Origin of the sequence: Lentzea terrae (genome assembly GCF_003265345.1) — a bacterium.
In the GTDB taxonomy this organism is placed as follows: Bacteria; Actinomycetota; Actinomycetes; order Mycobacteriales; family Pseudonocardiaceae; genus Lentzea; species Lentzea terrae.
The window spans coordinates 512,925-570,595 of sequence record NZ_QFWW01000026.1 but is presented as its reverse complement, the minus strand read 5'-3'; the positions used below and the strand labels follow the sequence as shown (position 1 = coordinate 570,595).

52 protein-coding genes (2 of these 52 cut by a window edge) are annotated in these 57,671 nt (G+C 68.8%); 22 read left to right on the top strand and 30 right to left on the bottom strand.

Going from position 1 to position 57,671, the window contains the following annotated elements; all coding sequences use genetic code 11:
* Window positions 1-597: the final stretch of a neutral zinc metallopeptidase gene (locus tag DI276_RS34365; protein ID WP_269814322.1), read on the top strand. The gene continues 651 nt to the left of window position 1, outside the view; only the last 597 of its 1,248 coding nucleotides appear in the window; its start codon lies off the left edge, out of view; the stop codon is at window positions 595-597.
* A 17-nt stretch (window positions 598-614) separates the two neighbouring features.
* Window positions 615-1,508, top strand: a complete 894-nt coding sequence (locus DI276_RS34360; protein WP_112271157.1) for a neutral zinc metallopeptidase — start codon at window positions 615-617, stop codon at window positions 1,506-1,508.
* A 172-nt stretch (window positions 1,509-1,680) separates the two neighbouring features.
* Here DI276_RS34360 and DI276_RS34355 read toward each other — a convergent pair whose 3' ends face one another.
* The gene (locus tag DI276_RS34355; RefSeq protein ID WP_112271155.1) at window positions 1,681-2,955 is read right to left on the bottom strand and encodes a sensor histidine kinase; all 1,275 of its coding nucleotides are present in this window, start codon (window positions 2,953-2,955) and stop codon (window positions 1,681-1,683) included.
* On the bottom strand, window positions 2,952-3,620 hold the full coding sequence (locus DI276_RS34350) for a response regulator transcription factor (protein WP_198681074.1): 669 nt from the start codon (window positions 3,618-3,620) through the stop codon (window positions 2,952-2,954). The genes DI276_RS34355 and DI276_RS34350 overlap by 4 nt, the downstream gene beginning before the upstream one ends.
* Window positions 3,621-3,700: 80 nt before the next feature.
* Here DI276_RS34350 and DI276_RS34345 point away from each other — a divergent pair, with 80 nt between their 5' ends.
* The 3 genes from DI276_RS34345 (at window position 3,701) to DI276_RS34335 (ending at window position 5,351) form a co-directional block, all read left to right on the top strand.
* Entirely contained in the window at window positions 3,701-4,261 is a 561-nt protein-coding gene (locus tag DI276_RS34345) for a single stranded DNA-binding domain-containing protein (RefSeq protein WP_112271151.1), read from the top strand.
* A gap of 43 nt (window positions 4,262-4,304) precedes the next feature.
* Window positions 4,305-4,757, top strand: coding sequence for a hypothetical protein (locus DI276_RS34340; RefSeq protein ID WP_157985106.1), 453 nt, complete (start codon window positions 4,305-4,307; stop codon window positions 4,755-4,757).
* A 99-nt stretch (window positions 4,758-4,856) separates the two neighbouring features.
* Entirely contained in the window at window positions 4,857-5,351 is a 495-nt protein-coding gene (locus tag DI276_RS34335) for an RICIN domain-containing protein (protein ID WP_157985105.1), read from the top strand.
* A 46-nt stretch (window positions 5,352-5,397) separates the two neighbouring features.
* Here DI276_RS34335 and DI276_RS34330 read toward each other — a convergent pair whose 3' ends face one another.
* Entirely contained in the window at window positions 5,398-6,438 is a 1,041-nt protein-coding gene (locus DI276_RS34330; RefSeq protein WP_112271145.1) for a potassium channel family protein, read from the bottom strand.
* A complete protein-coding gene (locus DI276_RS34325) occupies window positions 6,435-7,844 on the bottom strand; it encodes a M20/M25/M40 family metallo-hydrolase (RefSeq protein ID WP_232837104.1) in 1,410 nt (469 codons plus the stop codon). Before DI276_RS34325 ends, DI276_RS34330 begins: the two co-directional genes overlap by 4 nt.
* A 62-nt stretch (window positions 7,845-7,906) precedes the next feature.
* Here DI276_RS34325 and DI276_RS34320 point away from each other — a divergent pair, with 62 nt between their 5' ends.
* Together DI276_RS34320 and DI276_RS34315 are read left to right on the top strand one after the other, a co-directional pair.
* On the top strand, window positions 7,907-8,287 hold the full coding sequence (locus tag DI276_RS34320; protein WP_112271141.1) for a DoxX family protein: 381 nt from the start codon (window positions 7,907-7,909) through the stop codon (window positions 8,285-8,287).
* A gap of 76 nt (window positions 8,288-8,363) precedes the next feature.
* Entirely contained in the window at window positions 8,364-8,891 is a 528-nt protein-coding gene (locus tag DI276_RS34315) for a hypothetical protein (protein ID WP_198681073.1), read from the top strand.
* Between the two features lie 11 nt (window positions 8,892-8,902).
* Here DI276_RS34315 and DI276_RS34310 read toward each other — a convergent pair whose 3' ends face one another.
* The gene (locus DI276_RS34310; RefSeq protein WP_112271137.1) at window positions 8,903-12,253 is read right to left on the bottom strand and encodes an ATP-dependent DNA helicase; all 3,351 of its coding nucleotides are present in this window, start codon (window positions 12,251-12,253) and stop codon (window positions 8,903-8,905) included.
* Window positions 12,254-12,416: 163 nt separating this feature from the next.
* A complete protein-coding gene (locus DI276_RS34305; protein ID WP_112271125.1) occupies window positions 12,417-15,554 on the bottom strand; it encodes an ATP-dependent helicase in 3,138 nt (1,045 codons plus the stop codon).
* Window positions 15,555-15,729: 175 nt separating this feature from the next.
* On the opposite strand from DI276_RS34305, the gene DI276_RS34300 reads away from it, so the two are divergent.
* Window positions 15,730-16,677, top strand: a complete 948-nt coding sequence (locus DI276_RS34300; protein WP_112271123.1) for a chitinase — start codon at window positions 15,730-15,732, stop codon at window positions 16,675-16,677.
* 42 nt (window positions 16,678-16,719) lie between these two features.
* Here the strand turns inward: DI276_RS34300 and DI276_RS34295 are convergent, their stop codons facing one another.
* A complete protein-coding gene (locus DI276_RS34295; RefSeq protein WP_112271121.1) occupies window positions 16,720-18,840 on the bottom strand; it encodes a putative bifunctional diguanylate cyclase/phosphodiesterase in 2,121 nt (706 codons plus the stop codon).
* 104 nt (window positions 18,841-18,944) lie between these two features.
* Window positions 18,945-19,760 (bottom strand): SAM-dependent methyltransferase, encoded by an 816-nt coding sequence (locus DI276_RS34290; protein ID WP_232837103.1) that lies wholly within the window; start codon window positions 19,758-19,760, stop codon window positions 18,945-18,947.
* A gap of 162 nt (window positions 19,761-19,922) precedes the next feature.
* Here DI276_RS34290 and DI276_RS34285 point away from each other — a divergent pair, with 162 nt between their 5' ends.
* Entirely contained in the window at window positions 19,923-21,236 is a 1,314-nt protein-coding gene (locus DI276_RS34285; RefSeq protein ID WP_112271504.1) for a cytochrome P450, read from the top strand.
* 17 nt (window positions 21,237-21,253) lie between these two features.
* Window positions 21,254-22,249, top strand: a complete 996-nt coding sequence (locus tag DI276_RS34280; RefSeq protein WP_112271117.1) for an alpha/beta hydrolase — start codon at window positions 21,254-21,256, stop codon at window positions 22,247-22,249.
* Here DI276_RS34280 and DI276_RS34275 read toward each other — a convergent pair.
* Entirely contained in the window at window positions 22,246-24,297 is a 2,052-nt protein-coding gene (locus DI276_RS34275) for a putative bifunctional diguanylate cyclase/phosphodiesterase (RefSeq protein WP_232837102.1), read from the bottom strand. The genes DI276_RS34280 and DI276_RS34275 overlap by 4 nt on opposite strands.
* A 158-nt stretch (window positions 24,298-24,455) precedes the next feature.
* On the bottom strand, window positions 24,456-25,271 hold the full coding sequence (locus tag DI276_RS34270) for an SAM-dependent methyltransferase (RefSeq protein ID WP_112271502.1): 816 nt from the start codon (window positions 25,269-25,271) through the stop codon (window positions 24,456-24,458).
* A 209-nt stretch (window positions 25,272-25,480) separates the two neighbouring features.
* Between DI276_RS34270 and DI276_RS34265 the strand changes: the two genes are divergently transcribed.
* Window positions 25,481-26,476: an alpha/beta hydrolase gene (locus tag DI276_RS34265; RefSeq protein WP_112271113.1), complete on the top strand. Its 996-nt coding sequence runs from the start codon at window positions 25,481-25,483 to the stop codon at window positions 26,474-26,476.
* On the opposite strand, the gene DI276_RS34260 is transcribed toward DI276_RS34265, so the two are convergent.
* Together DI276_RS34260 and DI276_RS34255 are read right to left on the bottom strand one after the other, a co-directional pair.
* Window positions 26,473-28,563 (bottom strand): putative bifunctional diguanylate cyclase/phosphodiesterase, encoded by a 2,091-nt coding sequence (locus DI276_RS34260; RefSeq protein WP_112271111.1) that lies wholly within the window; start codon window positions 28,561-28,563, stop codon window positions 26,473-26,475. The genes DI276_RS34265 and DI276_RS34260 overlap by 4 nt on opposite strands.
* 102 nt (window positions 28,564-28,665) lie before the next feature.
* Complete coding sequence (locus DI276_RS34255; RefSeq protein ID WP_112271499.1) at window positions 28,666-29,484, bottom strand: SAM-dependent methyltransferase; 819 nt, start codon at window positions 29,482-29,484, stop codon at window positions 28,666-28,668.
* A gap of 180 nt (window positions 29,485-29,664) precedes the next feature.
* Between DI276_RS34255 and DI276_RS34250 the strand changes: the two genes are divergently transcribed.
* Genes DI276_RS34250 through DI276_RS34240 form a run of 3 tightly spaced genes read left to right on the top strand, consistent with a single transcriptional unit; the run spans window position 29,665 to window position 32,315 of the window.
* The gene (locus DI276_RS34250; RefSeq protein ID WP_112271109.1) at window positions 29,665-30,960 is read left to right on the top strand and encodes a cytochrome P450; all 1,296 of its coding nucleotides are present in this window, start codon (window positions 29,665-29,667) and stop codon (window positions 30,958-30,960) included.
* 17 nt (window positions 30,961-30,977) lie between these two features.
* Entirely contained in the window at window positions 30,978-31,970 is a 993-nt protein-coding gene (locus DI276_RS34245) for an alpha/beta hydrolase (RefSeq protein ID WP_112271107.1), read from the top strand.
* A gap of 27 nt (window positions 31,971-31,997) precedes the next feature.
* Window positions 31,998-32,315, top strand: coding sequence for an MGMT family protein (locus DI276_RS34240; RefSeq protein ID WP_112271105.1), 318 nt, complete (start codon window positions 31,998-32,000; stop codon window positions 32,313-32,315).
* A gap of 129 nt (window positions 32,316-32,444) precedes the next feature.
* Here the strand turns inward: DI276_RS34240 and DI276_RS34235 are convergent, their stop codons facing one another.
* The 11 genes from DI276_RS34235 to DI276_RS34185 all read right to left on the bottom strand — a co-directional run bounded on the left by DI276_RS34235 (window position 32,445) and on the right by DI276_RS34185 (window position 46,076).
* Window positions 32,445-33,086 carry a sirohydrochlorin chelatase gene (locus DI276_RS34235; RefSeq protein WP_112271103.1) on the bottom strand — a complete coding sequence of 214 codons (642 nt, stop codon included), beginning with the start codon at window positions 33,084-33,086 and terminating at the stop codon, window positions 32,445-32,447.
* Window positions 33,083-34,177 carry a uroporphyrinogen-III synthase gene (locus DI276_RS34230; protein WP_112271101.1) on the bottom strand — a complete coding sequence of 365 codons (1,095 nt, stop codon included), beginning with the start codon at window positions 34,175-34,177 and terminating at the stop codon, window positions 33,083-33,085. The genes DI276_RS34235 and DI276_RS34230 overlap by 4 nt, the downstream gene beginning before the upstream one ends.
* A complete protein-coding gene (gene nirD / locus DI276_RS34225; RefSeq protein WP_112271099.1) occupies window positions 34,174-34,488 on the bottom strand; it encodes a nitrite reductase small subunit NirD in 315 nt (104 codons plus the stop codon). The genes DI276_RS34230 and nirD overlap by 4 nt, the downstream gene beginning before the upstream one ends.
* Window positions 34,485-36,941, bottom strand: coding sequence for a nitrite reductase large subunit NirB (gene nirB, locus DI276_RS34220; protein ID WP_112271097.1), 2,457 nt, complete (start codon window positions 36,939-36,941; stop codon window positions 34,485-34,487). The genes nirD and nirB overlap by 4 nt, the downstream gene beginning before the upstream one ends.
* Window positions 36,942-37,052: 111 nt before the next feature.
* Complete coding sequence (locus tag DI276_RS34215) at window positions 37,053-38,357, bottom strand: MFS transporter (RefSeq protein ID WP_112271094.1); 1,305 nt, start codon at window positions 38,355-38,357, stop codon at window positions 37,053-37,055.
* A gap of 99 nt (window positions 38,358-38,456) precedes the next feature.
* On the bottom strand, window positions 38,457-39,884 hold the full coding sequence (locus DI276_RS34210; RefSeq protein ID WP_112271092.1) for an FAD-dependent oxidoreductase: 1,428 nt from the start codon (window positions 39,882-39,884) through the stop codon (window positions 38,457-38,459).
* The gene (locus DI276_RS34205) at window positions 39,881-41,800 is read right to left on the bottom strand and encodes a molybdopterin oxidoreductase family protein (protein WP_112271090.1); all 1,920 of its coding nucleotides are present in this window, start codon (window positions 41,798-41,800) and stop codon (window positions 39,881-39,883) included. The genes DI276_RS34210 and DI276_RS34205 overlap by 4 nt, the downstream gene beginning before the upstream one ends.
* Before the next feature lie 105 nt (window positions 41,801-41,905).
* Window positions 41,906-42,703, bottom strand: a complete 798-nt coding sequence (locus DI276_RS34200; RefSeq protein ID WP_112271088.1) for a TIGR02569 family protein — start codon at window positions 42,701-42,703, stop codon at window positions 41,906-41,908.
* 133 nt (window positions 42,704-42,836) lie between these two features.
* Window positions 42,837-44,009, bottom strand: coding sequence for an adenylyltransferase/sulfurtransferase MoeZ (moeZ, locus tag DI276_RS34195; protein ID WP_112271497.1), 1,173 nt, complete (start codon window positions 44,007-44,009; stop codon window positions 42,837-42,839).
* Window positions 44,010-44,092: 83 nt separating this feature from the next.
* On the bottom strand, window positions 44,093-45,082 hold the full coding sequence (locus DI276_RS34190) for a DUF3152 domain-containing protein (protein ID WP_232837101.1): 990 nt from the start codon (window positions 45,080-45,082) through the stop codon (window positions 44,093-44,095).
* A 40-nt stretch (window positions 45,083-45,122) separates the two neighbouring features.
* Window positions 45,123-46,076, bottom strand: a complete 954-nt coding sequence (locus tag DI276_RS34185) for an alpha/beta fold hydrolase (protein ID WP_232837100.1) — start codon at window positions 46,074-46,076, stop codon at window positions 45,123-45,125.
* Between the two features lie 127 nt (window positions 46,077-46,203).
* Between DI276_RS34185 and DI276_RS34180 the strand changes: the two genes are divergently transcribed.
* Window positions 46,204-46,833 carry a TetR/AcrR family transcriptional regulator gene (locus DI276_RS34180; protein WP_112271084.1) on the top strand — a complete coding sequence of 210 codons (630 nt, stop codon included), beginning with the start codon at window positions 46,204-46,206 and terminating at the stop codon, window positions 46,831-46,833.
* 38 nt (window positions 46,834-46,871) lie between these two features.
* Here the strand turns inward: DI276_RS34180 and DI276_RS34175 are convergent, their stop codons facing one another.
* Both DI276_RS34175 and DI276_RS34170 read right to left on the bottom strand, forming a co-directional pair.
* Window positions 46,872-47,660 (bottom strand): alpha/beta fold hydrolase, encoded by a 789-nt coding sequence (locus tag DI276_RS34175; protein WP_112271082.1) that lies wholly within the window; start codon window positions 47,658-47,660, stop codon window positions 46,872-46,874.
* On the bottom strand, window positions 47,633-48,520 hold the full coding sequence (locus tag DI276_RS34170) for an AurF N-oxygenase family protein (protein ID WP_112271080.1): 888 nt from the start codon (window positions 48,518-48,520) through the stop codon (window positions 47,633-47,635). The genes DI276_RS34175 and DI276_RS34170 overlap by 28 nt, the downstream gene beginning before the upstream one ends.
* A gap of 61 nt (window positions 48,521-48,581) precedes the next feature.
* Here DI276_RS34170 and DI276_RS34165 point away from each other — a divergent pair, with 61 nt between their 5' ends.
* Both DI276_RS34165 and DI276_RS34160 read left to right on the top strand, forming a co-directional pair.
* Window positions 48,582-49,265, top strand: a complete 684-nt coding sequence (locus tag DI276_RS34165; protein WP_112271077.1) for a TetR/AcrR family transcriptional regulator — start codon at window positions 48,582-48,584, stop codon at window positions 49,263-49,265.
* On the top strand, window positions 49,265-49,573 hold the full coding sequence (locus DI276_RS34160) for a DUF4873 domain-containing protein (protein ID WP_112271075.1): 309 nt from the start codon (window positions 49,265-49,267) through the stop codon (window positions 49,571-49,573). Before DI276_RS34165 ends, DI276_RS34160 begins: the two co-directional genes overlap by 1 nt.
* Window positions 49,574-49,620: 47 nt before the next feature.
* Here the strand turns inward: DI276_RS34160 and DI276_RS34155 are convergent, their stop codons facing one another.
* A complete protein-coding gene (locus DI276_RS34155; protein ID WP_030474076.1) occupies window positions 49,621-49,845 on the bottom strand; it encodes a DUF3107 domain-containing protein in 225 nt (74 codons plus the stop codon).
* Between the two features lie 43 nt (window positions 49,846-49,888).
* Complete coding sequence (locus DI276_RS34150) at window positions 49,889-50,533, bottom strand: ferritin-like fold-containing protein (protein WP_112271073.1); 645 nt, start codon at window positions 50,531-50,533, stop codon at window positions 49,889-49,891.
* A 170-nt stretch (window positions 50,534-50,703) separates the two neighbouring features.
* Here DI276_RS34150 and DI276_RS34145 point away from each other — a divergent pair, with 170 nt between their 5' ends.
* Genes DI276_RS34145 through DI276_RS34135 form a run of 3 tightly spaced genes read left to right on the top strand, consistent with a single transcriptional unit; the run spans window position 50,704 to window position 54,572 of the window.
* Window positions 50,704-52,335 (top strand): DEAD/DEAH box helicase, encoded by a 1,632-nt coding sequence (locus DI276_RS34145; protein ID WP_232837099.1) that lies wholly within the window; start codon window positions 50,704-50,706, stop codon window positions 52,333-52,335.
* 4 nt (window positions 52,336-52,339) lie between these two features.
* The gene (locus tag DI276_RS34140; protein WP_198681072.1) at window positions 52,340-53,686 is read left to right on the top strand and encodes an Rv3212 family protein; all 1,347 of its coding nucleotides are present in this window, start codon (window positions 52,340-52,342) and stop codon (window positions 53,684-53,686) included.
* Window positions 53,687-53,693: 7 nt separating this feature from the next.
* Window positions 53,694-54,572 (top strand): alpha/beta fold hydrolase, encoded by an 879-nt coding sequence (locus tag DI276_RS34135; protein ID WP_112271069.1) that lies wholly within the window; start codon window positions 53,694-53,696, stop codon window positions 54,570-54,572.
* Here DI276_RS34135 and DI276_RS34130 read toward each other — a convergent pair whose 3' ends face one another.
* The 3 genes from DI276_RS34130 to DI276_RS34120 form a co-directional block, all read right to left on the bottom strand.
* Entirely contained in the window at window positions 54,573-55,001 is a 429-nt protein-coding gene (locus DI276_RS34130) for a hypothetical protein (RefSeq protein WP_157985104.1), read from the bottom strand.
* Entirely contained in the window at window positions 54,998-56,311 is a 1,314-nt protein-coding gene (locus DI276_RS34125; protein WP_157985103.1) for an O-antigen ligase family protein, read from the bottom strand. The genes DI276_RS34130 and DI276_RS34125 overlap by 4 nt, the downstream gene beginning before the upstream one ends.
* A gap of 90 nt (window positions 56,312-56,401) precedes the next feature.
* Window positions 56,402-57,010 carry a prepilin peptidase gene (locus tag DI276_RS34120; protein ID WP_157985102.1) on the bottom strand — a complete coding sequence of 203 codons (609 nt, stop codon included), beginning with the start codon at window positions 57,008-57,010 and terminating at the stop codon, window positions 56,402-56,404.
* 202 nt (window positions 57,011-57,212) lie between these two features.
* Here DI276_RS34120 and DI276_RS34115 point away from each other — a divergent pair, with 202 nt between their 5' ends.
* The gene (locus DI276_RS34115) at window positions 57,213-57,410 is read left to right on the top strand and encodes a Flp family type IVb pilin (protein WP_112271492.1); all 198 of its coding nucleotides are present in this window, start codon (window positions 57,213-57,215) and stop codon (window positions 57,408-57,410) included.
* 107 nt (window positions 57,411-57,517) lie between these two features.
* Window positions 57,518-57,671 carry the start of a TadE/TadG family type IV pilus assembly protein gene (locus tag DI276_RS34110; protein WP_112271061.1) on the top strand. It continues 245 nt past the right edge of the window, so the window shows 154 of its 399 coding nt (coding positions 1-154); its start codon is at window positions 57,518-57,520; the stop codon falls past the right edge of the window.

Below are 57,671 nucleotides of genomic sequence, written 5' to 3'. Positions count from 1 at the left end.
GCGGCCCTCCCGTGCATCGAAAGCATGTGGAAGCCGGCCCTGGCCGCAGCCAACCTGCCGTACCAGCCAGTAGAGCTGCACATCATCACCGAGACCGCGCAGTACCCGTGCGGCACCGTCCGCCCGGACTCCACCGCGCGCTACTGCCAGGGCGGCATCTACTGGACCGCCAACGCGTACGCCTCGGAACGCAACCCGAACAACCCGAACCACCCCGGCAAGTACCTGGGCCAGCTCGCCCACGAGTACGGCCACCACATCCAGTGGCTCACCGGAATGCTGAAAGCTTCGGACCGCGCGCAGTACGAGGCGGGTGGGTGGGATACTCCGAAGGGCCTCGACCTGAACCGCCGGATGGAGCTGCAAGCCACCTGCTTCGGCGGCATGACGCTGGCCCCTTTGTCGCACGGCGCAATACCGATAGACGTGATCCGAGTAGGCCTGTCCGACGCAGGCAACCGAGGCGACTACGACATCTACCCGACCAAGGACCACGGCACCCCGCAGAACAACGCCAGCTGGGTGGACCGCGGTTACCGCTCGAACAAGGCCTCCGAGTGCAACACCTGGGCAGCGGACCCGGGCTCGGTCTCGTAGGCCCGAAAGGGGAGAACGTGACCCAACCAGCCAAGAACAACCCGGTCCTGCTCGGAGCGGTGTTCGTGCTGGTGGTCGCCTTCGTCCTCGGAATCGGTCAACTGAGCCGCCCCAGACTGGTGACGGGCCACGCCCTGGCAGGCTCCCGCCCAGCGCCTTCCCCTTCCACCGAGCCGTCCACCCCGGTCCGCCCCCGCGCGATCTACCGCCTGGCAGACCACCCGTTCCTGGTCACCCCGGTCTCGGTGGCCCCGCTGACCTGCACGCTCCCCCCGTTCGGCGTCTCAGACCAACAACTGGCCGCCTACTACACCGCAGGCGTCGAATGCCTCGACAACGCCTGGGGCCCGCTGCTGACCGCAGCAAACCTGCCCTTCGAAAAGCCGACCCTGGACGCGTCCCCAGTCCTGAAAGACGGCCCGTGCGGCGCGGCCCCGGAATCCGACCACGCAGTCGCCTACTACTGCGGCCGCAACCGCACGATCTACATGCCCACCGCCCGCCTGCGCGACAACGGCGGCGGCGACGCCCCGGCCACCCACCTGGCGACGCTCGCCCACGAGTACGGCCACCACGTCCAAGCCCTCACCGGCCTGCTCCGCGCAGCCGACCTGAAAATCACCGACGCAGGCGAGAAGACCCCAGCGGGCCTGGAAATGTCGCGCCGCATCGAACTGCAGGCCAACTGCTTCGCGGGCATGTTCCTGACCGGCGCGGCAGGCAAGGGCTCGGTCTCGGCAAACCTGGCCAGGCAGGCGCAGGAAGACTTCCAGTACGCGGTGGAAGAAAAGCCCGAGCACAACGCCCACGGCTCAGCCAAGAACCAGGCCCACTGGGCAACGGCAGGCTTCAAGGCGAACTCAACGTCAGCCTGCAACACCTTCGCCGCACCAGCAGCGCAGGTCGCCTAACCCACATCCCGCGAAGGCGAAGCCAAGCGGCGAGGCCGAAGGCGAGCCGACCCGATGGCGCAGCCGAGGCGCTTGAACGCTTGAAGCGCGGTGCGGGCGGGTCCCCGTCACGAGTCGTGCCTGATCGTTTGCCACCTACGCAACAGGAACTCGCCAACCCAACTGGGGAACGCTACGCACCCGGCGCGCCCGCCAAAGGCGGCCCAGGCAACCAAACCCGAAAAACCGCCCCACCATCAGAAGGCAAACAAGTCAGCTCCCCACCATGAGCCCGAACAACCCCCCGAGCAATGGCGAGCCCCAACCCAGACCCCCCAGACCGCCGATCCCGAGCATCATCCAACCGAACCAACCGGTCAAAAATCCGCTCCCGCTCACCCTCCGGAACCCCTGGCCCATTATCAGAAACAGTGAACCCAGCAGAATCCACCACAATCCGCACAACCCCAGCAGGCCCAGCAGCCTGCCGAGCATTATCCACCAGGTTGACTAAAACCTGAGCCAACCGCTGCCCATCCCCCACCACAACAACCGACTCCCCCTCAGCCGAAATATCAAAGTCGGGAGCCACAAACCGAGTCCGAGCAACCTCAGCCTCAGCCAACGCCAACAAATCCACCGACTCCCGCTGCATCTCATACCCGGCATCCAACTGAGCAAGCGCCAGCAGGTCGTCAACCAACCGCCCAGCCCGCCGAGCCTCCCGCACCAGCAAGAACGACATCTGATCCCGATCAGGAGAATCCACCGGAGCAGCCACCAGAGCCTCAGCCACCGCCTGAACCCCGGTAATGGGCGTGCGCAACTCATGAGCAGCATCAGCAACAAACCGCCGAGTCCGCTGCTCAGACCCCTCCAACGAATCCAACATCTCGTCAAAGGCAGCAGCCGTGCGCCCCAACTCGGTATCCGTGCGAGCAGGATTCAACCGCCCACCCCGATGCCCACGAGCAATGGCCTCAGCCAAGGAAGTCATGGCGTCCAACGGCGCCAGAGCCCGCCGCACCACCCAGATCATCAACACCCCGGTGACCACGATGGCCCCGAGCCCCAGCATGATCAGCAGCTTCCGCAACCGCCCCTGCGCCTGCGAGATCGCCTCGGTGTCGGCGTAGAACGTGTACTTGGCCCCGCGAATCACCTGGTTCTTGCGCTGGAACGGCCCTTCCTCCGGCGCCTCACCGAACCGCGTCCCGTTGGGCAGCTCGACAGTCACATGAATGTTCCGCTTGGACAGCTGCCGGACCACGTCCCGCGGCGCAACGCCGCGCGAAACCAACATGCCCGCACGGTTCCCGGCATCCAGCAGAACGATGTCGACGTCCTTGTTGGACTGCCCCGCAAACGTCCGGTCGACCGAGATGACCAAAGCCACCAGCACGAGGAACAACACCAGCAGCACCGAAACAGCGACCCGGCGCCGCAACGAGACCGTGCGGAGGTTCATTCTTCGGCCCGCAACACGTACCCCAGCCCACGCACGGTGTGCACCAGCCGAGGCCCGTGCTCCTCCAACTTCCGCCGCACGGCAGAAATGTGGACCTCGACCAGGTTCGGGTCGTAGTCCTCATATCCCCACACCGCGGTCAGGATCTGCGTCTTCGACACCACCCGCCCGCGCTGAGCCGCCAAATAGACCAACAGCCGCAGCTCGGTGGCAGTCAGCTCGATTGCCTGGTCAGCCCGCATGACGACGCCGGCGTCAGCGTCCACGACCAGGTCCCCGACCTGCACCGTGGACGGCGTCCGCCCGAGCCGACGCAGCACCGCAGAGACCCGAGCCACCAGCTCAGCCAGCACGAACGGCTTGCCCACGTAGTCGTCGGCGCCACCGGACAGCCCGCGCAGCCGGTCAGGCACCCCGTCGCGAGCGGTCAGCATGACCACGCCCGCCCCGGACGCCCGCCGGATCACCTCGAGCAGCTGGAACCCGTCCCGGCCGGGCAGCATCACGTCGAGCACGACCAGATCGGGCCGGAACCGGCCCAGGTCGGTCTCCAGCTGGCGTCCGTCCAGCCGGTGCTGCACCTCGTACCCGGACTCGCGCAACGCGGACGACACCGCGGCGCCGATCGCCTCGGCGTCCTCGATCACCAACACCCTGGCGGACACCACACCATTCTGCTGATCATCCGGACTTCGGGCGACTCGCCTTCAGCTGACGCTCAGCATGCACGCGCACGCTGATGCCCATGTCGAAGAAATCTGCGTGGGCCGGCGCCATCGTCGCGGCCGTCGGGCTCACCGTCGGCGGCATCGCGGTCGCGACGGCGGCCGACAACTCCGACGGGCCGCCCGGGAGGTTCGCGGAGCGCCACCCCGGCAAGCCCGGCCACCCGGACAAGGTGAAGCTCAAGGACAGCACGCTCGTCGTCGGACGCGTGAAGTCGGTCGAGACCGGCAAGCTCACGATCACCAAGGACGACGGCAGCGAGGTGTCGTTGACCACTGACAGCTCCACCAAGCTGCGTGGCGGTGACCTCGCCGGGCTCAAGGCGGACCAGCGCGTGACCGTGCGCGTGAAGGACGGCAAGGCGCTGAACGTGGCGCTGGCCAAGGCCAAGGAGCAGGGCACGGTCAAGGACGTCAACGGCAACAACGCCACGTTGGTGCAGCTCGACGGCCTGCAGACGCCGCTCGACCTGTCCGCGGTCAGCGAGAAGCCGAAGAACGGCGACCTCGTCGCGGTGACCGGAACGGTGTCCGACGGCAAGACCATCAAGGTCGAGCAGCTGCGTCAGCTGCCGAAGTAAACCTGGGCTCCACGCGGACCGCCGCGTCTGCGAACATCGCAGTGTGGCGGTTCCGCGAAGCCCGAACAGATGGGTGTTCATCCTGCTGGTCGTTGGACTGGTCGGGATCGGGGTCGCGGTCGCGCTTTTAGTGCCTGCCAAGGTGCTCGGCGCCGAGGAACCCCCTAGACCCGTGGCCGCCACCGTCGTCGAGACGGGGTCGTGCGGCCAGGGCATGGACACCGTCGAGTGGGATGCCAACGGCGAGAAGAAGCAAGCCAAGCTCGACGGCTGTGGTCACCGCAAGGGCGAGACCGTCGAGATCATCAACACCGGCAACGACATGGTGTCGTCCGCCGCCTCGGTCCCGGCCGGACTGCCGGTCGGACGCCGCCTCACCGCACTGCTGCTGTGCATGGCCGCGCTGGCCGGTGGCTTCTACGCGTTCCTCTTCCGCTACGCACCTCTGCGAGCGCCCGCGGTCCTGCCCACGCCCCGCCAGGAGCCGGTTTCTTAGCTCCGTTCGGCCTATTCCACGCCACACGATCGCCCCCTATTGTGACGCTCGGACCGCAGATGGGGGCATCGAGGTCCTTCAATCAGCCTGGGGGGCTCTGTGAAGCGTGTACGTGTTCGCATCGCGACCATTTTTTTCGGAGTGCTGGTCGCGCTGACCGGCGCCGTCCAACCGGCCGGCGCGGCCGATCTCAACAACGCCTGGCTGCAGAACCTGCACACCGGCAAGTGCCTGCTGGCCCGAGGTGGGGCCGACCACGAGCTGGCCGTCCAGTACCAGTGCCTGCCCTACGCCGACCAGAAGTGGACTCTCGTCGAGAAGGGCAACGGGCAGTTCCAGATCCGCAACGTGAACAGCGGCAAGTGCCTGCTCGTCTTCGGCACCGGCAACGAAGCCGCGGCCATCCAGTTCACGTGCCTGGACTACGCGGACCAGTACTGGCGCTTCAACGACTACCCCGGTCGCCCGGACTGGTTCTGGGTGCAGAACGTCAACAGCGGCAAGTGCCTGCTCGCCCGCGGCGGCGACAACACGCAGCTCGTGCAGTACGACTGCCTGGAGTACGTCGACCAGGCGTGGGGCCTGTACATCTGACCTCGGACAGGTGCCCGCCTCCGCAACTCGAGGCGGGCACCCGGCCCTACTCCCCTGCGGGAGTCACCTTCTTGACGTAGAGCAGCCGGTCACCCGGCTCGATCGCGTCGGCTTCCGGTGCGTCGACCCGGTACAACGTCCCGCCGCGCACCACACCCAGCACTATGTCCGACAGGTGCCGCGGCGACCCACCGATCTCGCCCGGCTCGACGTCGCGTTCCGCGATCGCGAGGCCGGCGTCCGGCGTCAGCAGGTCCTCCACCATCGCGACCACGGTCGGCGTCGCCGTGGCCATGCCGAGCAGGCGACCTGCCGTTTCCGACGACACCACCACCGAGTCCGCACCGGACTGCTTCAGCAGGTGCTCGTTCTCCCGCTCTCGCACCGAAGCCACGATCTGTGCTTTGGGCGCGAGCTCGCGGGCGGTGAGCGTGATCAGCACCGCCGTGTCGTCCCGGTTCGGGGCAACGACGATCGCGCGCGCTCGGGCCGCACCGGCGACCCTCAGCACGTCGTTGCGCGTACCGGAACCATGCACGGTCACGAGCCCGATGGCGGACGCGGCGTCGAGCGACTCCTGCACGGTGTCGACGACGACGATCGAGCCGGGCTCGACACCGTCGCCCATGAGGGCCGCTACCGCTGAGCGTCCCTTGGTGCCATAACCCACGACCACAACGTGGTCCCGCACGACCCGCCTCCACTTCTGAATGCGCAACGCCTGACGGGAGCGCTCGGTGAGAACTTCGAGTGTCGTGCCGACCAGCACGATCAGGAACAGGACCCGCAACGGCGTGATGACCAGAACGTTGACCAGCCGCGCTGACGACGAGGCGGGCGTGATGTCGCCGTAGCCGGTCGTCGAGAGAGACACCGTCGCGTAGTAGAACGAGTCGAGCAACGAGACGCCATCCCCGTTGACGTCGCGGTAGCCGTCCCGATCGAGATAGACGATCAGCACCGCGAGCAACAGCGCGGCCGACGCCCCGATCACGCGTTTGACGATGGCACGGACCGGGCTCTGCACCTGGTCGGGCATCCTGATCACACCGACGAGCGAATGCGACGCTTCGTCAGACAGGCTCATCGAGTCAACCTCTCGGGCAGCATCCGCCACAGGTGAGCCGCCGCTTCCGCACCTTTGAGGAGCAGTGGCACTACAACGCGTTCGTTCGGCGCGTGCACGCGATCATCCGGCAAGGTCGCGCCGAGGTAGACGAGGGGCACCCCAAGCCACGCCTGGAGCACTGCCGCAGGACCCGATCCGCCGGCCCGCGCGAACTTGACGGGCTGGTCGAACGCGAGCTCCATCGCCTCTTTCACGGCGGCGTTGGCCGGGTCGGCCGGGCTGATCGCGTACGGCGGCACGCCCTCGCCGCGGAAGCCGACCTCGGCACGAATGCCCGGCGGTGTGTGCTTGGCGACGAACTCCTTGAGCTGGTCCGCCACCTTCTCGGGCAGCTGGTCGGGCACGAGCCGGAAGCTGATCTTCGCCGTGGCGGTCGCCGGAACGATCGTCTTCAGGCCGGGGCCGGTGTAGCCGCTGCTCAGGCCGTTCACCTCGGCGGTCGGCCGGACCCAGATGCGTTCCAGCGTGGTGTAGCCGGGTTCGCCCGTTGTCGTCTGCGCGCCGCCTCCGTTGTGCGCCAACCACTTCTGCTCGTCGAACGGCAGCTCGGCGTAGTCCTGCCGCTCCCGCGCGGACGGCTCGTTGACGTCCTCGTAGAAGCCCGGCAGCTGCACCCGGCCTTCGTCGTCGTGCAGCGCGGCGATCAGTTTCGCCAACGCCGTCGCGGGATTCGGGATCGCGCCACCGGCCCGCCCCGAATGCACGTCGTCGGTGCCGCCGAAGAACGTGATCTCACCGCCGAGAACACCGCGCTGCCCGGTGTTGACCGTGGGCGCGTCGCGTTCGTGCAATGCGGTGTCGGTGAACACCACCAGATCGCAGGAAAGATCATCTTTGTGCGCCTCGAGCAGCTTTCGCAGATGCGGCGAACCCGATTCCTCCTCACCCTCGATGAAGAGTTTCAGCGTGACGCTCGGCGCATTCTGTCCGGTGGCTGCCAGATGCGCTTTCACCGCGAGCAGGTGCATCGCGACCTGCCCCTTGTCGTCGCTCGCACCCCGGCCGTGCAGCTCGTCGCCGCTGGTCACGGGCTCGAACGGCGGATGGTGCCAGCGCTCGACCGGGTCGACCGGCTGCACGTCGTGGTGACCGTAAACGAGCACGGTCGGCGCATCGGGATCCTCGGCTCTCCAGCAGGCGTAGACAGCGGGCAACGCCGGCCCGTGGTCCCAGATTTCGATCTCCGGCCAGCCGTCCGCTGCCAGCTGCCCGGCCAGCCACTCGGCGGATCTCTGCACGTCGACGCGATGTGCGGGATCGACGCCGATCGACGGAATCGTGATCCACTCGCGAAGACCGGCGACGAAGGAGTCGCTCAGCGCGGCCACCGCGGCGCGTTCGGGATGATGAGAATCACCTGCCACGCCCGTGGAGAATAGGCCAGCCCCACCTCGCCTACGCCGCGTAGGCATGACAGGGTGACGGCATGGAACCGAACCGTTCCCGAGCGCGGTCGGCGTGGGCGCTCGCCGCACTGCTAGGCCTGGCGGGCACAACCCACTTCACCAGGCCGAAGTACTACGACGCGATCGTCCCGCGCACCCTGCCAGGCACCCCGCGGCAGTGGACCCACATCTCGGGCGTGGCCGAGTTGGCCCTGGCCACGGCGGTGGCGGTCCCGCGAACACGCAAGCTGGGCGGCGTCGCAGCCGCCGCGTTCTTCATCGCGGTGTTCCCAGCAAACGTGAAAATGGCTCTGGACTTCCGCTCCAAGTCGCCAAAGGCGCGCGCACTGGCGTATGGTCGCCTGCCGCTGCAGATCCCACTCGTCGCTTGGGCCTGGAAAGTGGCCAAAGCGGCCCCATGACCACCCTGGGTAATCCTTAACCAAGTATCCCGCAAACGCTGTCATTTTCCGCGCGAGGAACCCTAGGATGCGCCCTGTGCAAACGCTTCTTCAACGCGCCGCGCACGCGCTCGCCTGGGACGGAGTCGTCGTACCCGACGTCGCCGTGCTGGGCCAGCAGGTGTCCGCGGTGGTGCGTTTGCTGCCCGAGGTCCACGAGTGGCGAACCCAGAACGGCTGGCCACCACGCGCCGACCCGTCCTGGTTCCGCTCCTGGTTCGAGCCAGAGGCCCACGACCGCCTACCCGTCGCGGCCGTCGAACTCGTCGGCGTACTGGTCAGCGAGTCGACCACGGACCGCGCCCTGCAGTCGTGCGGCACCCTGCTGACCCTGGCGCCCTGCGCGGTGCTGCTTCCGCGCTCCGACGAGTCGCAGGCCTGGTCGTACATCGAACTCGACTACTACGGCATCGGCGTCGTGGTCGCGGACGACTCCTCGGCGGACCTGATGGTGCCGCCGGAGGACCGGTCGCCCGAGTTCGGGCCTTCGCTCTTCGGCCGGTGGCTGCTCGAGGTGTTGTACGAGCGAGTGCTGAAGGAATCGCACGCACCCGCGAGCACCTGAGCCGCACCGGGTCACTCCACAGTCCGGATCAGGTCCTTCAACCCCTGCTCGTCCAGCAGGTCCGCCGGCCGCAACGTGTGGTCGTGCCGCACGTAGTGGAACGCGGCCCGGACCCGTTCCAGCGGCTCCCCCACCAACGCCGCCCAAGCCAGCCGGTACGCCGCGAGCTGCACCGACAGCGCGGGCAAGGCGTCCGCTTCCGGCACCGCGCCGGTCTTCCAGTCGACGACGGTCCAGCCGTCCGGGTCCTTGTAGACGGCGTCCATTCGACCGCGCACCGAAATTCCGTCGAACTCCGCCTCGAACGGCACCTCGACGTCGTATGGCGTTCGGTCGGCCCAGGCGCTCTGCAGGAACGCCTCCTTCAGGCGTTCGAGGTCGGCGTCCGGTGCGGCGTCGGCGTCGCCGGCGCCCGGTAGCTCGTCGATGTCGAGCAGTCGCGTGGCGCCGAAGCGGTTTTCCAGCCACGTGTGGAAGGCCGTGCCTCGGCGGGCCAGCGGGTTCGGCGGGAACGGGAGTGGGCGGCGGAGGCGGCGGGCCAGCAGGTCCGGGTCCTTGGCCAGCTCGACGAGTTGGCTGACCGACAGGTGGTCGGGGAGCTCCACCTGTTCGCGGCGGTTCATCGAGGCCGCGCGTTCGGCCAGCAGGACGTCCACGTCCGCCGCCCAGCCTTCCGGGTCGTCCGATTCCGGCATCTCCGGGTCGTCCGGGACGACGTCGTCCGGTAGCGGTTCGGGCTCTGGCGGGAAGTCGTCGTCCGGTGGCTCGTCTGGTGGCGGGTAGTCCTCGGAGACCACCTCGGAAGGCTCGTCGAAGATCAGCGGCAGCGGCTCTGGCGGGGCGTTGCGCAGGGCGTCGAGTGCGGCCAGCACCATCTCGGCGCCTTCGACCACGGCGTCGCGGCGCTTGCCTAGCGGGTCGGCCGGCCACTGACGCGTTTTCACGTCTTCGGCGAGGGGGTTCGGGGTGTCGGCTTCCGGTTCGGGCGCCCACGCGCTGATGTCGCCTGGCGGGTTGTCGCGGCTGAGGACCTCGTGCATTTCCTGCAGGAAGACCGAGGGGCCCTTCGGCTTGTCGCCCGCCTCTGCCCACCAGTGGCCCGACATGAACAGCGTGTGCTCGGCTCGCGTCACGCCCACGTAGAAGAGGCGGCGTTCCTCGACGAGCCTGCGGTCCTCGAACTCCTCCGCGTGGATCGTGAGCGCCTCGTCGACCTCCTTGCGGTTGAATCCGGCCGACAATCGAAGCTCGGGCAGGTCTTGTGCGTCACCCCGCAGGTCCGCCGGCAGCTCGGTGACCGCTTTCAGCCAGCACGACGACTTCTTGCGGCCGGGGAAGACGTCCTTCACCAGGTGCGGCAGCGCCACGATCCGCCACTCCAGCCCCTTCGCGGAGTGCACGGTCAGGATCTGCACGCGGTCCTCGGACACCTCGACCTCGCCGGGCTCCAGTCCGTCCTCGGCGTGCTCGGCCGCGTAGAGGTAGTCCAGCAACGACGGCAGCGTCGCCGACGGACTGGCTGCCGCGAAGTCCGCGACGACGTCGGAGAACGCGTCGAGGTGCGCCCGGCCGACCATGCCGGGCCGCGACATGGCCTCGATGTCGAGCAGCAGCGTGCGTTCCACGTCCGCCACCAGTTCGGACAACGGCTGGGTCAGCCGGCGCCGCAACGCCGCCAGCTCGCCGCCGAGTCGCCTGATTCGCCGGTAGCCGTCCTGCGAGTACGCGTCGGGGTCGCCTGGATCGTCCAGCGCGTCGGCCAGGCCGGCCTGTTCCGCGTGCTCGCCGGGCAGCGCGTCCGCCAGCACGAGCAACGGATCGTCCACAACGGACTGTCGTGATTGGACTCCGGCGAGATCGCGAGCCCGGTTCCACAAAGCAGCCAGATCCCGTGCCGCGAGTCGCCAGCGCGATCCGGTGAGCAGCCGCGTCGCCGCCGTGCCCGCCAACGGATCGACCAGAACCCGCAGCGCCGACACCAGGTCACGCACCTCTGGCTCGTCCAGCAACCCGCCCAGGCCGACGACCTCGACCGGTAGCCCGCGTTCCCGCAGAGCGACCGCGATGGCCGCCATGTCCGACCGCCGCCGCACCAGAACGGCCGCGGTCGGCGGCACGCCTTCTGTGTCGAGGTGCGCTTCCCATTGCGCCGCAACGTTGTCCGCCATCCAGTCGAGCTCCTGGCGGATGTCCTCGTGCAGGGCGAGCCGCACGTCGCCCGGGCCGGCACCCGGCCGGGCCTTGAGCTCCTCGACATCCAGCCCGGCTTCCCGCAGCGGCAACGACACCGCGTTCGCCAGCTCCAGCACCTCTGGCGGGTTGCGGAAACTGGTCAGCAGCCCGAACTTCCTGGTGGGCGGGAAGTCGTCCGCGAACCGCGGCAGGTTCGCGGCCGAAGCACCGCGCCAGCCGTAGATGGCCTGCGCCGGGTCGCCGACCGACGTGACCGGCATCGGCTTGCCCTCACCGAACAACGACCGCAGCAGAACGCGCTGCGCGTGGCCGGTGTCCTGGTACTCGTCCAGCAACACCGCGCCGTACCGTTCGCGCTCGCCCTCCGCGACCTCCTTGAACGCGGCGAGCTGCGCGGCCAGCGACATCTGGTCGGCGAAGTCGAGCGCGGCTTCCTTCCGCTTGCGCTGCTGGTACCCCTCCAGCAACGGGAGCAGCGCGACGCGCAGCCGTTGGGCGCGGACGATCTCCTGCAACTTCTCCGGCAACCCGTCACGCTGCCTCGGTGCACGCGGGGCGTTCTCGATCAACGCGCAAAGCCTGTCCGCGTGGTTCTGCAGCGCTTCCGGCGTGACCAGATGCTCGCCGAGCTCGCCCGCCAGCGCCAGCAGATATCCGGTGATCGTCGCGGGGACCTTGTCGGTGTCGAGGTCCTTCGCCCACGTCGACACCACCCGGTGTGCCAGCTGCCAGGACGCCGTCTCGGTGAGGAGCCGCACGCCCGGCTCGACCGGGAGCCGCAGGCCGTGCTCGGTCACCAGCCGGCCCGCGTAGGCGTGGTAGGTGAGCACGACGGGCTCGCCGGTGAGGACGGCCATCTTGCGCTCGCCGCTGGGATCGAGCTCGTCGAGGAGTTGCGATCCACCCAGCCGCCGAAGCCTGGCGCGCACGCGGTCGGCGAGCTGGCGCGCGGCCTTGCGGGTGAACGTCAGGCCCAGCACCCGGTCCGGCAGCACGATGCCGTTGGCCACGAGCCAGACGACGCGGGCGGCCATGGTCTCGGTCTTGCCCGCGCCGGCACCGGCCACGACCAGCGCCGGTTGGGTGGGCGCGGCGATGACCTCAGCCTGCTCGGGGGTCGGTTTGTTGAGCCCGAGCGCTTCGGCGATCTCGAACGGACTGACGGTCATCCGGCACCCAGTCCACACGTGACGTCTCTCCGCACGTCGCGCGGGGCGACAGCACGGTCACAGGTCCTGAACAACGTCACCAACACATCTTCCTACCTGGGCCGCGAGCGTTCGCAGCACCCAGGCCGGTGTGTTCGGACGCGGGAAACACGCAGGTCAACGACTACTCGCTCACCTGACGCCCCGACGGGTGCACCGGGCACGTGGTGCGCGCCGGGCAGCGGTCGCAGTCGGCGTTCTCCCGCGCCGTGTAGTCCGGGCCCAGCACCGACTCCGCCGCGCCCTGCACCACCTCGAGCCACGCGCGGACGCCCTGCTCGTCCAGCGGGGCCTGGGTGCGTTCGACGGCACCGGTCTTCTTGTCCTCCTTGGCCACGTAGAGCAGGCGGGCGCCGCCAGGTTCGGTGCCCAGGCCGATGTGGGTGAAGCCGCCCAGGGAGGTGGCCAGCTGGTAGACGGCCAGCTGCGGGTGTTCCTGGGAGGCGTCGCGGGACACCGGGTTCTTGCCCGTCTTGATGTCGATGACGACCGGGCGGCCGTCCTCGTCGTGTTCCAGGCGGTCGACCCGGCCGCGGACCTGCAGCCACGGGCCGCCGTCGCGTTTCGGGACCTCGACGACCATCTCCTCTTCGACGGCGACCTGGGTCAGCTGGCTGCGGCTCATGGTCAGCCAGGCCAGGAACGTGTCGAGCATGCGTTCCACCCGCAGGCGTTCGCGGCGGGAGAACCACGGCGCGCCGGCGTCCACGGCCGCCCAGGCCTCGTCCAGCTTCACCCGCAGCTGAGCCGAGTCCGCACCCGAGGCTGCCGCTTGAGCGAGGGCGTGGACCAGGGTGCCGGTGACCGAGGCCAGCTCGGCCGGGTCCTGACCGCCGTGCCGTTCCACGACCCAGCGCAGCGGGCACTTCGTGATCACCTCGATGGTCGACGGTGTCACGCTGACCTTCTGCTCCTCCGTCCACAACGCGTCCAAAGTGGACACCGAGGCCACGCCGTACCAGGACTCCGGGTGCGCGCCGGGCACTCCAGCCTCGGCCAGCCGTGCCAGCTGAGCGGCCGCGCGCGAACGACGATCAGGATCTTCAGTGTCCGAGCAGACCACGCGACGCAGCTCGCCGACCAGCTCGGCGAGCACCAGGCCGCGTTGGGGGCGGTGCAGCTTGCGTTCGTCCTCAGCGGAAGACTCGATCTCGTCGAGGAAGCGCGACGGCTGCTCGTCCTCACCGCGCACAGCGCTGATCAGCAGCTTCGAGCGGGCGCGGGAGGCGGCCACCAGCAGCAGCCGGCGTTCCTCTGCCAGGATCGGGGCCACCGCCGACACCGACGGTTCGAGGCCCGCCAGCACGTCCACCATGCGCTCGACGCCGAGGACCGTGCCGCGCAGCCGCAGGTCGGGCCAGCTGCCCTCCTGAACTCCCGGCACGGCAACGACTTCCCACTCGCGGCCGGCCGCGGAGTGCGCGGTCAGGACGGACACCGCCTCACCGGTCGGCGCCGAGGCAGCGAGGGTGTCGCCGACGATCCGCTGGGACTCCAGGTAGTCCGCGAAGCCCGCCACGCCAGAGCCCGGCAGGCGGTCGACGTACTTCGCGGCCGCCTCGAACAGGGCCACGATCGCGTCGAGGTCGCGGTCCGCCTGCATGCCCGGCATGCCACGGCGGGCAGACTGCGCCACCCAGCGGTCCTGCAGGCCCGTCGCGGTCCAGAGGTCCCACAGGACGACCTCGACGGACTTGCCGTCAGAAACAGCCTTGCGCGCCAACGACAGCAGGTGCGAGATCCGCCGCGCGGGCAGCGACTCCGCGTCCTCCAGCGCCGCCAGGCGGTCGGCCGTCTCCACCACCTCGACCAGCAACTCGCCGGACGGACGATCACCTCCCGCAGCCATCTCCAGGCGCCGCAGACCACGTCGCAACCGCCGCAGCGCCAACGGATCCGCACCGCCATAAGCCGACGACAGCAGCATCGCCGCCGTGTCCTCGTCCAGCGAACCCGGCACGGCCGCGGCACGGATCAGCGCCAGCAACGGGCGCACGGAAGGCTGCTGCGCCAACGGCAGCTCGTCCGACGGCACGGCCACCGGCACGCCCGCGGCCAGCAGAGCACGTTGCAGCACGGGCAAGGACAACGTCGCCGAACGCACGATGACGGCCATCTGCGACCACGGCACCTCGTCGGCCAGGTGGGAGCGGCGCAGCTGGTCGGCCACCCACGTCGCCTCCTGCGCGGAGGACGCGAGCAGCCGCACCTGCACGGAGCCCTCGCCATCAGCAGGCAACACCGTGCGCGCGGGAGAAGCACCGGGCAGCCGAGCGGCCAGCCGCGCCACCGCGTCCCGGATCTCCGGCATCATCCGGAACGACTGGGTCAGCACCACCGTCTCGCCCTGCACGTCCCGCAGGATCTCCGGCGAGGCGCCGCGGAACGTGAAGATCGCCTGGTCGGGATCGCCCGCCAGGACGAACCGCGCCGCCCCGGACCCCAGCGAGCTGATCAGCGAGTACTGCATCGGGTCGAGGTGCTGCGCGTCGTCGACCAGCAGATACCGCACCCGCCGCCGCTCACCGAAGAGCAGCTCCTCGTCGTTCACGAACGCGGCGTACGCGGACGACACCAGCTCGGCCGCGTCGTACGCGGGCGCGAAAGCCGTCGCGGAGTCCATGCCGGACAACAGGTTCACCGACTCGTACTGCTGACCGAAGAGGCCGGCCGCCACCCACTCGTCGCGGCCGTGCTCCTCGCCGAGCTCGATCAGGTCCTCCGGGCCCAGCCCGCGCTCGGCCGCCCGCAACAGCAGGTCGCGCAGCTCGTGCGCGAACCCCGGCAGCTCCAAAGCAGGCCGCAACCGCTCCGGCCACTTCAGGGCGCCCAGCTCGACGTCACCGGCCAGCAGCTCACGCACCATCGCGTCCTGATCGGGCCCGGACAGCAGCCGCGGCGGCGGCTCGCCCAGCAGCACCGCCTGGTTGCGCAGCACCGCGAACGCGTAGGAGTGCACGGTCCGCACCAACGGCTCGCGGATGGTGGAGAACCGCCCTGTGAGCAACCGCGTGATGTGCGCGCGCAACGCCACGGACGCGCGCCGGTTCGCGGTCAGCACCAGCACGTTCTCCGGTGAGGCCCCCTCCTCCAGCACGACGTGCGCCGCCAGCTCGGCCAGCAGCGTCGTCTTGCCCGTCCCCGGACCGCCCAGCACCCGCAGGAAGCCGGACTGCGCGAAGACCCGCTGGGCAGCCGCGTCCCACCGGGGACGCGGGCGCGTCTCCGGCTTCCGGCGGACGAGCTGAGGTGGAAGTGCCACGTCTCGATTTCACCACGCTGCACCGACAAGATCAGTCATGCCCGCCGGACGGAGCACAGCAGGATTTCGTCTACCTTCTTGACAGAACCAGGTGGTCTAGTCCATTTTTAAACACGTTGTAAGCCCCCTCGCTGCCAGCTCCGCCGCCCTGGACCGAGCAGTCTTGGAGGAGAAGATGAAGCGGTTCCTCGTCGGCGCTGTCGCTGCGACCTGCGCGGCGATGCTGCTGCCCACGACCGCGCAGGCGGCCGTCAACCCGGTGCTCGCGGCTCCGTACCTCTACCAGTGGGGCGGTCAGCCCAACCCCGCCACGGTCATGCAGCAGACGGGCATCAAGGCCTTCACCCTCGCGTTCATCCTCAGCGACGGCGGCTGCAACCCGAAGTGGGACGGCACCCGCGACCTGAACGGCTCGGACAAGACCCTGATCAACAACATCCGTGCGGCCGGTGGCGACGCGGTGCCGTCGATCGGCGGCTGGTCCGGCAACAAGCTCGGGCAGAAGTGCTCCAGCGCCACCGCACTCGCCGGCGCCTACCAGAAGGTGATCAACGCCTACGGCCTCAAGGCGATCGACATCGACATCGAGGCGCAGGAGTTCGAGAACGGCACCACGCAGGACCGCGTGCTCGGCGCGCTCAAAATCATCAAGCAGAACAACCCTGGCGTGAAGACGGTCATCACCATGCCGACCGACCGCACCGGCCCGAACTCGTGGGGCAAGCGCCTGGTCACCCGCGCCAAGGAGCTCGGAGCGCCGATCGACACGTGGGCCGTCATGCCGTTCGACTGGGGCAGCGGCGGCGACATGTTCGCCTACACCAAGAGCGCGGTCGACGGCCTGAAGAACCACGTCAAGGCCACCTACGGACTCACGGACGACGCGGCGTACCGGCGCAGCGGCCTGTCGTCGATGAACGGCAAGACCGACACCGGCGAGACCGTCACCCCGCAGAACTTCCGCGACATCGTGACGTGGGCGAACTCCAAGCACCTGGCCCGCGTCTCGTTCTGGGCCGTGAACCGCGACCGCGGCAACTGCGGGGCGATGAGCTCCTCGTGCAGCGGTATCAACCAGCAGACCTACGAGTTCACCAAGGCGCTGGCGAAGTTCACCGGGTAACAGACTCCTCCGGTGGCCGGACGTGTCCCCGACCCCGTCCGGTCACCGGGGTTCCAACGCCCCCAGGAAGTCGCCCGGCGCAACAGCCGCGCCGAAGTGGTCGCCGGTCGCGAAGTCCGCGCCGGCCGCACGCCACCACGAAGCTTGTTCAGCGCTGGTGATCCCGTCGACCGCGACCGCCACGCCCTGCTCGCGCACCAACGGCAGCAGCGCCGCCACGTACGGAGATCGGGTCTCCACCAGGCCGCGCGCCACCCGCACCGCCTGCACCGGCAGCTCCGACGCGAGCTGGCCGAAGTCCAACGGCCCCAACCCGAAGTCGTCGATCGCCGTCAGCACTCCCAGCCGCGCGAGCACCGTGAGGTTGTCGGCCGCGTCGGCCACCGGCAACACCGCGCCGGGCATGCTGACCATCAACTGGTCGGCCGTCAGCCCGGTCTGGTCGAGCACCCGCACCACCCGTGAGACCAGGTCCGCGTCGGCCGACTGGTGCGCGGTGAGCCGCACCGCCAGCGCCCGTTCGAACTGCCCGCGCTGCCGCCACCACACCGACTGGCCGCCGGCGGTGCGCAGCAGCCACTCGCCGAGCGGCAGGATCAGCCCGGTCTCCTCGGCCAGCCCCGCGCACCTGTCGTGGTCCAGCACGCCGAAGTCCGGCCGGTCCCAGTGGAACGCCGCCTCGACACTGCTGACCGCGCCGCCGGCCAGCGCGACGACGGGCCGGTACCGCACGGTGATCTCGCCGTTCTCCCACGCGGCCGGCATCGCCACGGCCAGCGCGTCGTCCCTGCGGTCCTCGGCGTCCTGCGCCGGGTGGAACAGCTCCCACTGGCCACGCCGGCCCGACTTGGCCTTGCACAGCGCCCGTTCCGCCGCTCGGAGCACGTCGGTCGGCTCCGCGCCGAAGTCCGGCCGGTGCACGACACCCGCGCTCACCGACACCGCCAGCCCGTGACCGTCCACAAAGGTCGGTTCGAGCAGCAGGTCGTCGTTGACGCTCTTCATGATCGCGCCTAGGCCGGGCGTGGCTGCCGTGTTCTCCACGAGCACGCCGAACTCGTCGCCGCCGAACCTTGCGATCATGGTCTTCTCGCCGGCCAGCAACAGCTTCAGGCGCTGCGTCACGTGCTGCAGCAGCCGTTCGGCGACCCGGCCGCCGAAGCTGTCGCACACCATGCCGAACGCGTCGATGTCCAGGTGGAAGACCGTGATGCCGTGCGCGGGATCGGCCTTGCGCAGCGCGATCTCCAGCTGCGTGGTGAAGAACTGGCGGTTCGGCAGCCCGGTCAGCGCGTCGTGCAGCGACTGCCGCCTGAGCTCGTTCTGCAGCAGCTCCAGTTCGGTGCCGTCCTCGACCACCACGACGAAGTGGCTCGGCTCGTCGTCGGCACCGCGCAACAGCGACGCCGTCAACGACAGCCGCGCGATCTCGCCGTCCTTGCGCAGCATCCGTTGCGACTGCCTGATCCGCTCGGTGGCACCGCTGACCAACTCGGCCATCGCGTCGCTCAGCATCTCGTCGTGGCCGGACGCGACGAGGTCGAGCAGCGGAACGCCGGTGAGCTCGTCCGGGGTGTGGCCGAGGATCTCGCCGATGGCCGCGTTCGCCTTGAGCAGCCGGCCTTCGAGATCGACGATCAGCACACCGTTGGTGGACGACGTGACGACCTCGTTGTAGCGGGCCTCGCTCTCCTTGAGGTTCCAGTTCGCGTCGCGCACGGCCTTGAGCAACGACCGCTGCATGCCCTCCTGCTGCACGAGAACGGACTCGGCGTTCGCAGCGGTGAAGCCGCTGCCGAGCGCGCCGATCACGAGCGCGACCCGTTCCGCGTACCGCTCGACCGGCCGGAACTCGGGCAGTGCGAGCAGGCCCTTGCCGAGCACGTCGGTGGTGCAGCGCAGGCCGTGCTTGCCGAGGTGCCCCAGTGCCGCCAGGTCCGCGCCCGCCAGCTCTGCCGGATCAGCCGTGAACGGCTCGGCGTGCAGCAGCTCGCACAGCATGTCGAGCCTGCCACTCAGGTCCGCGTCGAGAGCGCCCCGGTCCATCGGGATCGCGACGGTGCATTGCAGCAGGTACGCCCATTTCCGGGCGAGCGTCATCCGCGCCCGGGCAATGTCCTGGGGCGAAGGCGTGACGTCCGGTGTACGTCTCGGCTCGGGCATTCGGGGCTGCCTCGCAATGGGCTCAGATGTCCGGCAGTTTACCCACGCGCTGTCGGTCTCTGCTCAACCGGCAGTGTGAATCAATATCACTCTATCGGGATTCCTTATGGCTTACGAGCGACCCCGGCGTAGGCGATCCCATTCATCCCCGGATCGGCGGAGATGTCGCCGGGCCCGGACGGCCGCCATTCGGCGAAGGTGACGAGTCCCGGCTCGACCAGCTCGAAGTCACCGAAGAAGGCGGCGATCTCGTCCCGGCCGCGCTCGACGACCTGGTCACCGCCCGCCTGGTTCATCATGACGGTTGCCGCGTGGACCGCCTCGTTGCCGTGGTCGTCCGCCATGTGCGTGATCGCCAGATAGCTCCCGCTGGGCAGCGCCTCGCGGTAGTGCTTCATCAGCCCCCACGGGTCCGCCTCGGTCGGCACCCAGTGCAGCATGAACAGCAGCAGCAGGCCGATCGGCTCGTCGAAGTCCAGCAGCCGGCGCACCTCGCCGCTGTTCAGGATGCTGTCCGGGTCGCGCAGGTCTGCCTGCAGCACGGCGGTGTGGCTGTTGCCCGCGAGGATCAGCTCGCTGTGCGCCACGGCCACCGGGTCGCGGTCGACGTACATGACGCGGCACTCGGGATCCAGCTCCTGCGCGACCTCGTGCACGTTGGCGACGGTCGGGATGCCCGAGCCGATGTCCAGGAACTGACGCACCCCCTGGTCGACCATGAACCGGACGGCGCGGGCGAGGAAGGCCCGGTTGATCCTGGCGCCGCTGCGCACGTGCGGCAGGTTGCGCTCGATCTTGTCGCCCATCTGGCGGTCCACGGCGAAGTTGTGCGCGCCCCCGAGCACGTAGTCGTACACCCGCGCCGAGCTGGGCACGGAGACGTCCACGCTCTGCGGAATCCAATTCTGCCCATCAGCCACGGCGACCACCTCTTCGGGTTGTAGACGCACAAGCTTAGGCAGGCACCAAGTGCACACGGTTGGTCCAGCGGTGTGAACGCACACCACCCGATCGGGCACTGTCGTGTTCACCCAAACGAACCCTAGGGTGGTCCATCTCTTTCCACGTCGCGAGGAGCGATGATGTCCGTCCCGGTGGCGCCCGGCAGGCTGCCATTTCTCGGGCACACTCTGCCGTTATTGCGGAAAAGATTCGAGTTCACCACGAATTTACGAGGTCAGGGCGATCTCGTAGAAGTCTATCTCGGGCCGATGCGAACTTTGTTCGTCACCAGCCCTCAGTTGATGCACCAGGTGCTCGTTACCGATGCGCCGAAGTTCCACAAAGGGCGAATGTTCGACAAGTTCCGCCCGTACATCGGCAACGGGCTCGCGATGTCGAACGGAGCTTTCCACCGGCGCCAGCGCCGGATGCTCCAGCCGGCGTTCCACCGCGACCGGATCGCGGGCTACGCGGACATCATGTCCCGCGCGACCCAGGGCCTCGTGGACGCGTGGCGGCCGGGCGAGGTGCGCCAGGTCGAGGAGGACATGCAGACCCTCGCCATCACGATCGTCGGTGAGGCGCTGTTCTCCACCGAGATCGGCAAACGGGTGATCGACGAGACCCGCCGGTCGATCTTCGTGATCATCAAGAACGGCATGGTGCGCGCGCTCTCGCCGGGGTTCGTCGAGAAGCTGCCCATCCCGGCCAACCGCGAGTTCGACGAAGCCATCGCCCGGATGCGCACGATCGTCAACGAGGTCATCGCGAGCTGGCGCGCCGACGGCACCGACCAGGGCGACCTGCTGTCGATGCTGATGCTGGCCAGGGACGCCGACACCGGCGAGCCGATGACCGACCAGCAGGTCTTCGACGAGGTCATCACCCTGCTCACCGCCGGCATCGAGACCACCGCGCTGGCACTGGCGTGGATCTTCCACGAGATCGCCGCGAACCCCGAGATCGAACAGCGCGTGCTGACCGAGCTCGACGAGGTGCTGGCCGGCCGCCCGGTGACGTTCGACGACGTGCCGAAGCTGACCTACCTCGGCCAGGTGGCGAACGAGGTCCTGCGGAAGTACTCGCTCTGGCTCCTCATGCGCCGTGCGGCGGAGGACGTCGAGCTCGGCGGTGTCCACCTCGAGCCCGGCACCGAGGTGATCCTCAGCCCGCACGCGATGCACCACAACCCCGCGAACTTCCCCGACCCCGACCGCTTCGACCCGGACCGCTGGACGCTCGACCGCGCCCGGCAGCTGCCGAAGGGCGCATTCGTCCCGTTCGGCGGCGGCGTCCACCAGTGCATCGGAAACCACTTCGCGCTGACCGAGATCGTCATCGCGGTGGCGACCGTCTGTGCGCGCTACCGGCTCGTCCCCGACCGGCCGGTGCGCACCAAGTTCACCAACGCCGTCTACCCCATCGGCCTCTTCATGACGGCCGAGCCCCGCTAGTTGGAGGTTGTTCCCCGATGCGTCTCCGTCGGCTCTGTGCCGCCGCATTGCTCGCATTGCTCGTCCCCGTGCCCGCCCCGGCGAACGCGACCCAGGCCGGCTGCCAGGACGTGTACACACCGGTCCAGTTCGGGCTCACCCGCCAGACCATGTACGGCAAGCTGTGTGTGCCGCAGGGCGCCACAACGGTCCAGGTGCTCGTCCCCGGTGGCACCTACAACAGCTCGTACTGGGACATCCAGCTCGACCCCGAGGTGCACTCGGTGCGGCAGGCCATGAACAAGGCCGGCATCGCCACCATGACGGTGGACCGGATCGGCACCGGCAAGAGCAGCAAACCGCTGAGCCTGCTGGTCGACACGCTGAACCAGGCTTCCGCCGTGCACCAGGTGATCCAGACCCTGCGCCCCCGGTTCCAGAAGGTGCTCGTCGGTGGTCACTCCGTCGGCTCTGGCATCGCGATCGTCGAGGCCGCCACGTACCGCGACGTCGACGGGTTGCTCGTCACCGGCATGACGAACCAGTGGGACTACACCAGGATCGCGCCGCCGCTGACCAAGCTGATCCCGGTCACGCTCGACCCGAAGTTCAGCCGGCTCGGCCTGGACCCCGCCTATCTGACGACGGCGCCGGGTGCCCGCTACGACATGTTCCACAAGCCCGGTCTGCTGAACCACGCCGTCATCGACTACGACGAGTCCACAAAGGACGTCGTCGCGCCCGGTGAGGCACTGAACACCATCCTGTTGAACAACATCCTGATCCCGGCCAGCCGCGGCGTCACCGCGCCGGTGCTGACCGCCCAGACGACCACGGACTACTTCTGCGGCACCCCGCCGCTCGGCGCCGACTGCTCGTCGGCCCAGGCGCTGGTCGCGTCCGAACGGCCGTTCTACCCGCAGGCGGCGCGGATGGACGCGTACGTCCTCACCGACTACGGCCACTGCTTCAACTACGCGCCCAACCCGTCCGCGTACCACGCGGCGGTCGTCGCGTGGCAGCGCAGCATCTAGAGCTTCTTGAGGAACTCTCCCGCGTCGAGCGGGGAACCGAAGTGGGCGCCGATCGCGAGGTCGGCGCCCACTTCCGTCCACCACGTCGCCTGCTCGGCGTTCTCGACGCCGTCCACGCAGACGTGCACGCCCAGCGCGTGCACAGCCTGGATCAGCACCGCGGAACACGGATCCTGACGCCGCACCAGATCCTTCGGCACCAGCACGGACGTCACCGGCAGCTCCGAGAGCCACGCGAGATCCCGCGGCCCCAGCCCGAAGTCGTCTAGCGCGGTGCGCACCTCCATGCGGGCGAGGACCGCGAGATTGTCGGCGGCGTCGGCCATCGGCAGCACGTCGCACGGCATGCTGACCATCAGCTGCCCGGCCGCGAGCCCGGTGTGGTCGAGCACTCCCACCACCCGCGAGACCAGGTCCGCGTCGGCCGCCTGGTGCGCCGTGAGCCGCACGGACAGCGGCCGGTCGAACTGGGCCCGCTGCCGCCACCACCGGGCCTGGCCGCCGGCGATCCGCAGCAGCCACTCGCCGAGTGGCAGGATCAACCCGGTCGCCTCGGCCAGTCCCGCGCACCGGTCGTGGTCGAGCGCCTCGCGTTCGCGATCCCAGTGCAGCACGGCCTCGACACCGTTGATCGCGCCGTCGGCCAGTTGCACGACCGGGCGGTACCGCACGGTGATCTCGCCGTTCTCCCACGCCGCCGGCATCGCCACGGCCAACGCGTCGTCACGCCTGCCTTCGGCGTCCTGGCCCGCGTGGAACACCTCCCACTGCCCGCGCCTGCCGGACTTCGCCTTGCGCAACGCCCGTTCCGCCGCCCGCAGCACGTCGATCGGTTCCGTGTCGCGGCTCGGCCGGTGCACGACGCCCGCGCTCACCGACACCGCCAGCCCGTGACCGTCCACATAGGTCGGTTCGAGCAGGTCGTCGTTGATGCTCTTCATGATCGAGCCGATGTCCGGCGTGCTCTGCGCGTTCTCCACCAGGACACCGAACTCGTCGCCGCCGAACCGGGCGATCATCGCCTGCTCGCCGACCAGCAACACCTTCAGCCGCTGCGCGACGTGCTGCAGCAACCGTTCGGCGATCCGGGCGCCGAAGGTGTCGTACAGCATGCCGAACGCGTCGATGTCCAGGTGGAAGATCGTGACACCGTGCTCGGGATCGCTCTTGCGCAACGCGATCTCCAGCTGCGTCGTGAAGAACTGCCGGTTGGGCAACCCGGTCAGCACGTCGTGCAGCGACTGCCGCTTGAGCTCGCCCTGCAGCAGTGCCAGTTCCGTGCCGTCCTCGACCACCACGACGAAGTAGCTCGGCACGTCGTCGGCACCGCGCAGCAACGACGCGGTCAACGTCAGCCGCGCCACCTCGCCGTCCTTGCGCAGCATCCGTTGCGACTGCCTGATCCGCTCCGCCACCCCGCTCACCAGATCGGCCATCGCGGCTCGGAGCATCTCGCCGTAACCGGGGGCGGTGAGCTCGACGAGCGGGATGCCGACGAGGTCCTCCGGGGCGTGCCCGAGGATGTCGCCGATCGCAGCGTTCGCCTTGAGCAGCCGCCCGTCGAGGTCGACGATCAGCACACCGTTGGTGGACGACGTGACGACCTCGTTGAACCGGGCCTCGCTCTCCTTGAGGTTCCAGTTCGCGTCGCGCACTGCCTTGAGCAGCGACCGCTGCATGCTTTCCTGCTGTGCCAGCACGAACTCGGTGTTGGCACCAGTGAAGCCACAGCCGAGCGCGCCCATCGCGACCGCGATCCGTTCCGCGTACCGCTCGGCCGGCTGGAACTCCGGCAGCGTGAGCAGACCCCTGCCGAGCACCTCGGTGGTGCAGCTCAGACCAGGCCGGCCGAGATGGCCCAGCGTCACCAGTTCCGCGCCGGCGCGTTCGATCGGAGCGAGGTGGAACGGTTCTTCGTGCAACAACGAACACAGTGCAGCGAGCCGGGCACCCAGTTCCACGTCGAGATCTTCGCTGCCCATTGGAATCGCGACGGCCTTGATCAGCCGGTAGGCCCATTTCCGGGCAAGCGTCTGGCGCGCCCGCACGTGGTCGTCAGGCGATGATGGGACGTCTGTTCTTCGATTCGGGGTCGGCATTCGGGGCTGCCTCGTCAGGGGCTCAGATTGCCCGGCAGTTTACCCACGCGCGGTCGGCTTCCTTTTCGACCGACAGCGTGAATCGGCGATTGCTCTATCGGGGATTCCTATGGCTTGCGACCGACACCGCCGTACGCAATCTTGTTGGTGGCCGGATCGTCGGACATGTCACCCGGTCCGGACGTCCGCCATTCGGCGAATCCGACGAGTCCGGGCTCGACCAGCTCGAAGTCGCCGAACATGGCGGCAATCTCCTCCCAGGTGCGCGGAACGACCTGATCCCCGCCCGCACGGTTGATTCGTGCGGCGGCGTTGCTGGAATCCTCGTGTTCGCGGTCGGAGGTGAAGTGCGTGATCGCGAAGTAGCTGCCACTGGCCAGCACCTCGCGGTACTGCTTCAGCAGTCCCCACGGGTCCGCCTCGGTCGGCACCCAGTGCACCATCAGCAGCATCAGGAGACCGATCGGCTCGTCGAAGTCCAGCAACCTGCGGGCCTCGTCGCTGTTCAGGATGCTGTCCGGGTCCCGCATGTCCGCCTGCACCACACCAGCGCGGTCGTTGTCGGCGAGCAGCAGCTCGCTGTGCGCGACGGCCACCGGATCGCGGTCCACGTACACGACCCTGCACTCGGGGTCCGCCGCCTGCGCGACCTCGTGCACGTTGGCCACGGTCGGAATGCCGGAACCGATGTCCAGGAACTGCCGCACCCCCTGGCCGATCATGAACCGCACCGCACGCCCGAGAAATGCCCGGTTGACTCTGGCGCCACTGCGCACGTGCGGCCATGCGAGTTCGACCTTGTCGCCCATCTCGCGATCCACCGCGAAGTTGTGCGCACCGCCGAGCAGATAGTCGTACAGCCGCGCCGCACTCGGCACGGAAACATCCACGCTCTGTGGAATCCAGTTCTGCCCGACGGACACGACGACCACCTCTTCAGGTTTGTGGGCGCACAAGCTTAGTCACGCACGTGGCCCAAACGACTGGGCCACCAGTGTGAACAGACGCCACCCGTTCGGGCACTGCCACTTTCGGCCGAACGACTTCTATCGTGGTCCACCTCCTTTCCGCGCAGAAAAGATTCGATTTCCCACGAATTTGCGCGACCAGCAGCAGTTGGAGGTTGTTCCCCATGCGCATCCGTCGGCTCTGTGCCGCCGTATCGCTCACATTGCTCGGTCTGGCGCCCACTCCCGCGAACGCGGTCGAAACCAGCTGCCAGGACGTGTACACCCCGGTCCGCTGGGGGCTCACCCAGCAGACCATGTACGGCAAGCTCTGCGTGCCGCAGGGAGCGACCACGGTCCAGGTCCTCATCCCCGGCGGGACCTACACCAGTGCGTACTGGGACATCCCGGTCCAGCCCGAGATCCGCTCGGTGCGACAGGCGATGAACCACGCCGGCATCGCCACCATGACGGTGGACCGGATCGGCACCGGCAGGAGCAGCAAACCGGTGAGCCTGCTGGTCAACACCGTGAACCAGGCGGCGGCGGTGCACGAGGTGATCAGCGACCTCCGCCCGCAGTTCCAGAAGGTGCTCGTCGGCGGCCACTCGGTCGGCTCGGCGATCGCGATCGCCGAGGCCGGCACGTACCACGACGTCGACGGCGTGCTGGTCACCGGCCTGACCAACCAGCTGAACCACCTCACCGGGCTGCCCGCGCTCACCAACATGATCCCGGTGACCCTCGATCCGCAGCTGAGCGGGCTCGGGCTCGACCCCGGCTACCTGACCACGGCACCGGGAACGCGCTACACCACCTTCCACGCGCCCGGCGCGCTGGACACCGCCGTGATCGGCTACGAAGAGTCCACAAAGGACGTCTTCGCGACGAACGAGGCAGTCACCACCGTCCTGATGAACAACATCGTGATCCCGGCCAGCAGCGACATCACCGTGCCGGTGCTGACCGCCCAAGCACAGGCAGACCACTTCTGCGGCACCCCGCCGCTCGGCGCCGACTGCTCGTCCGGAGAGGCGCTGGCCGCGTCCGAGAGGCCGTACTTCCCGGACGCGCCGCGAGTGGACGGGTTCGTCCTCACCGGCTACGGCCACTGCTTCAACTTCGCGCCGAACTCCGCTGACTACCACACGGCGGTCGTCGCGTGGCAACGCAGCATTTAGCTCTCGTTCAGCTTCTTCAGGAACTCGCCCGCGTCCAGCGGAGAGCCGAAGTGGGCGCCGATCGCGAGGTCGGCGCCCGCTTCCGTCCACCACTTGGCCTGCTCGGCGGTCTCGACGCCGTCGACGCAGAGGTTCACGCCCAGCTCGTGCACGGCCTGGATCAGCGCGGCGGACCGCGGATCCTGCCGCCGCACCAGGTCCTTCGGCACGCACACGGACACGATCGGCAGTTCCGAGAGCCACGCCAGGTCGCGCGGCCCGAGCCCGAAGTCCTCGAGCGCGATCCGGATGCCCGTGGCCGCCAGCGTGTCCAGGTTCTCCGCCGCGTTCTCCACGTCCAGCACGCCGACCGGCATGGTCAGCGTGAGCCGCTCGTGCGGCATCCCGGTCTCCTCCAGCACGTTCGCCACGCGGGACACCAGGTCCGCGTCGGTCGCCTGGTGCCGGGTGAGCCGGATGCCGAACTGCTCGTCGAGCTCACCGCGTTGACGCCACCACTGCGCCTGGCCGGCCGCGATCCTGATCAGCCACTCGCCCATCGGCAGGATGAGGCCGGTCTGGTCCGCGAGCTCGGCGCACCGGTCGGAGAGGTCCCAGTGCAGCACGGCCTCGACGCCGGCCAACTCACCGGTCGCGAGCACGCGGACGGGCTGGTAGGCCACGCCGATGTCGCCCTGTTCCCACGCTCCCGGCATCACGACGGCGAGCGCGTGGTCGCGCCTGCGTTCGGTGTCCTGGTTGCCGTGGAACAACTGCCACTGACCGCGCTGGTCCTTCTTGGCCTGCCGCAACGCCAGGTCCGCCATGCGCAGCAGCTCCACCGGATCGACGTCCGGGGACGGCCGGTGCACGACGCCGGCGCTCACCGAGACCGCCAGCCCGTGACCGTCCACATAGGTCGGTTCGCCCAGGTCGGCGTTGATGGTGGCCATCGTGTTCGCGACGTCCGGCGTGAGAGCGGTGTTCTCCACGACGATGCCGAACTCGTCGCCGTTGAACCGCGCGACCATCGCCTGCTCGTGCGAAAGCAACGCCCGCAGCCTGCGTGCCACGTGCTGGAGCAGGTGTTCGCCGACCCGCCCGCCGAGGCTGTTGCAGACCAGGCCGAACGCGTCGAGGTCGAGGTGGAAGATCGTCACGCCGAGCTCGGGGTCGGCGCGGCGCAGCACGGTCTCCAGGTGGGTCGTGAAGAACTGCCGGTTCGGCAGCCCGGTCAGCACGTCGTGCAGCGACTGCCTGCGCAGTTCTCCTTGCAGCAGCGCCAGTTCCGTGTCGTCGTCGGCGATCACCAGCACGTGGCTCGCCTTGCCGTCGTCGTCCCGCAGCAGTGACGCCGTCAGCGTCACCTTGGCGAAGTCGCCGTCGCCGCGGACGAGCTGCATGGGTTCCCGCTCGAACTCGCCGGTCTCGGCGAGCACCCGTTCCATCATCTCGCGGAACACCACGACGGAGGTCGGCGCGATGAGCTCCGCCAGCCGGGTGCCCGGCTCCGGCCGGTGTCCGAGGATGCTGCCGATCGCGTCGTTGCCCCAGGCCAGCCGGCCGTCGAGGCCGACGATCAGCACGCCGTTGGTCGACGAGGACGCGAAGCCCTCGAACTTCGCCTCGCTCTGCCGCTGGTCGCGTTGCGCGTCGTTGGCGGCCTTGAGCAGCGAGCGCTGCATGCTCTCCTGCTGGTCCAGGATCGAGCGCCCGCGCGCCGCGGCGAACCCGCACGCGAGCGCGCCCATGCCACCCACGACCCGGACCGTGTGCTGGTCCGTCGCCTGGAACTCCTCCAGCGCCAGCAGGCCCTTGCCCAGCACGTCGACGGTGCGCTGGAGTCCGGGCTCGTTGACGTAGCCGAGAGCGACGAGTCGCTCGCCCACCTCCTCGAACGGGGCAGGGTCGAACGGCTCGTTGTGCAGCGCCGCGCACAACGCATCGAGCTGGGCGCCCAGTTCAGCGTCCAGCTCGTCTCTGCTCAGCGCGACGACGATGACGCTGCTGACCAGGTAGCTCCACTTGCGCGCCAAGGCTTCTCGCGCGCGGACGGCGGCGGTGTCCGGTGGCGGAGCGGCATCGGGTCTTCGGCTCGGTTTCGTCATTCCCGTTGCCCTGTATGGGTTGGAGAGTGTCCGGCAGTCTACCTACCGGGAGTCGACGCTCGCTGCGCCGACGGAGTGAACCTCCGACACTACAGGGTGGTTTCAGCCCTTACGACCGACCCCGGCGTACAGGAACATGTTCATGGACGCCTCGTTCGCGATGTCCGCAGGCCCGTCCGGCCGCCACTCGCCACACCCGACGAGCCCGGGCTCGACCAGCTCGAACCCGTCGAACAGCGCGCTGACCTGCGCGTGTGTGCGCATGTGCATCTGGTCCGCGCTCTTGCTGCGGTTGACCACCGCGGCGGCCTGGTCGACGCTTTCGTCGATCTGGTCCTTGGCCACGTGCGTCATCGCCACAAAGCTGCCGGCGGGCAACGCGTCGCGGTAGGTGGCGACGAGCTTCTGCGGGTCGTCCTCGTCCGGGACCCAGTGCAGCATCAACAGCATCAGCAACCCGATGGGTTCGTCGAAGCGCAGCAGCCGGTTGACCTCGGGACTCGCCAGCACGGCATCGGGATCGCGCATGTCAGCCTGCACGATTGCAGCATTTTCGTTGTCAGACAGCATCAACTGGCTGTGCGCGACGGCAACGGGATCTTTGTCGACGTAGACGATGCGCGCGGCCGGGTCGCGTTCCTGCGCGACCTCGTGCACGTTCGCGACGGTCGGGATGCCCGATCCGATGTCGAGGAACTGGCGAACTCCCTGGTCCATCAGGAAGTTCACCGCACGACCGAGGAACCGCCGGTTGAGTCTGGCCACGCTGGGCAGCCCTGGCACGAGCTTCTCGATCTGCGAACCGACTTGCCGGTCGGCGGCGAAGTTGTGGGCGCCGCCGAGGATGTAGTCGTAGACGCGGGCCATGCTCGGCACGTTGGTGTCGATGCCGAGCGGCACCCAGTTCTGGGTCTCTGCCACGGTGAACACCTCTTCGGTTCGAGGGGCAGGTTCGGGAGACGAACGAGCTTAGTCACCCGAGCGACCAACGCGCTGAACCATCAGAGTGACCCGGAACCACCCGTTCAGGCACTGTCGTCTTCCCCCAAACGGCTCCTAGGGTGGTCCGTCCCCATTCGGTCCAACTCTGCAGGAGTCTGGATGCCCGTACCGGTGGCACCACGCCGCTGGCCGTTACTCGGGCACACCCCGGCGATGCTCACCCAGCGCGCCAAGTTCACCGACGCACTGCACGAGCACGGCGAGGTGGTGCGCCTCGACCTCGGCCCGCTGCACGCCTACTTCGTCACCGACCCCGCACTGACCCACGAAGTGCTCGTCTCCCAGGGGTCGAAGTTCCGCAAGGGCGCCATGTTCGACAAGTTCCAGCCCTATCTGGGCACGGGCCTGCTGCTGTCGAACGGCGAGCACCACCTGCGCCAGCGCCGACTGATGCAGCCGGCCTTCCACCGGGAACGGATCGAAGCCTATGCCGCGACGATGGCTCGTGCTGCTGCTGCGCTGGCTGCGCGCTGGCAACCAGGCGAGATCCGCACCATCGAGAACGACATGCAGGAACTCGCGGTCACCATCGTCGGCGAGACGCTCTTCTCGACGGAGATCGGCCGGCACGCGGTCGAAGAGGTCCGCCGGTCCATCTTCACCGTCATCCAACAGGGCATGATCCGCGCCCTCTCGCCGTCCTTCGTCGAAAAGCTCCCGCTCCCGGGCAACCGCGAGTTCGACGCCGCGATCTCCCGCATGAAAGCCGTTGTCCTGCAGGTGATCGAAAGCTGGCGCGCCGACGGCACCGACCACGGCGACGTCCTCTCGATGCTGCTCTTGGCCGGCATGACCGACCAGCAGACCTACGACGAAGTCCTCACCCTGCTGACCGCCGGCATCGAGACCACCGCGATCGCCCTGGCCTGGGCCCTCTACGAGGTCGGCAGCAACCCGGAGATCGAAGAGCGCCTCCACGCCGAAGTCGACTCGGTGATCGGCGACCGCCCGGTGACGTTCGCCGACGTCGACAAGCTGACCTACACCACCCAGGTCGTGCAGGAAACCCTGCGCCGGTACCCGATCTGGTTCGTGATGCGCCGAACCCTGACCGAAGTCCAGCTGGGCGGCGCCACCCTCCCGCCCGGCGCCGAGGTCATCATCAGTCCCCACGCCCTGCACCACGACGAGCGCTACTTCTCGTCCCCCCACCGCTTCTCGCCGGACCGTTGGACGCCTTCTTTTGCGGCTTCCTTGCCGCGCGGCGCGTTCATCCCGTTCGGCGGCGGCAACCGCCAATGCCTGGGCAACACCTTCGCCCACACCGAAATCGTCATCACCCTCGCGACCGTCGCCGCACGCTGGCGCCTGGTCCCCACCCGTCCGGCGCGCGTGAAGTTCACGTCCGCCCCGTACCCCGACGGCCTGCTGATGAAGGCCGTCCCCCGCAACTAGTCGGAGGTAGTACCCCCATGCGTTTCCGCAGGCTGTGCGCCGCGGCCCTGCTGCTGGCCACCGGAACCCTGCTGGCCCCGCCACCCGCCTCAGCCGCCGTCTCCTGCCAGGACGTGACCTACCCCGTGCGAGTCGGCCTGACCCCACTGGTGCCCTCGCTGGAAACCATGGCCGGCAGGCTGTGCGTGCCCACGAACGCCGCCACGATCCAAGTCCTGATCCCCGGCGGCACCTACGACCGCTCGTACTGGGACGTCGCCTACGAGCCGACGACCCGCTCGTTCACCCAAGCGCAGAACAAGTCCGGCATCGCCACGCTGGCCCTGGACCGCCTGGGCACCGGCAAGAGCTCCAAGCCCCTGAGCGCCCTGGTGACCGCCTCCACCCAGGCCAGCGCAGTGCACCAGGTCATCTCCACCCTGAAGCCGCGCTTCTCGAAGGTCATCGTCGCGGGCCACTCCATCGGCTCCGCGATGGCCATGATCGAAGCAGGCACCTGGCACGACGTGGACGGCGTCCTGGTCACCGGCTTCACGCACAAGATGAACTACATAACCGTGGTCCCGGTACTGGCCAACATGATCCCGGCGGGCCTGGACCTCGGCTACCTGACCACGATGCCCGACACCCGCTACAACGCCTTCCACAAACCGGGCCCGCTGATCTCCGGCGCGATCTCCCACGACGAGTCCACGAAGGACGTCTTCGCCGCCACCGAGGCAGTGGACACCATCCTCCTGAACACCGTCATCATCCCGATCTCCCGCCAGATCAACGTGCCGGTGATGATCGCCGTGGGCAACGACACCCACTTCTGCAGCTCCGGCCTCCCGCTGATGGGCAGCGACTGCTCGTCCGCAGCGGCGCTGAAGGCCGACGAGGGCCAGTTCTTCCCGTCGGTGCCCCGCCTCGACACGTTCATCCTCAACGGCTACGGCCACTCCATCAACTACGCCCCGAACGCCCCCGACTACCACTCCGCGGTCGCCGCCTGGTCCAAGACGATCTGACTTCGACACAGACCCTAAACTCGGGGGATGGACGAAGAGATCCACGAGCGAGTCCGCGACACGATCAAATCCATCCCCCGCGGACGAGTCGCCACCTACGGCGACATCGCTGATCTCGCCAAGGCACCGTCGCCACGGCTGGTCGGCCGCATCCTCAACGAGGACGGGCACGACCTGCCGTGGCAACGCGTTCTGAAGGCCGACGGGACCTGTGCACCACACCTCCGCGACACGCAGCTGCAGATGCTGCACGAGGAGGGCGTGCCGAACCTGGACGGCAAGGTGAACCTGCGCGAGTACCGCTGGGAGGACGCACGCAAGGAAGAGGCACCCGGTCTCTGGTAGCCGTCAGCGCGAGCGGCGTCGGACGGCTACCAGGACGAGAGCGATGTGAAGCGGCTTCACGGTGGTCCTCTCTCGCGGCCCGAGGTCTTGGTGTCCTCGGGGACAGATCACCGCAAAACCGAGCTGTGGTCACGCCGACCGGCGCAGCACCGCCCGAGCCTCGTAGTACTTGCGCAGCAATGCGTCGACCACCAGAGGGTGCGCCCCGATCGGCGCGGAAACCACGTCCGCGCCGCACTCGGCGAGCGACCCGTGGAACAACCCCGGTGCGAGGAGCCACGAAGCCACGGCCACGCGGCGTCCCCGGAGTCCGGCCACCACGTCGGCCACGCGGGGCGTCGCCGTTGCCACGTACCCGACCGCGGAGGCCCCCAGCAAAGCCGCCGCCCGCCGCACGTCCGCCAACGCCCGAGCGTCCGACGAACCCGCCGCGGCGAGCACCACTGCGTCGCCGCGGCGGAAACCCGCTTCCCGCAACCGATCCCGCACGGTCGGCACCGCGTCCATTCCGAGCGGCGAGGTCAGCACCACGTCCGGCCGGTTGCCGATCTGCTCGGGGATGTCCACGCGAACGTGGTACCCCGACGCCAGAAACGCAGGCACCACGACGCAAGGCCCGTCCACGACCGAGCGGACGTCCGGCTGTCGCACATCGGCGTAGGCAACCTCGACCGGTACGTCCACAGAGGACTGCACCATCGATGCGATCTCTTCACACACCACGGCCCCGCGCGGGTCGCGCGTTCCGTGGAAAGCAAGTACAAGTTTCATGCGGGCTCCATGGCAAGCCGGTAACCACGCTTCACGACCGTGCACACCATCTGCGGCGACCCCAACGCAGTCCGCAACCGCCCGATAGCAGTCTCCACCGCGTGCTCCTCGCCTCCAGAAGGCAAGGCAGCCAACAGGTCCTGCCGAGAGACGACCCGGCCCCGTGCAGCGACGAGAGTCCGCAACACAGCCATGGGCGCAGGAGCAACGGGCCGGAGTTCACCGTCGATCACGACAGCCTGAGCCCGCATCTCCATGTCCCGGGAAGCAATCCGCAACCGAGTGGCCCGAGAAGGCAGCTCCACGGCAAGCTCCCGAACCATCGACCCGATCCGCGACCGAGCGGGCTGCACCACCGGAATCCCGGCGGCAACCAACGGCCCGGCGGTGATCGCCCCGACGCCGACCACGAGAACGTTGCGCCGCAACGCTTCTACCAGGTCACCATAACGAGCACCGGCAGTCCGCAGAACCGACGAGGCAGCCGGCGCACTGGTGAAGGTGACCGCATCCACCTGCCCGGCCAAAGTAGCGTCGATCAACCGCTCGAGCGGCCCGATGTCGGCCGGCGGTTCCCAGCGATACACCGGGATCTCGACCACCTCGGCGCCGGCCGCACGCAACGTGTTCACGAAGTCGGGCAGCGGCTCACCGTGCAGTTGGACGGCAACGCGCTTGCCGGAAACACCCATCCGCAACAGGTACTGCAACAGTTCGGCGTTCGACTCGGACTCCGGCGACCAGGTCTCGACCAGGCCGGCCGCCCGTACCGCACCCTTGGCCTTCGGGCCCCGCGGCAGCACCACGGCACCCTCGAGGGCACGGTGCAGACGGCTGGCCAGTCCCCACCCCTCAGCGGCTTCGAACCACCCGCGGAACCCGATCCCGGTGGTGGCGACGACGACGTCGACCGGCGCGGACACCAGCTGCGACGTCGCCACGTGCAGATCGGCGTCGTCGGGGAGCGGCACGATCCGGATCGCCGGACCGTGGATGGTGGTGGCGCCCTTGCGTTCCAGCAGGCCGATCAGCTCGTCGGCGCGACGGGCCGCGGTGACGCCGATGGTGAAGCCCGCCAGCGGCGCGTTCATGTCAGCTCCACGACGCCGTCACGCACACGCACCGGATGCACCGCAACGGACACGGACGGCTCTTCCAGACACTTGCCGGTCGCCAGCTCGAAAGCCTGCTTGTACACCGGCGAGACCACGACGGGAACGCCACCGCGGTCGCCCACGATGCCGCGCGACAGCACCGCGGCACCGCTGAACGGGTCGATGTTGTCCAACGCGTGCAAGGTCCCGTCGGCGGTCAGGAACACCGCCACCTGCGAGCCGTCTGGCAGCAACGCCGCGACACCCTGCTCCGGACGCAACACCTCAAAGTCACAGACGACGGTCACCTGACGACCTCCGGAATCCCGAGCTGGACAGGAACGCGCTGACCACGCTCAGCGCGGAACGAGATCGTGGGGTCCGGCGTGCCCGGCGCGTTCACGAACGACGTGAACCGCGCCAGCTTCTCCGGGTCCTCCAGCACACCGCGCCACTCGTCGGCGTAGTCGTCGACGTGCGCGGCCATCGCGGCTTCCAGGTCGTCGCAGATGCCGAGCTTGTCGTCGACCACGACCTCGCGCAGGTGGTCGAGCCCGCCGTCGAGCCCCTCCAGCCACGCCGAGGTGCGCTGCAGCCGGTCGGCGGTCCGGATGTAGAACATCAGGAACCGGTCGATCACCTTGATCAGCGTCTCGGTGTCCACATCGGACACCAGAAGGTCCGCGTGGCGCGGCGTGAAGCCGCCGTTGCCGCCCACGTAGAGGTTCCAGCCGTTCTCGGTGGCGATGACGCCGAAGTCCTTGCCGCGCGCCTCGGCACACTCGCGAGCGCAACCGGAGACGGCCGACTTGAGCTTGTGCGGCGAACGCAGGCCGCGGTAGCGCAGCTCCAGCTCGATGGCGAGCCCCACCGAGTCCTGGACGCCGTAGCGGCACCAGGTCGTGCCGACGCAGGACTTCACCGTGCGCAAGGCCTTGCCGTACGCGTGGCCGGACTCGAAGCCCGCGTCGACCAGACGGCGCCAGATCTCCGGCAGCTGGTCGACGGTCGCGCCGAACAGGTCGATGCGCTGACCGCCGGTGATCTTCGTGTAGAGCCCGTAGTCGCGGGCCACCTCACCGATGACGATCAGCTTCTCCGGCGTGATCTCGCCGCCGGGGATGCGCGGCACGACCGAGTACGTGCCGTTGCGCTGCAGGTTCGCCAGGAACCTGTCGTTGGTGTCCTGCAACGAGACCTGCGTCTCGCCGAGGATGTGCCCGTTGTTCAGCGAGGCCAGGATCGAGGCCACGGCAGGCTTGCAGATGTCGCAACCACGCCCGGTGCCGTGCTTCTCGACCACCGCCGTGAACGTGGTGATGCGCGTCGCCCGAATGATCTCGAACAGCTCGGCACGCGAGTACGTGAAGTGCTCGCACAGCGCCTTGGACTGCTCTACACCGCAGTCGGTGAGCAGCTTCTTCAGCATCGGCACGCACGAACCACAACCCGTGCCGGCCTTGGTGCACGCCTTGAGCTCGGCCACGTCGCACGCGACACCGGACTGGATGGCGTCGGTGATCGTCTGCTTGGTCACCGCGTGACACGAGCAGACCTGGGCGTCCGCAGGCATTTCGAGGTCGACGGACCCACCCGGCTGCAGCAGGGCGGCCGGAACTTCCTTGCCCACCATCGGCCGCAGCGACGGATACGCCGAAGCGTCACCGACGAGCACGCCACCGAGCAACGTCTTCGCGTCGTCCGACACGACGAGCTTGCTGTAGGTGCCGGCAACCGCGTTGTTGACGACGACTTCCAGCGCACCCTCAGTAGTGGCGTGCGCGTCACCGAACGACGCCACGTCCACACCGAGCAGCTTCAGTTTGGTGGACATGTCCGCACCGGGGAACACCTTCGTGCCACCGGAAATCTGGTCCGCCACGACCTCGGCCATCGCGTAACCGGGAGCGACGAGCCCGTAGGCCACGCCCTCGACGGAGGCGCACTCGCCGATCGCGAACACCCGCGGGTCGGCGGTCCGGCAGGCGGCGTCGACCAGGTAACCGCCCCGCGGTCCCAGCTCCAGCCCGAGGTCCAGATCAGTGCGCGGCCGGATGCCCGCGCTGAACACCACGACGTCGAGGTCGAGCTCGACCCCGTTGGCCAGCTTGGCGATCAGCCGCGTGCCGTCGCGTTCGATGGAGGAAGCCGACGTGCCGGTGTGCACGGTGAGGTCGAGCTTCTCGACCAGCCGCTTCAGCAGCCCGGCACCGCCGTCGTCGACCTGGATCGGCATCAGCCGCGGCGCGAGCTCCACGACGTGCGGCGAGACTCCCATGCCGCGCAACGCGTTGGCCGCCTCCAACCCGAGCAGGCCACCGCCGAGCACCATGCCGGAGTGCCGGCCTGGCCGGTCAGCGGCCTCGACGGTCGCCCGGATGTCGTCCAGGTCGTCGATGGTCCGGTAGACGTGGCAGCCGGGCAGATCACGACCGGGCACCGGCGGCACGAACGGCACCGAACCGGTGGCCAGCACCAGCGCGTCGTACTGCACCTCGACACCGGACGCACCGACCACCACACGCCGTTCCCTGTCCACGGAAACAGCCTTCTCGCCGAGCCGGAGCTCGCAACCGGTCAACGGCGCGAGCTCCAGGTCGGCCGAGCTCCACGTGTCCACATAGGACGACAGCGCGACACGGTCGTAGGCGGGCCGGGATTCCTCGCCGAACACCACGATCCGCCAGGACGAGTCGCGGAGGATCTCAACGAGCCGGTGGCCGACCATGCCGTTACCGATCACGACCAAGGTCTGAGTCATCGGGCATCCCTCCTTCACCCGGTATGCTCACCGGGCGGCGTGTCATCCCAAGGTCCGCAATATTTCGCGGTTGTTAAAGGAAACTCTCTCCGCAGGTCAGCGCGATGTGCGTCACACGCCCGCGTAGGCGAGCGAAGGACGCTCCGCGAACACGGTGCGCCGCAGGTAGAACCACCACGTCGTGACCAGGCACAGCCCGTAGAAGACGAGGATCGCGGTCAGCGCGGGCGTGAGCGTCTTGCTGCCCTCCAGCGAGAACTTGAAGACGAGGTTCACCAGCACGCCACCGGCCGCGCCGATCGCACCCGCGATACCGACCACCGCGGCGGCCTGCCGCTTGGCCGACTTGTCGTCGTCCGACTGCGTCTTGAAGATCGCTGGGATCATCCGGTAGGTCGAGCCGTTGCCCACGCCCGCCAGGATGAACAGCGCGATGAACGAGGTGAAGAACAGCGGGAAGCTCTTCATGTCCACGCTGGTCATGACGCCGATCGTGCCCAATCCAAGCCCGACGAACGTCCAGAGCGTCACCTTCGCGCCGCCGATCCGGTCAGCCAGCCACCCGCCGGCCGGACGGGCGATCGAGCCGATCAGCGCGCCGAGGAAGGCCAGCGCCACCCAGCCCTTGTAGTCCACAAAGCTGATCTTGATCAGCGACGGGAACGCGAACGAGAACCCGATGAACGACCCGAACGTGCCGATGTACAGGAACGACATCACCCAGGTGTGCTTGTTGGACATGGCCAGCTTGTAGGACTGCCCGTCCGGCTTGGCCTGGGTGAGGCTGTCCATGAAGAACCACGCACAGGCGGTGGCGATCAGGATGAACGGCATCCAGATCAGCGCGGCGTAGGCGAGGTGGATGCCGGTGCCGATGGTGATGACGATCGGCACGAGGAGCTGCGTGATCGCGACACCGAGGTTGCCGCCGGCCGCGTTCAGCCCGAGCGCCAGGCCCTTCTTGCCCTCCGGGTAGAAGAACGAGATGTTCGCCATCGACGACGAGAAGTTGCCACCGCCGAGGCCCATCGCGGCCGAGGTGAGCAGGAAGAACCAGTACGGCGTGCCCGGCGTCGTCACGGCGTAGGTGAGCATCGCGCACGGGATCAGCAGCAACCCTGCGCTGATCGTCGTCCACACCCGGCCACCGAACTTCGGCACCGCGAACGTGTAGGGCACCCGAAGGGCCGCACCGACCAGGTTCGGCACGATCAGCAGCCAGAACTGCTGGCCGACGCTGAAGTTGAAGCCGACGGAGCCCAGGCTCACGACGACGATGCTCATCAGCACCCAGACGCTGAACCCGAGGTTCTCCGCGAGGATGGAGAACACGAGGTTCTTGCGGGCGATCCGCTTGCCCTTGCTCTCCCAGAACTCGGGCTTCTCCGGCTCCCAGTGCTCGATCCAGCGGCTCATGTATGTCCTCCACAGGGGTCGGCGGTTGCCGAAAAAGCTAAGAACCGCGCATTACCAAGGGGTTCTGGCGGATGACGGCGGAGGCAACTCCGCCGCACATCACGCGATCTGCGGTTGTGAGGCCGACAGCCAGTCAACGAGCCCGCACACAGCGTCCTTGCACCCACCACAACCGGTGGTCGCGCGGGTGGCCTGGGCGATTTCGGGCACCGTCTCCGCGCCCGCACGCCAGGCCGACACGATCTGTCCCTTGGAAACGGTGTTGCACCGGCAGATCACCGCACTGGACGGCAGATCCGCCGGGCTGGCCGCTTCCGCAGGCAACGCACGGCCCAGCAGCAACGCGAGCCGGTCGGTCGGCGCGGGGATGCCGCGGTCGTAGAGCTGGGTGATCGTCGCGGCCGCATCCGGTGCGCCCAGCACGATCGCGCCCGTCACCCGGTCGTCGCGGAGCACGAGCTTCGCGTACCGGCCGCGCGAAGGTTCCTGGAAGCACAGGACTTCGGAGTCGGGGCAGTCCACGTCGGTGTGCACGTCGCCGAGCGCCGCGAGATCCACGTCACGTGCCTTCAACCGCGTCACCACGGACGTGCCGCGGTACCGGGACGCCGGGTTGGCGCCGGTCAGCCGGTCGGCGAGCACCGCGGCCTGGTCCCAGGCCGGCTGCACCAGGCCCGACACCGTGCCGGGGTGCTGGGCGCAGTCGCCGATCGCGTGGATGCGCGGGTCGCTGGTGCGCAGGGTGTCGTCCACGACGATGCCGCGGTCGACCTCCAGGCCTGCCTCGACCGCCAGCGACGTCTCGGCGCGGACACCTGCGGAGACCACGACGAGCTCGGCGGGCACGTGGGTGCCGTCGTCGAGGATCAGGCCGTCGCCGGGGAGGTACTTGGCGGCCAGTGCGTTCAACTTGAACTCGATGCCGAGCTGGCCCAACGTCCGGGCGAGAACGCCGCCCGCACCGGGGTCGAGCTGGCGTTCCATCAGGTGGCCGACCGGGTGGACGACGGTGACGAGGCAGCCGCGTCCGGCCAGGCCGCGCGCAGCCTCGATGCCGAGGAGGCCGCCGCCCAGGACGACGACGGGTGCGCCCTTGTGGGCCTTGGCCTCGATCTCGGCGCAGTCGTCGAGCGTCCGGAAAGCCACGACGCCGGCCGCGAGCTTGCCGTCTTCGAGGAGACCTTCCGCCGGTGGAACCCAGGGGGTGCTGCCGGTCGCGAGCACCAGTGCGTCGTACGGAATGGGCTCGTCGGAGACCGTGACGGTTCGACTCGCCCGATCGATCGCCTGAACGTCCTGGCCCAGCCGCAGGTCGATGTTGTGCTCGGCGGCCCACTTCTCGTCGTGCAGCCGCGTCGACTCCGGTGTCATGGTCCCGGCGACCACCGTCGAGAGCAGCACGCGGTTGTACGCGGCGTGCGGCTCGGCGCCGATGATGGTGATGGAGATGTCCTGGTCACGACGACGCAGCTCGTCCGCCAACCGAGCGCCCGCCATGCCGTAGCCAACGATCACGATTCGCCTCATGCCCGCTCCAATCGCACCGCGCAGACCTTGAACTCGGGCATCCGGCTCGTGGGATCGAGCGCGGGGTTGGTGAGCAGGTTCGCCCGCCCGTCACCGGGGAAGTGGAACGGCAGGAACACCGCGTCGACGCGCATGCTCGGCACGCACCGCACCATCGCGGTCACTCGGCCCCTCCTGGACACGACGTGCGCGGGCTCGTTCGGCGTGAGCCCAGCCCGTGCGGCCGTGTCCGGGTGCACTTCCACGTACATCTCGGGAACTGCCTTCACCAGTTCGCCGATCCGCCGCGTCTGCGCACCCGACTGGTAGTGCTGCAGGACCCGCCCAGTGGTGGCCTGCAACGGGAACTCCTCGTCCGGCGGTTCTGCCGGGCCGCGGTGGTCGACCGGGATGAACCGCGCCAGGCCGTCGGCGTGCGCGAACCGGTCGAGGAATAGCCTTGGTGTGCCTGGATGATCGACGGACGGCACCGGCCAGTGCAGCTGCTCTTCGTCCAGCCGCTCGTAGGTCACGCCCGAGTAGTCGGACGGGCCGCCGGCCGACGCCCTGCGCAGCTCCTCGAACACTTCCTTCGGCTCGGTCAGGAACTTCTCCGCGCAACCGAGGCGCGCGGCCAGGCCGTGGATGAGGTGCAGGTCGCTGCGCACGCCGGCCGGTGGGTCGAGTGCCTTGCGGCGCCTGATGATCCGGCCTTCGAGGTTGGTCATCGTGCCGTCTTCCTCGGCCCACTGCGTGACCGGGAACACGACGTCGGCCATCGCAGCGGTCTCGGACATCACGAAGTCCGCCACGACCAACAGGTCCAGTGCCTTCAAACGCTCCGCGACGCCGGACGCGCGCGGCGCCGACACCACCGGGTTGCTGCCGAACACCAGCATCGCCTTGAGGTCGTCGGCGTTCAGCAGCTCGTACGCGCTGCGGCCAACGCCAGGCAGCCAGTCGACGCCCCAGACCTCCATGATGTGCTTGCGCGCCACGGGGTCGTCGAGCTTGCGGTAACCGGGCAGCTGGTCGGCCTTCTGGCCGTGCTCACGGCCACCCTGACCGTTGCCCTGGCCCGTCAGACAGCCGTAGCCGGAGCCGACTCGGCCGGGCAGGCCCAGCGCCAGCGCCAGGTTGATCCACGCCGAGACGTTGTCGGTGCCGGACGCGTGCTGCTCGGTGCCGCGGCCGGTCAGGATGTACGACCGCCCGGCCAGCATGTGCACCGCAGCGCGCTGGTCAGCGGCGGAGACGCCGGTGACGCGTTCGGTGTGCTCGGGCCACCACTGCGCCGCGATCCGCCACGCGTCGTCGAAGCCGGAGGTGCGCGAGGAGATGAACTCCTTGTCGATCACGCCCTCGATCACGGCCGTGTGCAGCAACCCCAGCGCCAGCGCCAGGTCCGTGCCCGGCGCGGGCTGCAGGTGCAACGTCGCGCGCTCGGCCGTCGGCGTGCGGCGCGGGTCGATGACGATCAGCCGCGCGCCCTCCAGGTGGCGCAGGAACGGCGGCATGGTCTCGGCCGGGTTCGAGCCGGCCAGCAGCACCGTGTCGGCGGAACGCAGATCCGAAAGCGGGAACGGCAGCCCGCGGTCCAGCCCGAACGCCTTGTTGCCCGCCGCGGCCGCGGAGGACATGCAGAACCGGCCGTTGTAGTCGATCTGCGAAGTCTTCAGGGCTACCCGCGCGAACTTGCCGAGCAGGTACGCCTTCTCGTTGGTCAGCCCACCGCCGCCGAACACGGCGACCTCGTCGGGCTCGAACTCCTTGATCCGGGACGCGACGAAGTCCAGCGCCTCGTCCCACGAGACGGGCTCACCGTGCAGCAACGGCGTGGTGAGGCGGCCTGGATGGCGCAGCAGCTCCCCCGCCGTCCAGCCCTTCTGGCACAGCCCACCGGGGCCAGGGGCTACCTGGCCGTCGATGACGCTCATGGAGCACTGCAGCGCGCAGTAGGGGCAATGGGTCACGCCGCTGACGCTAAGAAGCGCCTGTTAACCCGAAGCTCCGCAATGTTTCGAACGTGGAAAGTTGTCAGCTCAGAGCAGTGCTGTCACGTGGTGAGCAGCTCTTTCCAAGCCCGCAAAGGACTGTGACGTTGACAACGGGTGCAAAGCATGCACTGCCAACCGGAAGAGGGTCGCGCGCACCAGCACCTGCGTCCACTCGCTCAGGTGGCTCCAGCGCTTGAACAGGCCGGGGTCCGCGCCACCCCACGCGACGGCGTCCACCGCGATCACGGCGGCGGCCCACTCGGCGGGGCGCCAGTACGCGGTGAAGTCGATGACGGCGGGCGGCGCGTTGCCGGCGAACAGCACGTTGCCGAACAGGTCGCCGTGCACGACCTGAGACCTCAGGTTGAGCGGCTTCTGCGTGTCCTTGAGCAGGTCGAACAGCCTGCCGCCGAGGTCCGCGTCGAGCGGCACGTCGTCCTCGCCCCACGCCTTGCGGTCGGCGACGGCGAACACGTCCGTGCGCACGTCGAGGAAGCGGGGCTTGGGCAGCTCGGCCGTGGCCTGGTGCAGGCGCTGGGCCACGGCGATGACCTCGTCGTGGCGTGCCTCGGCCCGACCGGCGAGGAACTTGGTGGCCGACCAGCCGCCGACGACGTAGCGGCCGTCGGTGGATCTCAACGGTCTGCCGATGCGCAGGTTCGGCACGTCCAGGCCGTCGAGGGTCTTGGCGATCCAGGTGGCCTCCGCCGGCTTGGGCGCAGGGCGGATAGTGGCGTCGCCGCAGCGCCACGCCGGGCCGCCGTCGATGAGCTCTGGCTCGGCGTCACGGGCCCCGAACGCCGCACGCACGTGCGCTGGGGGCGGTTCGGGGGACCGGGTCACGATCGGGCACGCTACCTGCTCGGACCACCCGGTTGGCGGAACGCGACACGCGGTGATTCACGCCACCACCCGAACAGCCCAGCGGTTGATGAGTGCTTTCGGGCACCGAAGCACCCGAAAGCACTCACCACCTCTAGTACGTCGGCAGGGACGGGTCGACTTCCCGCGCCCAGGCCAGCACACCGCCACCGACGTGCACGGCGTCCCGGAAGCCCGCCTTGTGCAGCGCCGCCAGCGCCTCCGCCGACCGCGCACCGGACTTGCAGTGCAGCACCAGCGGCTTGTCCTGCGGCAGCTCCGAGAACGCCTCGCCGGACAGGATCTTGTCCTTCGGGATCAGCACCGAGCCGGGGATCTTCACGATCTCGTACTCGTGCGGCTCGCGAACGTCCACCAGCAGGAAGTCCTCGCCGGACTCCTGCTTGTGCTTGAGCTCGAGCGGCGTGATCGTGTTGCCGGCGGCCGCCTGCTGCGCGTCCGTGGACACGACACCGCAGAACGCCTCGTAGTCGATCAGCTCGGTGATCTTCGGCGACTCCGGGTCCTTGCGGATCTTGATGGTCCGGTACGACATCTCCAGGGCGTCGTAGACCATCAGGCGGCCCAGCAGCGGGTCACCGATGCCGGTGAGCAGCTTGATCGCCTCGGTGACCATGATCGACCCGATGGACGCGCACAGCACGCCCAGCACGCCGCCCTCGGCGCACGACGGGACCATGCCGGGAGGCGGCGGCTCCGGGTAGAGGTCGCGGTAGTTCAGGCCCTGGCCGTTCGGCGCGTCCTCCCAGAAGACGCTGACCTGGCCCTCGAACCGGAAGATCGAGCCCCAGACGTACGGCTTGCCCAGCAGCACCGCGGCGTCGTTCACCAGGTACCGCGTGGCGAAGTTGTCGGTGCCGTCGAGGATCAGGTCGTAGTCGCGGAAGATGTCCAGCGCGTTCTCGGAGTTGAGATGCGTCTGGTGCAGCACGACCTTGACGAACGGGTTGATCTCGGCGACGGAGTCACGGGCGGACTCGGCCTTGGGACGGCCGACGTCGGACTGGCCGTGAATGACCTGACGCTGCAGGTTCGACTCGTCCACGACGTCGAAGTCGACGACGCCGAGCGTGCCGACCCCGGCCGCGGCCAGGTACAGCAGTGCCGGGCTGCCCAGGCCGCCCGCGCCGACGACGAGGACCTTCGCGTTCTTCAGCCGTTTCTGCCCGTCCACCCCGACGTCCGGGATGATCAGGTGCCGGCTGTACCGCGCGACTTCTTCCTTGGTCAGCTCCGCGGCTGGCTCAACGAGCGGCGGAAGCGCCATTTGCTCCTCCTCGACGAACTGCATGCCTCTGTACCCGAGACAACGTCAACCTTGCCTCGACTCTTCCTCGTTGGAAAGCCGTCTCAGCCAGCGGGAAACGGGTTCGGCGTGCAGACCTTGCCGTCGGCGGGCACCACGTCCAGACCGGCGTTGAGCTGCGAGACGAAGTTGTTCGCGACACCGAACGTCTGCTGCATCATCACGGGGGCCGGTGCGCCGTTCTCCGGGCAGGCCGCGTGGTTGTTGCCGAGCGCGTGGCCGACCTCGTGGTTGATCACGTACGTCCGGTACGCGGTGACGTCGGGCTTGTAGACCATCGCGCCGCGCACCCAGCGGGCGACGTTGATGATCACCCGCTTGCTGGGGAAGTCCCAGCAGGAGGTCTCGAACGGGATCTCCTTGCCGCAGACCGTGTGCGTCGTCTTCGTGCTCGCCAGGACGACCGTGAAGTCCGGGTTCTGGTTCGCCTCGACGCGCTGCAACGCGACCTGCTTCGTGCCGATCCAGCTGCGCGGGTCGGACAGGATCCCGTCGATCGTGCGCCCGAACGCCGCCGCGTCGTCGTTGTAGTCGACGGGCTTCACGCCGTCCTCGATGGCGATCGCGTACTTGCGGAACTTCGCCGCGTTCGCCTCGCCGACCCGAGGGCCGCTGCCGGGCACCGCCTTGAACGTGCCGACGCCGTCCTCGGAGAACGCCGGTCCGGCCGGCAGCTCCGCCGTGGGGACGTCGAGCTTCGGCTTCTGCGCCTGCAACTCGGTCGCGGGCGCTTCCGGTGTGGTGGTGGTCACGTTGGACGGATCGCCCGCACTGCCACCGGCCGCGGGCGACTTCGGCTGCACGGTGTCGAGCACCACGAGCGCCGTCAGCACGATCAGCACCGGAATCGCGTAGATGCGCCAGCCGTAGTTGGCGACGAGCTTCTTCACCCCGCGCTTGCGCGGACGTCTGTGCTGCGCCGTACCGTCTGGTTCCCATGCGGCCGCGAGCGGTTCCGCGCTGGTCCGGCGCTCGCCGCGGCGGTAGCGGTCAGAGGGCGGAGCAGGACGTCCTCGCTCGGGGGCGCGATTCACGTCGCCCAGGGTCCCACATCCCCCGGATGGCCGTCGTTCATCACCATGTGTGTCGGTCGACCGCCTCCCACATGCCCAGCACGGCCCTCGCAACGGTGGCCGGCCGTTCCATCTGGGCTACGTGGCCGGTGCGCGGAAGCACCAGCAGTCGCCCTTTGGGCAGCAGGCGCGCCGTTCGTGGTCCCTTCCGGACGCTGACGAGCCGGTCGTTCTCCCCCCACAGAACCAGCGTGGGCGCCTTGACCAGCGGAAGGATCCGCCAGAGCGACTTCGGGCCCGGCAGCAGCCAGCTCTGCATCAACCCGAACGTGCTGCGGTTGAGCGCTTGACCGGCCCACTCCTGCCGGGCGCGCTCCTCGTTCTCCTTGATCGACTCCTCGATGCGGTGGTCGGGCACCACGCTCGGGTCGGCGAAGCACAGGTCGAGCATCTGCCTGGTGCGGTCGTGCGCGGTCAGCTTGGCGAGCTCGCGGCGCACCTTGGACCCGATGATCGGCAGCAACGCCAGCGCCATCCGCGGGTCGGACATGCGGTCCAGGCGTGGCCTCAGGTCGGGGACGGCCGGGCTCACCAATGTGAGCGTTCTCACGAGATCAGGCCTGGTCGCAGCCACGATGAGGGAGATCGCGCCACCCATCGAGTTGCCGAACAGGTGCACCGGCTCACCGAACGTCTCGATGTACTTGATCACCGTCCGGGCGTGCGTGGCGAGGCTGAAGTCGTAGCCGGGAATCGGCTCCGACCGCCCGAACCCCGGCAGGTCGACGGAGTACCCGCTGACATGTTCCCTGAGCTGGGCCGAAAGATCCGTCCAGTTGGTCGCGGACCCGCCGAGCCCGTGGACGTAGACGGCGGGCGGCCCGTCTCCCGGTGTGACCCTGACGTGCACCTGGTGGTCGTCGACCTGGTGGAACTCACCTGGCCACGGCGTCTGCGACTTGTCCAGCGGCGGTAGTGCGACCGTGGACAGCGGGGCGGGGATCAGCGTGCTCACCAGACCAGGATGCGGGAAAGAAGACGCAAGTGGTTCCCGGATGTGGGCTACTAGCGAGTAAGGTTGCGTCCACGCCTCGGTCAGGCAACCCCTCTCCGACGGCAGGATGACTTGTGCTGGAGGCACCATGACGGAGACGGCGCAGAGCGCACCCGCAGGCAGGGGCGTTCGACTGCCGCGCACCGCCCGCCGCGCGCAACTGCTGGCAGCGGCGCAGGACGTGTTCGTCGCCAACGGCTACCACGCCGCGGCGATGGACGAGATCGCCGAGCGCGCGGGCGTGTCCAAGCCGGTGCTGTACCAGCACTTCCCCGGCAAGCTCGAGCTGTACATGGCCCTGCTCGAGTCCCATGTGGACGAACTGGTCGGCCGCGTCCGCACCGCCATCGGCTCGACGACGGACAACAAGCTGCGCGTGCGTGCCGCCGTGGCCGCCTTCTACGACTTCGTGGACGGCGAGGGCCAGGCGTTCCGCATGGTGTTCGAGTCCGACCTGCGCTCCGAGCCTGCCGTGCAGGAGGCCGTCGAGCGCGCGACGACCGACTCCGTGGACGCGATCACCGAGACGATCACGGCCGACGCCGGTCTGGATCCCGAACGTGCGCGCCTGCTGGCCGTCGGGCTTGTTGGCTTGTCGCAGGTCACGGCGCGTTCGTGGCTGGCCGACAACCGCCGCGTGCCCAAGGAGGACGCCGTCGCGCTGATCTCCAACCTGGCGTGGCGCGGTATCGGTGGCGGTTTCCCGCTCCAGCACTGACCTCCACGAAAAGGGCCCGCGAGCGCGGGCCCTTTTCGCTACATCAGCGCGGCTATTCGCCATGCCACGTCCTCGGACCGTTCCAGCGGCAGCATGTGCCCCGCCTTCGGGTAGATCAGGAACTCCGCGCTGGGCAACGCGTCCGCGATGGCCCGTGCGTGCCGCATCGGCGTCAGCACGTCCCACGAACCGGCCATGACCACGGTGGGGATGTTCGCCAGCACCGCCAGCGCCTCCCGCCGTTGATGCCGGGTCAGCTCCTCCCGCACACCCACGAACGCGGTCCCGGTCGTGTTGCCCGCCATCGCCGCCGCCGCACGCACGTCAGCCCACCGCGGGCGCCGGCCGAACGTGACGCGCAGGCCGGGCGTGATCAAGCGGCCGAACCCGACCTTCGGCCGCTTGACCAGCCAGCGCCCGGCGAGCCGCTCCACACCGCTCAGCCCGGGCAGGTCCCCGCACGACGTGGCCACCAGGGCCACCCCCGTGACGCGCGAGAACAACTCGGGGCGCTGCTCGGCCAGCGCCATGATCGTCATGCCGCCCAGCGAGTGGCCGGCCAGCACGATCCGTCCGGAGGGCACGAACTCCTCCAGCACCGCAGCCAGGTCGTCGGCCAGCTCGGACAGCGTTGGTGGACGCCCGTCGCAAGCCGAGTTGCCGTGGCCGCGCACGTCGTAGCGGACCACCCGGCCAGGCAGCGCCGACGCCACGCGGTCCCACGTCGTGAGGTCCATCGTCCAGCCGTGCAGCAGAACCGCGGTCACGTCAGAGGGCGAAGACTCCGACGTGACGACGTTCAGCCGATCAAGAACGAGCGACGCCATGAGCGCATCCCCGGCCTTCCGACTAGTCCGGCCTCGTCCAGGAACGACATGATCCGTTCCCCCGACCAGCGGATGGTCTCCTGGAACCGCGGGTTGGCCAGCGCCTGCCGACGAGCCTCGCGGACGTCCAGCCCTACGGCCGCGTACACGGCGGGGTTGATGATCGTGCGCGTGATCATCATCGACACGTACCCGACCAACCACTTCTGGTAGGGCAGCTCGTAGCGCTTCAGTTCCGACATCCCGCGCAGGAGCTCCTCGCGGGCGAACCGCACGTGCCGCGCCTCCTCCAGCACGTGGATGCGGTTCACCATCCGCACGATCGGCTGGATGGTCTCGTCGTTCATCGCCTCGCGCTGCAGCCGGTCGAGGATCTCCTCGGCGACCAGGATCGAGCCGTACATCGCGGGCCCGTAACCGATCGTCGGCAGCAGCTTGCCCAGCCGGTGGGTGTGCTTCGTGGGTCCGTACGGCGGGCAGCCGATGCGTTCGACCAGGCGCGCGAACATCGTCGAGTGCCGGCACTCGTCGGCCACCTCGGTCAGCGCGTACTGGGCGTGCCGGGAGGTCGGGTCGGTGTTGTAGACGACCTTCACCAGCATCTGCATGAGCAGCAGCTCGAACCACAGGCCGACGGACGCGATCGACGCCAGCTCGTGCTTGGACAGCTCGATGCGCTGCTGAGGGGTCAGCGAGTCGTACAAGGGCGTGCCGTAGAGCGAAATGCGCTGTTCAGGGATGTAGAAGAGACCCTCGACCAGAGGTGCGGACCAGTCGATGTCCACCTCGGGGTCGTAGAACTTCTCCGCGGACGACTTCAGCAGCCTCTCCGCCGTCTTCTCCCGATCGGCCACCCTCATCGGTTGCCCTCCCCGGTAAGTGTTACTTGAGGTAACGGTTACTTCTGGTAGCGTGCGTCACATGGCACGCACTGTCAAGGGGCCGGACGCGCGACGCGAACGCTGGAAGGGGCATCGCGAGCAGCGCAGGGCGGAGTTCGTGGAGGCCACGATCGCCGCGGTGGCCAAGAAGGGCCCGGACGTCGGGATGGAGGACGTCGCCGCGGAGGCGGGCGTCAGCAAGCCGGTGCTCTACCGGCACTTCACCGACAAGTCCGACCTGTACCTGGCGGTGGGCCAGAGGGCCACCGAGCTGCTGATGGACCGGATGGGTCCCGCACTGGCCGCCGACGGCCCGATCCGCGCCCGCATCGAACGGATCGTCGACGCGTACCTCTCGGTGATCGAGGAGAACCCGAACCTCTACCGGTTCGTGGTGAAGGGGTCCTTTGTGGACCGTCCGGTCGAGAAGGACGTCGTGGCGGAGGACAAGAACCTCATCGCCTCGGCACTCGCCCGCATCCTCGGCGACTACCTGCGCGCGTTCGACATGGACTCCGGCGGCGCCGAACCGTGGGCGCACGCGCTCGTCGGCATGGTGCAGAACGCGGGCGACTGGTGGCTCGAACGGCAGACCATGTCCCGCGCGAACCTCAGCGACTACCTCGCCACGATCATCTGGCACGCCGTCGACGGGCTGTTGCGCTCGGCCGGCGTCCAGGCAGACCCGGCAAAGCCACTCACCCCACTCCGATTGGTGGACTGATGAGCGAGCACGACGAAGAGGGCTACACGGGTTCGGCGACCCTCGTCTTCGGATCGGACGAGGTGCAGGTCGAGGTCGAGCTGCGCGGCTACTTCCAGCCGATCGACGGCCGCTACCACTGGTACGGCCGGATCAAGCAGAACGACGACATCACCGCCCGCGTGGAGGCCGGTGCCCGCACCGCCCTCCTGCGCACCCCGACCGACCAGGCCGAGGGCACGCTGACCGACCCCGACCCGTGGGGCCGCTACCGGGTCGGCGGCATCTCGACCCCGCCGTACAAGATCGAAGAACCAGCAGAGCACTAGCAAAAAGCCCCGGTCAGAACCTCTGACCGGGGCTTTTTTCAAGAACTTCAGGCGCCGAAACCGACCTTGCGCGAGTCCTGCGGGCCGATCTCCACGTACGCGACGCGGCCAGCGGGCACGACGAACCGCGCACCCTTGGCGTCCACCAGCGACAGCACGCTGGACTTGCCGGACACCGCGTCCGCCACCAGAGCCTCAACATCCGACGGGTTGAGCTCACTGGTCACGACGAGTTCCCGCGGGCTGTCCGCGACGCCGATCCTGACCTCCACGCTGACCTCCGTGCTCAAAGAGAAAATCCAGGACCGAGCCTACCTAGCCAAGACCCAGCTGCGTCATGCGCCGCGCGTGCGACTGCTGGAGCCGGCGGAACAGCTGACCGATCCCGGCGAGGTCGCCAGACCCCCGCACGATGAGCTCCGAGAGGCCGTCCCGCTCCGCCACCACGTACTGGGCCTGCGTCAACGCCTCGCCGAGCAGCCGGCGGCCCCACAGCGCGAGCCGGTCGCGGACGCGCGGATCCGACTCCACGGCGGCCAGGACTTCGCGCTCAGCGAACGCCGAGTGACCCGTGTCCGCGAGCACGGCGAGCACCAGCTCGCGCGTCGGCTCGTCGTCGAGCCACGAACCGACCTCGCGGTAGAAGTCCGCGGCCAGGCCGTCGCCCACGTACGCCTTCACCAGTGACTCGAGCCACGACTTGGGACTGGTCGACTCGTGGAAGGCGTCGAAGCCCTTCACGAACGGCGCCATCGCGTCCTCGACGGCGATGCCCTCGGCGGCCAGGAACTTCTGCAACAGCGTGAAGTGACCGATCTCCGCGGCGGCCATCTGCGCCAGCGCGGCGCGCCCGGCCAATGTCGGCGCCGTGCGCGAGTCCTCCGTCATCCGGTCGAAGGCCGAGAGCTCGCCATATGCGAGCGCTCCGAGAAGATCGACAACACCCTCCGCAACACCCATGAAAACGAACTCTAGTGGTCAACGGGGTCTCGCCAGGTAGAATGGCCCGAGACGCCCGGCGTGACGAGTGTGACGAACCGCCGTGAGGCGCACGAAATGGTGCGCGTACACCTTTCCCGCAGCTGATTCTTCAAGCGCGGTCGAGAGGCCCGGCCAGGGCTCGTACGCGCTTGGTACGAGAGAGGCTGATCATCCTGACCGCTGACGTAGAAACACATCTGGACCCGATCGCGCTGGAGCACAGCGAGGCGGGAGTTCCCGAAGAAGACCCGTCGCACCCGCTGCTGGCAGACGCTCCGGTGGCCAACACCGCCCCGACGTTCGCCGAGCTGGGAGTGCGTGACGAGATCGTCAAGGCGCTCGGCGAGGCCGGCATCGTCCGCACGTTCGCCATCCAGGAGCTGACGCTCCCCATCGCATTGTCCGGCGACGACCTGATCGGTCAGGCGCGCACCGGCACCGGCAAGACCCTCGGCTTCGGCGTGCCGCTGCTGCACCGCCTCGACACGCCCGGCGACGGCACCCCGCAGGCTCTTGTGGTCGTTCCCACCCGTGAGCTGTGTCTCCAGGTCGCGCACGACCTCACCGACGCGTCGAAGCACCTCGGTGTGAAGGTCGTCGCCATCTACGGCGGCATCCCGTACGAGCGGCAGATCGCGCAGCTGCGCAAGGGCGTCGACGTCGTCATCGGCACGCCCGGCCGCCTGCTCGACCTGGCCGAACAGCGCCACCTCGTGCTCGGCAAGGTCCGCGCACTGGTGCTGGACGAGGCCGACGAGATGCTCGACCTGGGCTTCCTGCCCGACATCGAGCGCATCCTGAACATGGTCCCCGACCAGCGGCAGACGATGCTGTTCAGCGCGACCATGCCGGGCCCGATCATCACGCTGGCCCGCACGTTCCTGAACCAGCCGACGCACATCCGTGCCGAGGAGAACGACGCCGGCCAGACGCACGAGCGCACCAAGCAGTTCGTCTACCGGGCGCACTCGATGGACAAGCCGGAGATGCTGGCCCGCGTGCTGCAGGCCCGTGACCGCGGCCTGTCGATGATCTTCGCGCGCACCAAGCGAACCGCGCAGAAGATCGCCGACGACCTGACCGAGCGCGGGTTCGCCGCGGCCGCCGTGCACGGCGACCTGGGTCAGGGCGCACGGGAGAAGGCGCTGCGGGCGTTCCGCAGCGGCAAGGTCGACGTGCTGGTCGCCACGGACGTCGCGGCGCGCGGTATCGACATCGACGACGTGACGCACGTCATCAACTACCAGTGCCCCGAGGACGAGAAGACCTACGTGCACCGCATCGGCCGCACGGGCCGGGCCGGACGCGAGGGTGTCGCCGTCACGTTCGTCGACTGGGACGAAGAGGCGCGCTGGAAGTCGGTCAACGAGCTGCTCGACCTGGGCCAGCCGGAGCCGATGGAGACCTACTCCACGTCCGACCACCTGTTCGAGGACCTGGGCATCCCGTCCGGCTCCACGGGCAGGCTGCCGCTCAGCCACCGCACCCGTGCCGGTCTGGACGCCGAGGAGGAGGAGAAGCTCGACAACGGCAAGCGCAAGCGCCGTCGTCGCAGCGGCTCCACCCGTGGTGGCGCCGAGCAGGCTGCTCCGGAGGCGACCGAGGAGACCAGGCCGAAGCGGACCCGAAGCCGCACGCGCAGCCGCTCCGGCGTGCCGGTCGAGGGCCAGCAGGCGGAGGCGCCTGCTCCGGAAGCAGCTGACAAGCCTGCTTCCGACAAGCCCCGCAGGCGCCGGCGTCGACGTTCCTCTGCCGAACAGGCCGCTCCTTCGGCAGACTGATCACATGTCGTCCCCCGGTTCCGACGTCACCGACATCGAGGACGTCCTCGACGAGCCCGCGCACGAGCACGAACCCGCCGCGCACGAGCCCGTCGAGAAACGTCCGCCCGCCCGATCGTGGCGCACCCGCCGCGACTTCATCGCGGTCGCGCTGATCGCCGTGGTCTCGGTCGTCGCGTCCGTGCTGACCTGGGCGTTCAGCGATGCGCGGGCCACGACGTCGGTCACCGGGCCCGCGACGTGGGACCAGCTGCCCGAGGTGGTGGCGCTGCCTCCGACGCTCGCCGAGGTGTGGCGCGCGAAGAGCGGCGCCACGCAGTCCCCCGTGGTCGTGCTGACCCCGTTGAAGGAAACGGGCGAGGAGAAGCCGTCGACGGTCGTGACCGGTGACGGCGGCGAGGTCACCGGGCGCGACCCGCTGACCGGCGACGTGCGGTGGTCGTACCAGCGCGACCTGCCGCTGTGCGTGGTGAGCACCGCCTGGGCACGGGCGATGGCGCTGTACTCCAAGGGCACCAACTGCTCGGAGCTCACCTCGCTGGACGGCGTCACCGGTGAGCGGCGGGCGCAGCGCAACGGCGACGCGGAACCGGGCACGGCCCTGCTCAACGAGGGCTCGCACCTGATCACCACCGGGTCGAAGTACCTCGAGGTCTACCGGCGCGACGACCTGGTGAAGTCGCTCGAGTACGGCGGCCTGCGCGCGATCGTGAACCCCGGCAAGCAGCCGCGCGTCGGCTGCACCTACGGCTCGGTCACGGTGACGTCGGGCAAGTTCGCGATGATCGAGCGGTGCCCGGACGACAGCGCCGACCGGGTCTCGGTGATCAAGCCGAACCCGGACAAGTCGGACGACCCGAAGGTGTTCGCGAGTGTCCTGACCGGCGGCAGGAACGCGCAGGTCGTCGCCGTGACGGACAAGCTCGTCGCGGTGGCGCTACCGGACCCGAGCCGCCTCGTGGTGTTCGACGCCGAGAGCGGCAACCAGATCACCGAGGTGCCGATCGACGTGCCGGCCGCGGACTTCACCGACCCGCCGCACCACGTCACGCGCGGGTTCGCGACCAAGACGAACGTCTTCTGGTTCACCGGTTCCAAGACCATCGCCCTGTCGCTGGAGACGCTCACTCCACTGTGGACGGCGGAGGGCACGCTGGGTGCCGGCACGACACTCGCCGGCCGCGCGGTCATCCCGGTCAAGGACGGCCTGCGGGTGTACGAGCAGGCCACCGGCGCCGTGGTGGGCACGATCCGGGTGAACCGCGAGGGCCACACCGGCCCTGTGCAACTCGCCACAGCCGGTCCCGTCGTGCTCGAGCAGCGTGGCGAAACCCTGGTCGCACTGCGATAGTTCCCTGGTGTACTCGCAGCTCAGCCCGCACCGGGCAGAACGTGTCGACCTGCCGGGCCGCTACGGCACGATCGCGGCGCTGCGCGCGCCCGCGGTGGGCGACGACGCGTTGCGCACGACGGCGCTGCTCGTGCCCGGCTACACGGGTTCCAAAGAGGACTTCGCGCCGATGATCGACCCGATCGCGGACGCCGGTTTCGAGGTGCTCGCGATCGACCTGCCCGGCCAGCAGGACTCGGCCGGCCCGGACGACGAGGCGCTCTACCGCCCGGCTCCGCTGGGGTCGGTGCTCGCCGAGCTGATCGGGAAGATCGCCGCGGACGGCCGGAAGGTGCTGCTGCTCGGCCACTCCTACGGCGGTCTGGTGGCACGGGCGGCGGTGTTCGCGGGCGCCCCGATCGCGGGTCTCACGCTGATGTCGACCGGCCCGTCCGAGCTGCCCGCCGGTGAGCGCCGCATGGTGCTGGAGGTCGGCGAGCACGTGCTGGCCGAGCAGGGCGTCGAGGGCTCCCAGAAGCTGAACGAGCTGCGGTCGGCGCAGAACCCGGCGTACAACGCGCTGCCGCAGGAGCTGAAGGACTTCTACCGCAACCGGTTCCTGGCCTCGCCCGCCGCCGCGTTGCTCGGCATGGGCAACGGTCTGCGCTACGAGCCGGACCAGGTCGCGAAGCTCGCCCGCGCGTTGCGGTCGTCCGGCATCCCGGCCCTGGTGGTGTGCGGCGACTCCGACGACGCGTGGAGCCCAGCCGCTCAGCGCGACATGGCCGAGCGGCTGGACGCCGACTTCGCGGTGCTGCCCGGCGTCATGCACTCGCCGAACACCGAAGCACCGCACGAGCTCATCGCCACGCTGTTGCCGACGTGGCGAGCCTGGCTGTCGTCGTGATCAGTACTGGAGCTTGATCTCGCGCGCGTCGGTCGCCGGCGAGTTCGGGTACGCGTTGAGCTCGGCCTTCGCGGACGTCTCGATCGGCCAGAACGCGAGGTTCTGCGCCTGGATGTAGAGCGTGGTGGTCTCGAACCCACCGGTGCAGGTGAGCTGCTGGGAAGCACCACCGGAAGCGATGCGGCCCAGCACGTTCTGGCTGAGGCTCACGTTCAGGTAGGCCGACGAGTACCGCGGGCACACGTAGGTGACCTGCACGTCGACCGCCGCGCCCCACGCCTTGAGCTTCGCGGGCGACTCGACTCTCACCAGCGACGTGGAGGGCGACTGAGCGCTTACGTCCGCCATGACCGGAGCGATGGAGGCGGCGATCGCACCTCCGGCGACGGCCACCACGGCCAGCGTCTTGCCCCCGGAAAACTTCATCATGCCCTTGTCCCCTCAACTACTCCGTCCCTTGTGGACGGAAGACCCAGACCGGCGCAGAGGCCGGCGACGACGAGCACGACCGGCAGGTGCCAGAGGAAGTCGAAGCCGCTGTGCACCAGCACGACGACCACCGCTGCCAGCGCCCCTGCCCACAGCGAGACGCCGCGCCCGCGCCACATGACGACGAGCACGGCGACCACCACCCCCAGCGCGAGCACCAGCCCGACGACCCCCAGCTCGACGAGCACCTGCAGATACTCGTTGTGCACGTAACGCATGAACCGGGTGCCTTCGTTGCCCCGCTCGAAGAAAAAAGATCCATTGCCTGGTCCGGCACCCAGCAGCGGCGACCGGGAGACCAGCTCCAGCGCGGCTCCCGTGGCGCTGCTGCGGTCCGGTGAGCTGAACGAGACGCGCGTGGACAGCTGGTCCGCGAACGCGAACGAGGCAGCCGCGCCACCGGCTGCCAGCAGCACCGCGACCGGCACCAGGAACCGTCCGACCCGGTGCAACCCCAGTGCCACCAAGGCACCCACGAGCAGTCCGGCGACCGCGATCAGGACCTGCGGCTCGTCGGCCATCCGCATCGTCGGCAGCAACGCCGCGACCGCGACCACGGCGCCGAGCAACGGCGGTGCGGCCGCGGCGACGGTCGTCTTGACGCCCTGGCACACGCACAGCACCAGCAACCCGGCCGCGAGCGCGAGCACGCCCGCGCGGCTCATCGTGGCGCCGATTCCGGTGCACAGCAGGAAGGTCATCACCGCGGTCAGCAGCGTCGGCCGCAACACCATCGCCAGCACGGCCGCCGCAGCCATCACCGCGGCGGCGGCGTTCGGATAGGTCAACGTGGACGCGGCGCGCAGCAGCCCTTCCGCCACCGTCGTCCAGGACGGGATCCGGAACACCACGGCGACCCAGCCGGTGAACGCAACCAGCGAGCCGACGCCGACGACCACGTTGGCGAGCAGCTCGCGTTGCTGCTGATCAGCCTGTGCCGCAACGAGAACAGCACTCACGAACACGCCGGCGGCGGCCGCGGTGGGCACCGCGGACAGCACATCGCCTTCGAGCAGCCCGCGCACGACCGCCCACAACGCTAACGCTCCGCCAAGTGCCGCAAGGAGATTCGGCCGCGGGCGAGCGAGCACCACGGCCACGCCGACCAGCAGGCCGGACAGCACCCGGCCGGGCAGGTAGTACCCGCCCTGCGCGACCACGGCGGCCGCGAACCCGGCGACGACCAGCAACACCGGCAGCGGCAACGTCACCGATTCCCGGCGCGCGCCGACGACATCCCCTGCGACCACGGATTTCCCCCAGCTTCGAACCCGCCTCCCCAAGCGGATTGAGAGCACACTGTAGGTGTCTGGAGGTTCCGGCGGAAGCCCGAGTTCCTGTCAGCTGAGCATCACCGCGGTGAACGCGCCGAGCAACATGAACGGTCCGAACGGGAGTGTGCTCTTGAGGGTGACCCGCCGCAGGAGCAACAGGACCAGCGACACCACGGCCGACAGGACGAACGCCAGTGCGGCGCCGAGGAGCAGCACCGGCCAGCCGAGCCAGGCCAGCGCCATGCCGATCACACCGGACAGCTTCACGTCGCCGTAGCCCATCCCGGCCGGGTTGATGAACTCGAGCACCCGGTAGACGAACGCGAGCAGCAGCCCGCCCAGCACCGCGCGACCGAGCGCGCCGACCGTGCCGCCCGTCAACGCGGCCACGGTCAGCAGGATCAGCACCGCCGGGTAGGCGGGCAGCGTCAGCACGTCCGGCAGCCGGCGCACCGCCGTGTCGATGAACGCCAGCGCGACCCCGACCGCGCCGAGGCAGGCGAACGCGAGGACCTCCACCGAGCCGGCGAACTTGGTCGCGAGCACGGCCAGCACCACCGCCGACACCAGCGGCAACGCGACGCCGACGCGGGTGAACCGGTTGACCAGGTCGCGCAACGCGACACCCGACGCGAGGCCGGCAACCGCGCCGCCAACAGCCCAAAGAAGAGTCATGCGGCCGACGGTAGATCGGGCGCGAAAGCAACGGAACGTAACCGAGTCAAGTCTAGCCAGCGGGCCGACACCGTGTCCCCCGATCGACCGACGTGTCCCCCGAAGTGCACTTCCGTTACACCTCTTCACCCGATACCAGACCAATCCCGATGTGACGCAGAGTTGTGGCGTCCCAAACCGGATCCCACTCCAGGAGACCGAAATGCTCACTTTCATCAGCTACGTGCAGACCTTCCTCACCCGCAACCTGCGCCGCGAGGACGACCGCGGTGCGACCGCCGTGGAGTACGGCCTCATGGTCGGCCTCATCGCCGTCGTCATCATCGCCACGGTCATGGCGCTCGGCCTCCGCCTCGACGAATTGTTCGCCGAGGTCGAGGCCCAGCTCGACGCGGTGTGACCTGAGGCACCTGGTGTTCGCGTTGCTCGACGTCTGAAGTCTCCTGTCCCGCGCGGCCGGACGGCAGCCCCCTCGCCGCTGGCCGCGCGCCAACCTGCGGAGCGGTCATGTCCACAACACCCCGCGATCGCGGTGCGGCCGCCGTCGAAGTCGCGTTGCTCCTGCCGATCCTGCTGGTGCTGGTCATGGGGATCATCGACTTCGGACGCGCGCTGCACGCGCAGATCACCCTGACGCAGGCGGCGCGCGAAGGCGTGCGCG

Coding starts and splice junctions, on each gene's coding strand:
- DI276_RS34250 (WP_112271109.1), top strand. CDS start 29,665: ATGCCCGTACCGGTGGCACCACGCCGCTGGCCGTTACTCGGGCACACC.
- DI276_RS34120 (WP_157985102.1), bottom strand. CDS start 57,010: ATGACTCTTCTTTGGGCTGTTGGCGGCGCGGTTGCCGGCCTCGCGTCG.
- DI276_RS34205 (WP_112271090.1), bottom strand. CDS start 41,800: ATGAGCGTCATCGACGGCCAGGTAGCCCCTGGCCCCGGTGGGCTGTGC.
- DI276_RS34295 (WP_112271121.1), bottom strand. CDS start 18,840: ATGCCCGAGCCGAGACGTACACCGGACGTCACGCCTTCGCCCCAGGAC.
- DI276_RS34165 (WP_112271077.1), top strand. CDS start 48,582: ATGGCACGCACTGTCAAGGGGCCGGACGCGCGACGCGAACGCTGGAAG.
- DI276_RS34115 (WP_112271492.1), top strand. CDS start 57,213: ATGCTCACTTTCATCAGCTACGTGCAGACCTTCCTCACCCGCAACCTG.
- DI276_RS34210 (WP_112271092.1), bottom strand. CDS start 39,884: ATGAGGCGAATCGTGATCGTTGGCTACGGCATGGCGGGCGCTCGGTTG.
- DI276_RS34160 (WP_112271075.1), top strand. CDS start 49,265: ATGAGCGAGCACGACGAAGAGGGCTACACGGGTTCGGCGACCCTCGTC.
- DI276_RS34215 (WP_112271094.1), bottom strand. CDS start 38,357: ATGAGCCGCTGGATCGAGCACTGGGAGCCGGAGAAGCCCGAGTTCTGG.
- DI276_RS34150 (WP_112271073.1), bottom strand. CDS start 50,533: ATGGGTGTTGCGGAGGGTGTTGTCGATCTTCTCGGAGCGCTCGCATAT.
- DI276_RS34320 (WP_112271141.1), top strand. CDS start 7,907: ATGGAACCGAACCGTTCCCGAGCGCGGTCGGCGTGGGCGCTCGCCGCA.
- DI276_RS34180 (WP_112271084.1), top strand. CDS start 46,204: ATGACGGAGACGGCGCAGAGCGCACCCGCAGGCAGGGGCGTTCGACTG.
- DI276_RS34310 (WP_112271137.1), bottom strand. CDS start 12,253: ATGACCGTCAGTCCGTTCGAGATCGCCGAAGCGCTCGGGCTCAACAAA.
- DI276_RS34260 (WP_112271111.1), bottom strand. CDS start 28,563: ATGACGAAACCGAGCCGAAGACCCGATGCCGCTCCGCCACCGGACACC.
- DI276_RS34175 (WP_112271082.1), bottom strand. CDS start 47,660: ATGGCGTCGCTCGTTCTTGATCGGCTGAACGTCGTCACGTCGGAGTCT.
- DI276_RS34235 (WP_112271103.1), bottom strand. CDS start 33,086: ATGAAACTTGTACTTGCTTTCCACGGAACGCGCGACCCGCGCGGGGCC.
- DI276_RS34300 (WP_112271123.1), top strand. CDS start 15,730: ATGAAGCGGTTCCTCGTCGGCGCTGTCGCTGCGACCTGCGCGGCGATG.
- DI276_RS34285 (WP_112271504.1), top strand. CDS start 19,923: ATGTCCGTCCCGGTGGCGCCCGGCAGGCTGCCATTTCTCGGGCACACT.
- DI276_RS34345 (WP_112271151.1), top strand. CDS start 3,701: ATGTCGAAGAAATCTGCGTGGGCCGGCGCCATCGTCGCGGCCGTCGGG.
- nirB (WP_112271097.1), bottom strand. CDS start 36,941: ATGACTCAGACCTTGGTCGTGATCGGTAACGGCATGGTCGGCCACCGG.
- DI276_RS34355 (WP_112271155.1), bottom strand. CDS start 2,955: ATGAACCTCCGCACGGTCTCGTTGCGGCGCCGGGTCGCTGTTTCGGTG.
- DI276_RS34130 (WP_157985104.1), bottom strand. CDS start 55,001: ATGATGAAGTTTTCCGGGGGCAAGACGCTGGCCGTGGTGGCCGTCGCC.
- DI276_RS34330 (WP_112271145.1), bottom strand. CDS start 6,438: ATGAGCCTGTCTGACGAAGCGTCGCATTCGCTCGTCGGTGTGATCAGG.
- DI276_RS34140 (WP_198681072.1), top strand. CDS start 52,340: ATGTCGTCCCCCGGTTCCGACGTCACCGACATCGAGGACGTCCTCGAC.
- DI276_RS34240 (WP_112271105.1), top strand. CDS start 31,998: ATGGACGAAGAGATCCACGAGCGAGTCCGCGACACGATCAAATCCATC.
- DI276_RS34265 (WP_112271113.1), top strand. CDS start 25,481: ATGCGCATCCGTCGGCTCTGTGCCGCCGTATCGCTCACATTGCTCGGT.
- DI276_RS34245 (WP_112271107.1), top strand. CDS start 30,978: ATGCGTTTCCGCAGGCTGTGCGCCGCGGCCCTGCTGCTGGCCACCGGA.
- DI276_RS34280 (WP_112271117.1), top strand. CDS start 21,254: ATGCGTCTCCGTCGGCTCTGTGCCGCCGCATTGCTCGCATTGCTCGTC.
- moeZ (WP_112271497.1), bottom strand. CDS start 44,009: ATGGCGCTTCCGCCGCTCGTTGAGCCAGCCGCGGAGCTGACCAAGGAA.
- DI276_RS34230 (WP_112271101.1), bottom strand. CDS start 34,177: ATGAACGCGCCGCTGGCGGGCTTCACCATCGGCGTCACCGCGGCCCGT.
- DI276_RS34170 (WP_112271080.1), bottom strand. CDS start 48,520: ATGAGGGTGGCCGATCGGGAGAAGACGGCGGAGAGGCTGCTGAAGTCG.